42 protein-coding genes and 2 pseudogenes (1 of these 44 only partly in view) are annotated in these 45,562 nt (G+C 71.1%); 14 read left to right on the top strand and 30 right to left on the bottom strand.

The features are described from left to right. The 15 genes and pseudogenes from NQU55_RS28995 to NQU55_RS28925 form a co-directional block, all read right to left on the bottom strand. A pseudogene (locus NQU55_RS28995) lies at positions 1 to 481 on the bottom strand (hypothetical protein); the annotation flags it as partial. An 88-nt stretch (positions 482 to 569) separates the two neighbouring features. Next, on the bottom strand, positions 570 to 1,787 hold the full coding sequence (locus NQU55_RS28990; protein ID WP_168091924.1) for a peptidase M23: 1,218 nt from the start codon (positions 1,785 to 1,787) through the stop codon (positions 570 to 572). A 4-nt stretch (positions 1,788 to 1,791) separates the two neighbouring features. After that, the gene (locus tag NQU55_RS28985; RefSeq protein WP_168091923.1) at positions 1,792 to 2,580 is read right to left on the bottom strand and encodes a hypothetical protein; all 789 of its coding nucleotides are present in this window, start codon (positions 2,578 to 2,580) and stop codon (positions 1,792 to 1,794) included. Then, a complete protein-coding gene (locus NQU55_RS28980; RefSeq protein ID WP_168091922.1) occupies positions 2,577 to 4,694 on the bottom strand; it encodes a type IV secretion system protein in 2,118 nt (705 codons plus the stop codon). The genes NQU55_RS28985 and NQU55_RS28980 overlap by 4 nt, the downstream gene beginning before the upstream one ends. A 41-nt stretch (positions 4,695 to 4,735) precedes the next feature. Beyond that, positions 4,736 to 5,308, bottom strand: coding sequence for a hypothetical protein (locus tag NQU55_RS28975; protein WP_168091921.1), 573 nt, complete (start codon positions 5,306 to 5,308; stop codon positions 4,736 to 4,738). Continuing rightward, positions 5,305 to 7,869, bottom strand: coding sequence for an ATP-binding protein (locus tag NQU55_RS28970; protein WP_168091920.1), 2,565 nt, complete (start codon positions 7,867 to 7,869; stop codon positions 5,305 to 5,307). The genes NQU55_RS28975 and NQU55_RS28970 overlap by 4 nt, the downstream gene beginning before the upstream one ends. A gap of 6 nt (positions 7,870 to 7,875) precedes the next feature. Beyond that, positions 7,876 to 8,571 carry a hypothetical protein gene (locus tag NQU55_RS28965; RefSeq protein WP_168091919.1) on the bottom strand — a complete coding sequence of 232 codons (696 nt, stop codon included), beginning with the start codon at positions 8,569 to 8,571 and terminating at the stop codon, positions 7,876 to 7,878. Further along, entirely contained in the window at positions 8,568 to 8,804 is a 237-nt protein-coding gene (locus NQU55_RS28960) for a hypothetical protein (RefSeq protein WP_063804439.1), read from the bottom strand. Before NQU55_RS28960 ends, NQU55_RS28965 begins: the two co-directional genes overlap by 4 nt. Before the next feature lie 140 nt (positions 8,805 to 8,944). Beyond that, positions 8,945 to 10,219: a conjugal transfer protein gene (locus tag NQU55_RS28955; RefSeq protein ID WP_168091918.1), complete on the bottom strand. Its 1,275-nt coding sequence runs from the start codon at positions 10,217 to 10,219 to the stop codon at positions 8,945 to 8,947. Positions 10,220 to 10,407: 188 nt separating this feature from the next. After that, entirely contained in the window at positions 10,408 to 11,367 is a 960-nt protein-coding gene (locus NQU55_RS28950; protein ID WP_168091917.1) for a hypothetical protein, read from the bottom strand. Further along, the gene (locus NQU55_RS28945) at positions 11,364 to 11,858 is read right to left on the bottom strand and encodes a hypothetical protein (protein WP_168091916.1); all 495 of its coding nucleotides are present in this window, start codon (positions 11,856 to 11,858) and stop codon (positions 11,364 to 11,366) included. The genes NQU55_RS28950 and NQU55_RS28945 overlap by 4 nt, the downstream gene beginning before the upstream one ends. Further along, entirely contained in the window at positions 11,858 to 12,532 is a 675-nt protein-coding gene (locus NQU55_RS28940) for a hypothetical protein (protein ID WP_168091915.1), read from the bottom strand. Before NQU55_RS28940 ends, NQU55_RS28945 begins: the two co-directional genes overlap by 1 nt. Continuing rightward, positions 12,529 to 13,659 carry a hypothetical protein gene (locus NQU55_RS28935; RefSeq protein ID WP_168091914.1) on the bottom strand — a complete coding sequence of 377 codons (1,131 nt, stop codon included), beginning with the start codon at positions 13,657 to 13,659 and terminating at the stop codon, positions 12,529 to 12,531. Before NQU55_RS28935 ends, NQU55_RS28940 begins: the two co-directional genes overlap by 4 nt. 60 nt (positions 13,660 to 13,719) lie before the next feature. Further along, positions 13,720 to 15,540 (bottom strand): type IV secretory system conjugative DNA transfer family protein, encoded by a 1,821-nt coding sequence (locus tag NQU55_RS28930; protein WP_168091913.1) that lies wholly within the window; start codon positions 15,538 to 15,540, stop codon positions 13,720 to 13,722. Between the two features lie 254 nt (positions 15,541 to 15,794). After that, positions 15,795 to 16,298: a cupin domain-containing protein gene (locus NQU55_RS28925; RefSeq protein ID WP_168091912.1), complete on the bottom strand. Its 504-nt coding sequence runs from the start codon at positions 16,296 to 16,298 to the stop codon at positions 15,795 to 15,797. A 341-nt stretch (positions 16,299 to 16,639) separates the two neighbouring features. Between NQU55_RS28925 and NQU55_RS28920 the strand changes: the two genes are divergently transcribed. Further along, positions 16,640 to 17,413 (top strand): 2,3-dihydro-2,3-dihydroxybenzoate dehydrogenase, encoded by a 774-nt coding sequence (locus NQU55_RS28920; RefSeq protein WP_058047450.1) that lies wholly within the window; start codon positions 16,640 to 16,642, stop codon positions 17,411 to 17,413. A 341-nt stretch (positions 17,414 to 17,754) separates the two neighbouring features. Here the strand turns inward: NQU55_RS28920 and NQU55_RS28915 are convergent, their stop codons facing one another. The 3 genes from NQU55_RS28915 to NQU55_RS28905 all read right to left on the bottom strand — a co-directional run bounded on the left by NQU55_RS28915 (position 17,755) and on the right by NQU55_RS28905 (position 21,570). After that, positions 17,755 to 19,293 (bottom strand): MFS transporter, encoded by a 1,539-nt coding sequence (locus tag NQU55_RS28915; RefSeq protein WP_168091911.1) that lies wholly within the window; start codon positions 19,291 to 19,293, stop codon positions 17,755 to 17,757. Positions 19,294 to 19,436: 143 nt separating this feature from the next. After that, positions 19,437 to 21,104: an FAD-binding oxidoreductase gene (locus tag NQU55_RS28910; protein ID WP_168091910.1), complete on the bottom strand. Its 1,668-nt coding sequence runs from the start codon at positions 21,102 to 21,104 to the stop codon at positions 19,437 to 19,439. After that, the gene (locus NQU55_RS28905) at positions 21,097 to 21,570 is read right to left on the bottom strand and encodes an AtaL-like protein (protein WP_168091909.1); all 474 of its coding nucleotides are present in this window, start codon (positions 21,568 to 21,570) and stop codon (positions 21,097 to 21,099) included. Before NQU55_RS28905 ends, NQU55_RS28910 begins: the two co-directional genes overlap by 8 nt. Positions 21,571 to 21,994: 424 nt before the next feature. Between NQU55_RS28905 and NQU55_RS28900 the strand changes: the two genes are divergently transcribed. After that, positions 21,995 to 22,699 carry an SDR family NAD(P)-dependent oxidoreductase gene (locus tag NQU55_RS28900; RefSeq protein ID WP_058047447.1) on the top strand — a complete coding sequence of 235 codons (705 nt, stop codon included), beginning with the start codon at positions 21,995 to 21,997 and terminating at the stop codon, positions 22,697 to 22,699. A 101-nt stretch (positions 22,700 to 22,800) separates the two neighbouring features. Further along, positions 22,801 to 23,979: a 3-hydroxybenzoate 6-monooxygenase gene (locus NQU55_RS28895; RefSeq protein ID WP_168091908.1), complete on the top strand. Its 1,179-nt coding sequence runs from the start codon at positions 22,801 to 22,803 to the stop codon at positions 23,977 to 23,979. Between the two features lie 128 nt (positions 23,980 to 24,107). On the opposite strand, the gene NQU55_RS28890 is transcribed toward NQU55_RS28895, so the two are convergent. The 3 genes and pseudogenes from NQU55_RS28890 to NQU55_RS28880 form a co-directional block, all read right to left on the bottom strand. Continuing rightward, positions 24,108 to 24,680: a rodlin gene (locus NQU55_RS28890; protein ID WP_372504836.1), complete on the bottom strand. Its 573-nt coding sequence runs from the start codon at positions 24,678 to 24,680 to the stop codon at positions 24,108 to 24,110. 299 nt (positions 24,681 to 24,979) lie between these two features. Continuing rightward, a pseudogene (locus NQU55_RS28885) lies at positions 24,980 to 25,366 on the bottom strand (rodlin); the annotation flags it as partial. Positions 25,367 to 25,558: 192 nt separating this feature from the next. Next, positions 25,559 to 26,305 carry a DsbA family oxidoreductase gene (locus NQU55_RS28880; RefSeq protein ID WP_168093596.1) on the bottom strand — a complete coding sequence of 249 codons (747 nt, stop codon included), beginning with the start codon at positions 26,303 to 26,305 and terminating at the stop codon, positions 25,559 to 25,561. Between the two features lie 453 nt (positions 26,306 to 26,758). Here NQU55_RS28880 and NQU55_RS28875 point away from each other — a divergent pair, with 453 nt between their 5' ends. Continuing rightward, positions 26,759 to 27,361 (top strand): TetR/AcrR family transcriptional regulator, encoded by a 603-nt coding sequence (locus tag NQU55_RS28875; RefSeq protein WP_168093595.1) that lies wholly within the window; start codon positions 26,759 to 26,761, stop codon positions 27,359 to 27,361. A gap of 321 nt (positions 27,362 to 27,682) precedes the next feature. Here the strand turns inward: NQU55_RS28875 and NQU55_RS28870 are convergent, their stop codons facing one another. After that, positions 27,683 to 28,339 carry a ScbR family autoregulator-binding transcription factor gene (locus NQU55_RS28870; protein WP_058047443.1) on the bottom strand — a complete coding sequence of 219 codons (657 nt, stop codon included), beginning with the start codon at positions 28,337 to 28,339 and terminating at the stop codon, positions 27,683 to 27,685. Between the two features lie 237 nt (positions 28,340 to 28,576). Between NQU55_RS28870 and NQU55_RS28865 the strand changes: the two genes are divergently transcribed. After that, positions 28,577 to 29,719, top strand: a complete 1,143-nt coding sequence (locus tag NQU55_RS28865) for an alpha/beta hydrolase (protein WP_168093594.1) — start codon at positions 28,577 to 28,579, stop codon at positions 29,717 to 29,719. 24 nt (positions 29,720 to 29,743) lie between these two features. Here the strand turns inward: NQU55_RS28865 and NQU55_RS28860 are convergent, their stop codons facing one another. Continuing rightward, on the bottom strand, positions 29,744 to 30,928 hold the full coding sequence (locus NQU55_RS28860; RefSeq protein WP_168093593.1) for an alpha/beta hydrolase: 1,185 nt from the start codon (positions 30,926 to 30,928) through the stop codon (positions 29,744 to 29,746). A 215-nt stretch (positions 30,929 to 31,143) separates the two neighbouring features. Here NQU55_RS28860 and NQU55_RS28855 point away from each other — a divergent pair, with 215 nt between their 5' ends. Both NQU55_RS28855 and NQU55_RS28850 read left to right on the top strand, forming a co-directional pair. Then, positions 31,144 to 31,749, top strand: coding sequence for a GNAT family N-acetyltransferase (locus NQU55_RS28855; RefSeq protein WP_168093592.1), 606 nt, complete (start codon positions 31,144 to 31,146; stop codon positions 31,747 to 31,749). 254 nt (positions 31,750 to 32,003) lie between these two features. Continuing rightward, positions 32,004 to 33,461 (top strand): VWA domain-containing protein, encoded by a 1,458-nt coding sequence (locus NQU55_RS28850; protein ID WP_168093591.1) that lies wholly within the window; start codon positions 32,004 to 32,006, stop codon positions 33,459 to 33,461. Positions 33,462 to 33,536: 75 nt separating this feature from the next. Here the strand turns inward: NQU55_RS28850 and NQU55_RS28845 are convergent, their stop codons facing one another. Both NQU55_RS28845 and NQU55_RS28840 read right to left on the bottom strand, forming a co-directional pair. Then, on the bottom strand, positions 33,537 to 34,550 hold the full coding sequence (locus tag NQU55_RS28845) for a sensor histidine kinase (protein ID WP_168093590.1): 1,014 nt from the start codon (positions 34,548 to 34,550) through the stop codon (positions 33,537 to 33,539). Further along, positions 34,547 to 35,200 carry a response regulator transcription factor gene (locus NQU55_RS28840; protein ID WP_168093589.1) on the bottom strand — a complete coding sequence of 218 codons (654 nt, stop codon included), beginning with the start codon at positions 35,198 to 35,200 and terminating at the stop codon, positions 34,547 to 34,549. Before NQU55_RS28840 ends, NQU55_RS28845 begins: the two co-directional genes overlap by 4 nt. A 245-nt stretch (positions 35,201 to 35,445) precedes the next feature. On the opposite strand from NQU55_RS28840, the gene NQU55_RS28835 reads away from it, so the two are divergent. Then, positions 35,446 to 35,628, top strand: coding sequence for a hypothetical protein (locus tag NQU55_RS28835; protein WP_168093588.1), 183 nt, complete (start codon positions 35,446 to 35,448; stop codon positions 35,626 to 35,628). Positions 35,629 to 35,750: 122 nt separating this feature from the next. Here NQU55_RS28835 and NQU55_RS28830 read toward each other — a convergent pair whose 3' ends face one another. The 4 genes from NQU55_RS28830 to NQU55_RS28815 all read right to left on the bottom strand — a co-directional run bounded on the left by NQU55_RS28830 (position 35,751) and on the right by NQU55_RS28815 (position 39,291). Then, positions 35,751 to 36,983: an RICIN domain-containing protein gene (locus NQU55_RS28830; RefSeq protein ID WP_168093587.1), complete on the bottom strand. Its 1,233-nt coding sequence runs from the start codon at positions 36,981 to 36,983 to the stop codon at positions 35,751 to 35,753. Between the two features lie 53 nt (positions 36,984 to 37,036). Then, the gene (locus tag NQU55_RS28825; protein WP_168093586.1) at positions 37,037 to 38,032 is read right to left on the bottom strand and encodes a hypothetical protein; all 996 of its coding nucleotides are present in this window, start codon (positions 38,030 to 38,032) and stop codon (positions 37,037 to 37,039) included. Next, a complete protein-coding gene (locus NQU55_RS28820) occupies positions 38,029 to 38,448 on the bottom strand; it encodes a peptidase inhibitor family I36 protein (protein WP_256791463.1) in 420 nt (139 codons plus the stop codon). The genes NQU55_RS28825 and NQU55_RS28820 overlap by 4 nt, the downstream gene beginning before the upstream one ends. Before the next feature lie 102 nt (positions 38,449 to 38,550). After that, positions 38,551 to 39,291, bottom strand: coding sequence for an ArsR/SmtB family transcription factor (locus NQU55_RS28815; RefSeq protein WP_168094124.1), 741 nt, complete (start codon positions 39,289 to 39,291; stop codon positions 38,551 to 38,553). 356 nt (positions 39,292 to 39,647) lie between these two features. On the opposite strand from NQU55_RS28815, the gene NQU55_RS28810 reads away from it, so the two are divergent. From NQU55_RS28810 to NQU55_RS28785, 6 genes are all read left to right on the top strand, one after another. Beyond that, positions 39,648 to 40,244, top strand: a complete 597-nt coding sequence (locus tag NQU55_RS28810) for an RNA polymerase sigma factor (protein WP_206329603.1) — start codon at positions 39,648 to 39,650, stop codon at positions 40,242 to 40,244. Further along, a complete protein-coding gene (locus tag NQU55_RS28805; RefSeq protein WP_372504834.1) occupies positions 40,241 to 40,567 on the top strand; it encodes a hypothetical protein in 327 nt (108 codons plus the stop codon). The genes NQU55_RS28810 and NQU55_RS28805 overlap by 4 nt, the downstream gene beginning before the upstream one ends. Before the next feature lie 115 nt (positions 40,568 to 40,682). Further along, positions 40,683 to 40,928 carry a DUF7848 domain-containing protein gene (locus NQU55_RS28800; protein ID WP_168094125.1) on the top strand — a complete coding sequence of 82 codons (246 nt, stop codon included), beginning with the start codon at positions 40,683 to 40,685 and terminating at the stop codon, positions 40,926 to 40,928. A gap of 80 nt (positions 40,929 to 41,008) precedes the next feature. Beyond that, complete coding sequence (gene metG, locus NQU55_RS28795; protein ID WP_168094126.1) at positions 41,009 to 42,730, top strand: methionine--tRNA ligase; 1,722 nt, start codon at positions 41,009 to 41,011, stop codon at positions 42,728 to 42,730. A gap of 152 nt (positions 42,731 to 42,882) precedes the next feature. Beyond that, complete coding sequence (locus NQU55_RS28790) at positions 42,883 to 43,269, top strand: DNA-binding response regulator (protein ID WP_168094127.1); 387 nt, start codon at positions 42,883 to 42,885, stop codon at positions 43,267 to 43,269. A gap of 10 nt (positions 43,270 to 43,279) precedes the next feature. Then, the gene (locus NQU55_RS28785) at positions 43,280 to 43,816 is read left to right on the top strand and encodes a DinB family protein (protein ID WP_168094128.1); all 537 of its coding nucleotides are present in this window, start codon (positions 43,280 to 43,282) and stop codon (positions 43,814 to 43,816) included. Positions 43,817 to 43,902: 86 nt separating this feature from the next. On the opposite strand, the gene aspS is transcribed toward NQU55_RS28785, so the two are convergent. Beyond that, positions 43,903 to 45,562 carry the 3' portion of an aspartate--tRNA ligase gene (gene aspS, locus NQU55_RS28780; protein WP_168094129.1) on the bottom strand. Its footprint extends 116 nt past the window's final position, so 1,660 of the gene's 1,776 nt are visible here — the last part of the coding sequence; its start codon lies off the right edge, out of view — the gene reads right to left on this strand; the stop codon is at positions 43,903 to 43,905.

Raw genomic sequence — 45,562 nt, 5'->3', positions numbered from 1 at the left:
CCTGGAGGGGCGGGGGTACGGGGGCGGGCGCGGGCGCGGGGGTTGGCAGGGGCGCGGGCCCGGGCACGGGCGGCGCAAAGTGCTCCGCCACCGGCGCGGGTGCGGGCACGGGCACGGGTGCGGGCGCAGGCGCCACATGGGCCGGCTGAGGCACCACGGGGGCCGGTTCCGGCGCCGGAGTCGGCGCCGGAACCGGCGCAGGCGGCGGCGTCGGGTGCGGCCCCGGCATCGGCGTCACCGCCCCGTCGTGGTCGACGATCAGCGGCCAGACGGAGCCGTCGGGCTCCTTGGCATTGATCCGTATGGGGTGGCCGCGGAGGGCCGCGCGCACCCGTATCTCGGCAAGCGCCGAGGTCCGCGCGTCCGCGCCCGGCAGGTCGTCGACCGGCTCCCCGTCGATCGACGCTCCGCCCGTTGCGTTGATGACGATCGTGTAGACAGGCGTCAGAGGGACCGAGTCGAGGTCCGTCACAACAGGCATGGTCATTCCTTACGTACCGCCGCCGCCAGAAGGCCAAGGGGCCGCGGCACGCAGGGTGCCGCGGTCCCCCGGGTAATGATGACCCGGATCACCCACCGTTGGGGTAGTAGGGGGGTGACCAGCCCAGATACTTGGCGTTCCATTTGGTTTCGATATCGGTGGCGGGGACGATCGCTATCTCACCGATGGGCCCGATGTCGTTGGACGCGATCTTTCCATCGCCCACGTAGATGGCGACGTGTCCGGCCCGGTGCCCGGTGTCCCAGAACATGAGGGCGCCGACCGGCGGATTGCGGTCGCCGTCGTGCCGCATGTCCTTCGGCATCACATCCGTGTAGTGGTCGATGGCGTAGTTCGTGCCGGAGTAGTTCCATCCATAGGCGATGGATGTGAAGGCAAGGCACTTCTGGTACCAGTTCGCGCGGTGGCTGTCGGCCTCGGCCTTCGCCCACTTGATCGCGTCGGCGGTGGAGCGCGGGTTCCTCACCTTGTCGGGCCAGTTCGCGTTGCCGTCGTGGAACGGCTCGCCCGGCTTGCCCGGCTTGCCGGACGTGTTGCAGTCACCCGTGGGCTCGTCGGGGTCCTTGCCGTTCCCGCTGCTTCCCGAAGTGCCGCCGGACGTGCTCGGCGCCGGCCGATTGGGATGGTTCTCGCCGGACCGCTCCGTGTCGATTCCGGCTTCCTTGGCAATGCTGCGGGCCTGCGTCTCCTTCGGCCCGTAGGCGTTGGGGAAGCCGGACCGCTGTACCTTCTGGGCGGCGTCGTTGAGCGACAGGTTCTCCCAGGGGACGTCCTCCAGGCCCGGCGGGTCGCCGCTGTCACCGCCGAAGAAAAACATCTTGGCCGCGTACTTGGGGTCCATGATCTGTTCTTTGGTGCCCCAGCCCGCCACCGGGCGCTGCTGGAACAGACCGACCGAGTCCCGGTCGCCGTAGTTGATGTTGTCGAGCTGCGACTCGGCGAGAGCGGTCATCAGCGCGATGAGCGTGGCTCGTCCGGGCAGCTTTCCCTCCTTCGCGACCTCATCGATGATCTTGGCGTTGGTGACCTGCCGGGCCCGCAGCTCCTTGCTCGCACCGCCGTTGTCACTGCCCTGCTGCCCGTTGCCGTGCTCCCCGTCGTCGGCGGGCTGTCCCGGTTCACCGCAGCCCGCGGCGGAGGCGGAGCTGACCCCGCCTATGCCCGACAGCGCGCCGAAGATGATGAGGAAGACCATGAAGACGGCCGCGACGGGGAGCCCGAACTTGAGCACCACGGCACGCCGGGCTCCCCCCGCCGCCAGGGCGAGGGCCTGACGTCCGTCCACTGACTCAGACCCCCAGGATCCGGCCCACGCGCCACTCGTTGCCGTCGCGCATGACCTCGGTGAGGAGGACCTTGGTTTCGTTGTACTTGCGGTAACCGGCGACCGTGGTCTCCACCGTGACCTTGCGCCAGACGCGCAGGGGCGTGTCCATCTGGCTGCGCACCCGGTCGTCGTCGGCGGGGCCGACCGTGACCTTGCCCACCGTGGAAACACCGCCGTTGGAGACCATCTCGTTCCACGCCGGATCGTCGAACTTCTTGAGGTTCTCGCGCAGGGCGGAGGTCATCCACGGCGCTGCGCGGTCCACCGCCGCCTTGTGGGTCTTGTCCACAGGCGGGTTGCGGGCCCAGTAGACCCGTGCCCAACCCTCCGCCGCCTTCTCCGGCTTGCTGAGGTCCACCTTCGGCAGGGCCGGGGCCGATGCCGAAGGCGACGGGGCGGCGGGGGCGCCGGTCCCCCGGGCCGGCGCCGACTCCGTCCGTGTCTCCGGCGGGCTCCCCGCCCGTACGACCTTCGCCGGGGCGTCGTTCGGCCACCAGTGGGTGGCGGCCGCGCCCAGGGCCAGGAACCCGGCGATCACCAGGATGGCGCCGCCCGCGGTGACCGGCTCCCGGCGTCGCTCCTCCGCAAGGCGTCGCTTGAGCTCCGTCTTCTGGTCCTGACGGTAGATCTTGCGTGCGCGGCGGCGCACGGACCGCTTGGGGGCCTCTTCGATCTCCTCCGGATAGTCATACGGGGCGTTGAGCAGCTCCCGCCACTCGGCCGGACTCTGCGGCCCGTTGTCCTTGCTCACGAGTCCCTCCTGCGGCGGCGCCGGTTGGCTGTGGGGGCCGGAGCGGCGGAACGTTTCGCCTGGGCCGGAGCACTCCGCCGGCTCGCTGCGCCGCCCGAAGCCGAGGCCGTGTTCGCCGTCCGGCGGGCCTCGGAGATGCGCTGCTGGCGCGGCGGCGGGGTGTGCGGACGGGTGGGACGGAACCGGGGGTTGGCCTGGCCCTTACCGTCCGGTTTCGCAGCATTGAGCCGCGCACCGTTCTGCGTCAGCGGCCCCTTGCTCCCTGCCTGGGCGGCACCTTGCTGGGGGCGAGCACCGTTCGGACGTGCGCTGTTCGGACGTCCGGCGTTCCCCTCCCCGGAGCGGGCCGTGGCCCGCGCCCGGATGTTGCCCACGGCTGTGGTGCGCCGCTCCGGCAGGGTCGCAATGGTCTTGCCGCCGCCGGGCGTATCGAGCCCCGCACGGCGACGCTCGGCCAGGTAGCGCTCGTTCTGGGGGTTGAAGGAGCCGGCGGCACGGCTCCCCCCGGCACCGCCCGGGCGGCCCGCCCCGGCACCGGCCGCGGCGTCGGAGGCCCAGGAGGCCATGGCCTGGAGACCGCGCTCCTTGGCCTTGCCCAGCTGCTCGGCTCCTGCGGAAGCCGCTCTGAAGCCGCTCCTCGCAGCGAAACCGGCGGTCTTCTTCACGCCGCCCACCGCGGCGTCCTTGGCCTTCCCGCCGGCCCACTTGACGGGACGTGCCGCCTGGCGGCCCGCCCAGCCCGCGGGCTTGCCGACCATCCGGCCGGCGAGCCTGCTGGCCCCGCGGCCCATGGCCATGCCCATCGCCGAACCTCCTGGAGACAGCGAACCAGTGACGCCGACGATGCTCTCCATCACGGCGCGGAACTTGAAGGCAGTGATCGCGCTGGTGATGCTGACGGCGCTTGCGGCGAAATAGCCGCCGGAGCCGCCCAGGAACGTGATGCTGACCGTGTTCAGCACCAGGACGACACCCAGCACCATCGTGCTCACGAACGACTGCAGGGCGAAGCCCAGCAGGGCGTCGAACCAGCGCAGGCCCCACTGCCGCGGCCTACCGGGGATCACCCACAGACAGGCGAAGACCACACCGGCCAGCAACAGCATCAACGCGCCGATCAGCGAGGCGAGCGAAGCGAAGGCCAGGATGATGGCGAGGACGGCGAACAGCGTGGCACAGACGAAGGCGGCCAGCGCGACCGTGACGCGTCCGGCGTTCTTGCCCTGCCGCCACTTCATGGCCGGCTTGCCGAGCGCCTCGTCGCTGAGCGTTTCGCTCAGGAACTGCTCGCGCGCGTCGTCGAAGTCGTCGTCGTCCGTCGGCTGGTCCGTCTTCTGCAGGACCCGTTCGCCGAATTCCTTGCAGGTGGTGAGGTTGCCGAATTCGGCGATGCACCACGGCGTGACGACGTACGACCGCCAGATCGCGTCGGTGGACTTGCGGACCAGTTTGCTCTTCTTCGTCTCCTCGCTGTCCTTGTCGTTCTGGCTGAGATCCGGGTTCTCCCCGATCGCGATGGGCTCCTGCGATTTGCCGGTCATGCCGGCGCTGGTGGCCTCCATCGCGATGGTGGAGCCGACCTTGCGCACGCTCTCAAGGCTGTCGACCCACACGCCGGGGGTGGTCACGAGGGACACCGCGAGAATCCCGGAGGCCGCCACCCAGCCGAGCTGGCTGAGGCTACTGCCGCTCGCCTTGCGGTGATTGGCCCAGGCGACCAGCGCACCCACGGCGAGGGCCGAGGGCAGCAGGGTCGTCGAGACCGTTCCGCCCGCCTTGGAAATGGCCGTGGTGATCGAGTCGTGGATCTCTTTGACGTCGGTGAAGCCCAGCGTCCACTGGACGGCGACCACGGCCGTCTGGGTGATGAAGACCGTCAGGCCCATGAAGAGATCGGAGATGCCGTTGAGCATGCTCCAGCCGATGTCCTTCCACCCCAGCTCGTTGTCGAGCCGGTAGTAGAGGACGGACCCGTACTGCTCATAGAGGGTGGAGCCCTTGCCCTCCCCGATGCGGGGGGTCTTCAGCAGGTCGCCGATGCCCGCGGGGTTGTACTTCTTGTGCTTGTCCTCGGCCGCAGCGGCCCCCGCGGTGACCATGAGCGTGGTGAGCACACCGAGGAGGGGTATGGCGACGTTCCGAAACCGGGGAAGCCTCATTCCGGGGACCTCATCAGGACGTTGCGGACCGGATTGCCGGCGGACATGTCCTCGTCCCGGACAGTGACCTTCTGATCGACCAGCCACGCGCCGTCAGCCTTGACCATGCGCATGGCCTGCCGGCGAACGGAGGCCTCCGCACCGGTGGTCTGCTTCACCATCAGGCCGGTCCCCTGGGGGTGCTTCCCGATGGGCGACACGTCCACCGGCGACCCCTCCACGCTCACGGTGACCTCGGACCCGGGCTTCCCATTGCCCAGCTCCTCGAAGTGCTTCACGCACCCGTCGAGACTCCCGTCGCCACCACGCTTGGTCGGCGTCATCAGGCTGCACATCGTCCGTACGTCGTGGGCGACGTACGCCTTCGTGTACCGAACCGCGGCGTCCTTCATGGCCGCCTCGTCCTTGGCCCGTTCCCGCGCCTCCGCGTCCGCCCGTTCGTGTTCTTCCTTGGTGACCCCCGGATTGCCCCGGGTCCCGCCGTCCTTCTTGCCGTCACCCGACGACGAGCACCCGGCGACCGCCAGGACCGACGCCGCCGCAACCGCCACTGCCGCAACCCGCCTCACGCCATTGCCTCCTCGGGTTCGGACTTGCTCAGAGACATCGCCGACTGCTCCGCGACGACACCCGTCGTCTTCGGCGTCGTGCTCAGCAGTTCCAGCATCTCCATCGACGGCACGTCGAACTGCACGGTCGCGCTGCTGAAGCGGCGGTCGCGCATGATGCAGTGGCCGTGGCGGATCTCCTGGGTCACGTCCACGCCGATGGCCTGGATGAGCTGCCGCGTGTGGTCGCCCTTCGGCAGGTCCAGCAGGTCCGACATCGCGTCCTGCTGCTCGGGTGTCGTGAGCTGGAAGCCGAAGACCGTCGTCATCTGCTCGACGAGGCCCGTGAGGCTGGCCAGCGACTCCGGGTCCTGGGTGTCGACGACGAGCGCGGTGTGCAGCGCCCGGCCGACTCGGGCGATGTACTGGAGGAACGAGCTGCCCTCGCGGGTGGCCGTGAGGACGTGCACCTCGGGCACGGCCACGACCTTGCGCAGGCCGCGCAGGTCCTTCCGGCCGGCCATGCTGATGCCGTAGGCGAGCAGCGAGTGGACGAGCGCCACCGACAGGCGCTGGTGGACGGACCAGTCGTCGCGGGCGTCGTCGGGCGACGGCAGGGTGATGCCGGGGACCTGGACGACCCAGATGCCGGGCGACGGGGTGATCAGCGTGGTGCCGGAGGGCTTGCCCATGAACGGCGCGCCGAGACCGGTGAGCGACAGCTCGTAGAGGGCGTCGCCGGCCTCCCGGGCCAGTTCGTCCTCGGAGCGGCGCAGGTATTCGATGACCTTCCACGTCGCGGGGTCGCCTGCGGCGATGATCTCGTTGACCGCGCTCTGGATGGGGGTCTCGGCACCGCGCATGCGCAGGTGCTGCGGCAGCGCGATGCCCAGCTGCGCCGGGACCTCGGTCTGCGCGCGCTCGGCGCTCTCACCGGAGAGCAGGGTGAACAGGTCGGCCACGCCGGCGTACTGGGCGCCCGTCTCGATGACGTGGGCGTTGAGCCCGTACCGCTGGCCGGCCGAGACCAGGCCGCCCATGTCGCCCTTGAAGTCCAGCGCGAGCACGAAGGAGCCGCGGAAGCCGGAGTCCAGCAGGGACAGCATCATCGCGGTCGTCTTGCCGCGGCCGCTTCGGCCGATGAAGGCCGAGGTCGTGGCGTCACCGCGTTCGGAGCCGCCGGTCAGGTCGTTGCGGACGACGCCGGGCGTCGAGCCGGTCAGGTAGCCGATGATCGGGCCGGTGTCGTCGCCGACCGAGGCGCCGCCCCAGAACCAGGAGCCGGCGAACGCGCCGACCGTGCGGGTGTGCACCAGGTCGGGCACGCGCAGCATGTCGCCCGCCTGGGTCTCCAGCCACAGCTCGCGCTGTTCCTCGGCGCCGATGCTGACCTCGATGCCGAGGCCGCCGTAGAAGCCGATGACGGCGTCGCAACGGGCCCGCAGGTCCTCCAGGGAGATGTCGCTGGTGACGACCAGCCGCGGGTGGTCCTCCAGCAGGGTGACGTCCTCGCGCTTCATGTCGCGCGAGAGGGACGTCATCGTCTCCTCGGTCTCCTCGATCTCCTGCGCGGTCTCGCCCGCGGAGTGCTTGGCGGCGCTCTGCCGCTGCTCCTTGGCGAGCCGGCGGACCTCGTCGATCTGCTTCAGGGCGTCCCGTTTGTGCATGACCTTGAAGCGGACGGACGGCTCGGGGTTGACCGGCTTGACCTGGATGTCCGTTCCGTAATCGTCGTCGTCCCCGTACTCGGGCACGTACGTGATCTCGGCGACGGCCCGCAGCCACTCGCCCGCCCCGGGCGATTCCATCTCCTCGGGGAAGCCGTCCATGGTGAGCACCGAGACCCAGGTGCTGGTGTCGCCGCGCTGGTCGACGATGCGCAGGTGGTCGGGGTAGGGCAGGACACGGCCCCGGGTGAGCTGGGCCAGCTTGGCACCGGTGATCATCCCGTCGGCGTCCGGGTTCGGCAGGACCGTGTCGCGGCGCTGCTCACGCGCGATCATCCAGGCGAGCATCTCGACGGCGGCGGGCTGCGCCTTCCACGGCGTGGTCTCCAGCTGGCGGCCGAGGCGCCGGGTGAGGGCGTCCAGCCGGGCGATCTCCTTCGGCGAGACCGACGTCGAGCCGATGCCCAGCGCGTTCTGCGCCCCTCTGCTGCCGCGGGCCTTGGCCTGGTTGGAGCGTTCGGCGATGCGCACCCCGAGCATCAGCATGCGGGTGGGGAGCTCGAGCTGGTTCAGCCGGTCGACCCGCATGTCGGCCCACTCGGCGAAGTTGCCCGCCGTGAACAGGCTCTCCGCCTCGTTCCGGTACTCCTCGGCGTTCAGCGGCGCCCACAGGACCTTGAGGTGGCAGTCGTAGCCCGAGAGCGTCCGGGCCAGTGCGCTGCTGGCCTGGTCGTGTTCGCCGTCGCGCGCCGATTCCGACATCAGGTCGGTGTTGGAACTGCCCAGCACGAACCACGCCTCGGCGTGCGTCTCGGTGATGACCAGGCCGTCCGCCAGACCGACGTAACGCGGGGGCGGGGCGGAGCGGTCGCCGTCGACTCCGAAAAAGCGGGAGATGCCCTTGGTGAACTTCATCGCGAATCACATACCTTCCTGGCCGCTCCTGGCCCGCTGGGCGGCCATCGGAGCGGGCATGGGCGCCGTGCGGCCACCCGTCCATACCTGCTGGGCCGGCTGGGCCTGCCGGGCGGCCCGCTGCTGTGCGGCCTGCTGCCCGGCCGCCTTGCGGTCCTTGGGGGACAGGCTGCGCATGCGAGCGCGGTAGACCTGGTCCGGCCCGTACAGGCGGGGCCGGGCATCGAGCTTGACGGCGCGGCCGGCCGTGCGCTGGGGCTCCTCCGCGCCCAAGAGCCCCTCGAAGACGCTCATGCCGGGGTAGGAGAGGGCCTGCTCGGCCTTCTCCCCGAGCCGGGCCCGCAGCGGGAGCCACTCCGAGCGATCGGCGGCGCGCCGGCCACCGTTGATGATCGGCCGGTGACCCACCGTCAGGTACCGGATGGTGAGCGCCCACTGGGTGAGGTTCCAGCGCCGCTCATTGCGCCGCGAGCGCTGGGACCCGTAGAAGGTGATCAGCGCGGGCGGGGCGAAGTACAGGGTGAAGAAGAGCTCCGACGGCCAGCCGAAGACGAGGAGGAACGCGCCCATCCACACCGCGTAGATGACCGCGCCGGTGACGAGGACCCGACGGGTCGGGCCCTCGCCGAGGTCCATGCCGAGCAGCTCGTGCTGGCGTGTCTCCAGGTCGAAGTGGCGGGTGAAGGTGTGCCCTACCCTCATGCGCCCGCCACTTTGGTCCAGATCGCGGTGAGCATGCCCTTGGTGCTGTCCGACGCGTAGACGAAGCCGGCCACGACGACGCCCGCCATGAAGTGTGCGAGCAGCTCGCCCCACTCGCGCTTCGCGTAGTGGCCGATGGCCCGGACCGCGAGCACGATCAGGAAGATGTTGCCGGCGAGGGTGATGACCCAGTTCTTGAGTTCGGCGCCATTGGTCAGCGCGAGTTCCATCATTTTCTTCCCCTTGCTTGGAGTGGGAGCGAACAGGTGAGGACGCCCGGCCGCCCGGCCGGGCACGACGGCGCGGCCGGCGGCAACTGCGGCAGGAACCGGGAACGGGGCCGTGACCCCGGGCGGGAGCGGGGCCGTCGGCGCTACGAGGACATGCCGCCGTGGACCTCGGAGACCTGCCAGCGCTCGGCCTTGGCCGATGCCACGCGGGTCAGCTTGACCCGGTAGGTCTCCTCCAGTTCGGCGCCGCCGGTCAGCCAGGTGATGGTCGCGGTGCCGATCCGGTCGGTACCGCTGCCCTCGTCGACCGACCAGTTGCGGAGGCCACCGAGGTTCACGCCGGGCGGGAGGGGGGCGACGGAGGCCCCCGGCGCCGCTACGGATTCGGCCTCACCGGTCGCGTACTTGGTGAAGAACTCCTCGGCGACGCCGCGCGTCTTCTCGCTGAAGTCCAGGTCCGTGGACTTGGTGTTCAGGGCGGGCGCGGACGTGCCGCCGGTCGGCACGCCGACCATGCCGGGCTGGCCCGACACGACGATGCGGCCGGAGGCGTGGACGACGGGGATGTCCAGGCCGACCCAGCGGGGGCCGGTCGCGGAGCGGGGGTCGTGGTTCTTCCCGTCGCCCTTGTCGTCCTTCTTGGGGTCGTCCTTCTTGTCCTTGGACTTGTCGTCTTTGGGCTTGTCGCCCGGCTTGGGCGACCCGTCCGTCCCGGGTGTCTTGACCAGCACGTCGACGCGGACGCGGGCCCTCTTGTCCTTCTCCTCGGTGACGGTTCCCGGCTGGGCCGCGAGGACTTCCTGGTGTCCCTTCTGGTTCCAGCCGGCGGCGGTGTCGATGCCCTTGACCATGTCCCGGGCCAGGGCCTCGGCGCGCGCCTTGGGGTCGTCCTCGTCCCAGCTCAGGTACGACCGCGCGAAACGGGCGGCGACGGCCTGGGCCTCCTGCACCGGGTAGGTGGGACCGCTGCTGACCTGGACGGGGGCCTTGGGCGGTGCGGGCGCCCAGAACCACGAGCGGATGCCCGTGATCGCGGCCAGGCCGACGACGGCCCAGAGCGCGCCGCGGCCGACCTTGACCAGGAACTTGGTGCCGCTGTTCTCGTCCTCGAGCTGCCAGGGCAAGTCACGGCCCTTGGCGGCGTCAGCACCTGCGCCCGCACCGGCACCGGCACCTGTTGCGGTGGCCGGGGCGGGCTGCGGGGACGGGGTCTGGCCCTGGAGCCGGGCCGCCGCGTCGGTCCACTGCTGGAGTCCGGCGGGGGCCTGGGGCGCGGGGGAAGGCTGCCCGGCGGGCGGGGGGCCTGGCAGAGAGGCTTCGCCCTTCTTGCCCTTGCCCTTGGCCTCGACCTTGGCCGCGTCGCTCCGCGGCTCCGGCAGATTCAGAATCCGCCGCATGACCGTCTTGAACGTGCTCAACCCTGGTGACCCTTCCCCCGTGCTAGGCCTGAGTGGCTGGACAGTACTTGGCCCATTTCTGATCGTCAAACAGCTTGATTTGAACAGAAGCTGTTGGGATCTGAACAACTACGGAACAGCGACCGCACCCCGAATTCCTGACATTGCGGGCGGTTCGGGGTGAGAGGTCATCTACTACGTGGCCCACCTCACCTGACTACGGGACCACGGCTCTGCGAGTGGGCCGGTACCGGGTCGATTCGGGGTGCCGTCGTCTTTTGCCGGGGTTCTTCCGCAGGGGGCTTTGTAGCCAACCTGTTGCGCAGGCCCTGGGTTTCTCCCAGCCCGGGTCCGTCGAGACCGAGGAGCGCCTGCTCGGCCTGGGCCTTGGCCGCGGCTTTGGCCTGGGCCTTGACGGCGTTCTCGGCGAGCTTCTCCGCTTCCTTCTGCCGGATCAGCTCCACGTGCTCCCGCGGTACATCGGGGTCGAGCTTGGCCCAGATCTTCTGCTCCCCGATCCGCTCCTGGCCGGGCGGGACCTTGACGTTCTTGTACCGCTCGTTCTGCAGATGATTGGCGGCGTCCAGGTAGGACTTCGCCAGCCTCTTGTCACCCGCCGCGAGCTCGTTGATCTCATTGCCGCGGGAGATCTCGTAGAGCTCGTGATTCTCCATCTTGGCTTTGAAGCTGTCCGGAGTGTGGAACTGCAGCTCGAACTTCTCTTCCGACTCCGTGTGCTGCCAGGTGGTATTCACACCCTTGTACACCGGGTCCTGCCAGGTGTTCTTCTCGGCAGTGGGCTCGTAGCCGGACTCGCGGAGCCGTTCGTACGTCTGCTCCACGCCTTCGGTGTAGGAATCCGGCTCGAAGGTCAGGGTGTACCGATTGAGGTCGTTGACCTTGCGCGCGGTCTTCTCGACCGGAATATCGTGCTCTTCGAGCGCGGTCGCGGCCTTGCGCCGGAACGAATCCACGTCCTTGAGCGAATACTCCAGACCCTGCAGCTCGCCGCCGTGCGACTGCGCCGTTTCCTGCTGGACGTCCTTCATCATGGCGTCCATGCGGTCCCGGGCGGCGGCAGCCCGCTCCCAGCGCTCGGTGACGACACGATTCTGTTCCGGGCTGAGCGAGTAGCCCTCGCCCTCCCAGGCCCCCGTTTGCCCGCTCACAGCTCGGTGGCCCCCGTCACTCCGTGAATCTCCTGCAGCAGTTCCTCGGCCCGCTCCGCGCTCACGGCCTCCAGATAGGGAGGGTTGGAGGTACGCGGGTCACGGGATTCGGCGACCGCGCCCGTGGGACCCCAGATCCCCTTCGAGCCGCGGTACGACTCGTCCAGCTCCTGCTCCGGGCTGCTCCGGCGCCGGACGACCGTGGTGGCCGGCTCGCCCTCGCGATGGTCCTCTTCGTCGACGTAGAGCGCCCAGTAGCGCACCCAGCCCTGCCGGTCGGCCTCCAGCGCGGCGGCGCGTTCCACCGTCACGGCTTCGAGCTCGTCGACCGGCGGGTGGTTCCTGACGGTGCTCTCCGCGAGGTTGTGCCACTGCCAATCCAGCAGCGACAGGTACTCCCACTCCTCGCCGGCGCGGCGCCACAGCCCGTCCGGGCGGTCCGCGGTGTACCCCTCGGGCACCTCGGCGAAGTATTCGTACTGCTCACTCATCACTTGCTTCCCTTCGCAGGAATCTCGCTGTACCGCCGCTGCTGGACGACCTTCGCCGCGTCCTCGTGGGACTCGGCCGTGTTCTCCGCCTCCTCGCCCAGGGGGCGGAGCCGGCTCGAGCGGTACAGATCGTAGAGAAGGTGGTTCTCCGTCTTCACCCGGAAACTGTCGGGCGTGTGGAAGGCGATCTCGAACTTCACCGTTCCGTCGGGCTGTTGCCACGCCGCGCGGAATCCCTTGTGGACGGGATCCTCCCAGGTGTTCTGCTCCGAGCCGGGGACGATGACGTAGCCGCGCTCGTGGAGCAGGGCGTACGTGTGGCGGACGCCTTCGGTGTACGACTTCACGTCGAAGACCAAGGTGTAGCGGTTGAGGTCCTGGACCTTGCGGACGACCGATTCCAGGGGGACGCGGTCCTCCAGTTCCATGGCGGCTTTGCGGCGGAAGGCCTTGAGGCCTTTCAGACGGTGCAGTCTGCCTTCGAGTTTCGCGCCGTGGGAGTCCGCCAGGGCCTGCTGGACGCCTTCCATCACCGCGTCCAGGGCCTTGTGGGCCGCCCTCGCCGCTTCCCAGCGTTCCGTCACCGCGCCGTTCTGTTCCGCCGTGAGTTCCAGGCGGCGGCCCGGCTCCGAGGCGTCGTCCTTCCAGGCCGTGGCGGTCTTGTTCGTCGTCACAGCTCCGTCGCCCCCTTCGCGCCGTGGAGTTCCGTCAGCAGTCGCTCGGCCTTCGCCGCGTCGATCTCCACCAGGTGCGGCGGGTTCGAGGGGCGGGCGTCGAAGAAGTCGTGGACGGTCTGGGTCGGGCCCCACTCGTTCCAGGTCTTGTACGCCTCGTCGTAGATGCGCTCCGGGCTGCGCCGACGGCGCACCACCGACACCGGCGGCTCCCCGGCCCGCCAGGCCGGCTCGTCCGCGTACCGCGCCCAGTAGCGGACCCAGCCCTGCCGGTCCGCCTGCAGCTCGCCGGCGCGGTCGGCCGTCACCCTGTGGCGCGCGGCCTCCGGCGGCGGGTCCTGGACAACGGTCTCGGCCGCCTTGTGCCACTGCCAGTCCAGCAGCGACAGGTATTCCCAGTCGCCCCCGCCCCCGCTCCCGCTCCCGCTCCCGGCCGCGCACCGCCACAGGCTCGACGGGCGTTCCGCCGGATGGTCCGGGCCGGTCTTCACGTAGTAGGCGTACTTCTCGTTCTCGCGGCGCCTGCGCTCCGCCTCCGCCTCCGTCATGCGCTTCCGCAGCGCCGCACCGTCCGTCGGCCGGCCCGGGCGGTCCTGGGAGTGGTCGTCCTCGCACTCGCTGAACATGTAGTGCTGCCGGATCCGCTCGATCGTCGGCCACAGCCACATCTGGTGCCAGTACGCGAGGTCGCTGCCCTCGCGCGACGGGTCGGCGTCCGCCTCCGTCGCGGCGCGCCAAGACGCGTGCAGGGCGGCCAGTTCCTCCGTGACGCCGCCATGCAGCGGCCAGCACGGCCAGATGCGCAGGTGCAGCTGCGGCGCGTAGTGCCGGCCGAGCCAGTCCAGCCAGTCGGAGAGGCGGCGCCAGTCGTCCTCCGTGGCGCGCAGTGACCAGGGCAGGTGGTCGTCGCCGGGGGCGGCCGACGGCGAGGGCGCGGCTGCCGTCGCCGCCTCCACCGCGTGGAGGCGGTCGATGACCTCCCCCACGACCTCCGTGACCTCCGCCTGGTTCGCCTTGGTCCCCGTCGCGAAGTTCTTGACCGCCGCCTCGAACTGGGTGCGCCACTCCCGGAGGGTCTCCACCTCCTCGCGGAGGGCCTTCAGTTCTTCCCGCAGCTGCTCTTCCACGTCTTCCCGCTCCTCCTACGCGCGCGTTACGCGCCCGTGCCCGTTACGCGCCCGTGCCCGTTACGCGCCCGTGCCCGCGCTCTCCAGCGGCGGCGGCCCGATCCGCGAAGCCCTCGTCGCGTGCTCGCCCGCCCGCAGCGCCGCTCCGTCGCGGCGCTGGTCCCACGGCAGCAGCTCGGCGATGACGCCCGGCGCGCCGCGGAAGAGCAGGAGCGCCCGGCCGTGCGGCAGCTGGCGGATCTCCTCGGGGCGCAGGATGCGGCGTTCGCGCTCGATCTCGTTGGTGCCGTAGCCGAAGAGGCGCTGGGTGTCGCGCGACTTCGAGAGTTCGACGAGCTCGGCCTCGCCGACGAGCTCGGAGAAGCGGCGCAGCGCCTCGACGTCCTTCAGGCCGCCCATGACGAGGGTGGCCGCGGCGTTGTCGAGGAGCGTGTCGGCCTCGTGCTGGCCCCACCGGAGCACGGCCTGGGCCAGGGACTGCAGGGCGTAGACGATGTGGATGCCGTAGCCGCGGGCGTCGGAGGCCAGCGACGGCAGCTTCGGCAGCGGGGCGACGTTGGCGACCTCGTCCAGGACGAGGCGCAGGAACGGGTCCAGCCGGCCCGAGGGCAGCCGCGGCGCCCGGCGCTTGGCCGCGTCGACGACCTCGCCCAGCAGCATCGTCGTCAGCGGCGAGACGTTCGTCGAGGCGTTGGAGTCGCTGATGAGGACCAGGGTGTCGCGGGAGGCGACGAACGCGTCCGGGTCGAAGGTCGGCACGCCCGGCTGCGGGGTGACGCAGCGCAGCACCTTGCGCAGGGCGAGCGGTTCGATCTGGGCGGCCAGGGTCTGCCGGGTCGAGGCGACGGTCTCGTCGGCGCCGGTCGACACGGAGCGCAGGAGGACGTCCCAGCCGGGTTCGGCGTTGGGGTGGTCGGTGAGGATGGCCCGCGGCTCGCTGGCCTTCTCCAGGTTGGTGGCCCAGCGCATGACGTGCTCGATGGTCTTGCCTTCGAGGGCCGCGGCGTGGAGGAGCCTCGTCAGCGCGGACGACGCCGTCTGCTGGAAGAAGCTGCCGTTGCTGGAGGAGCTGTCGTCCGCGCCCATGCCGACGGAGAAGGACAGGGCGCGCGACGTGGCGGTCTCGCCCTCCTGGCACCCGGCCACCGGGTCCCAGACCATCTTGTGCGGCCAGCCTACGGTGTCGAGCGGGTCGAAGACCCACACCCGGCCCATGCGCGAGCGCGGTTCGGCGATGACGTCGAGGACGTCGGCGCGTGTGGAGGTGACGACGAGCGGCCCCGGCGCGTCCAGGCACGCGGGGATGACGACGTTGCGGGACTTGCCGCCGCCGGAGGGGGCGATGACCGCGACCGAGTCCTCCGGCGTGGCCACCAGCGGCTGCCCGGTGCGGACCTGCGTGCCGAGCATCCACCCGACCTCGCTCAGCTCCGCACGCGCCGCGGCCTTGGGGTCGAACTTGCCGTCCTTGCCGGTGAACGACGTCGCGCGCGTCATCTTGGCGGCCTTGCGGGCGCGCTTCTCGCCGAGCATGTCGCGGGCCTCGGTCGCGGAGGCGAGACCCTCGCCGCCCGCGCCCCGGACACGGCGCTCCCGGGCCCGTACGGCCAGCATGACGAGCGCGATCGGGCCGAGGAGGAAGCCCAGCCAGACCGGGACGGTGACATTGGCCGACGCCGGCACGATGCCGTCGCCCAGGCCGGTCAGCGGCTTGTGCTCCGCGAGGGCACCCGCCGTGGCCAGGACGTTCGACAGGGCCATGTTCTCGGCCGTGGCCCAGACGGCCAGGTGCCAGCTGACGACGACGGCGAAGACCAACGCCGATGCCTTGACGAGGGCGATCTCACCCTTGGGTCCGCCGCTCTCGTACTTGCGTCCCACTTTGCGCGCCGCTGCCACGCCGTGGACCCCCGTCCCTTGCTTGATGTGATCTCTTCAGATCGCTGCGACGTTAACACCTCCGTGCGACAGGTCAGGAGTTCGAGGCGGCGGGCGGGGGACTACGCAGCGAAGGTGTTACGCAAGGAGGGTGCGAGGACGGCCCCGGGACCGCCGGGGACGCCGTTCGGTGAGGTCGAGAACTCCGGCCGGTGAGGTCGAGGACGCCGTTCGGTGAGGTCGAGGACGCCGGCCGGTTACGCGGAAGCGCGGTGCGCGCGCCAGACCGGGCTGTCCACGTAGTGGTTGTCGTAGCGCTCGGCCGACTCCTTGATCTCCTCGACGCTCGCCTCGCCCCGGGCCACGCGGTCCAGCAGGCGGTAGTAGTCGAAGCGGCCCATGCCCGGCGTGAAGACGACCAGGGCGTCGGCGGAGCGGCCGGCCGCCGGGGCGAAGGCGTGGGGCATGCCGGGCGGCACGGCGAGGAAGTCGTTCTTCTCCAGCGTCACGACGGTCTCCCCCGTCAGCACGTCCAGCGCGCCGTCGAGGACGAAGAAGAACTCGGTGGCGCGGGTGTGGAAGTGGGACGGGGCGCCGGCCGTGCCCTCGGCGAGCGTGGCGCGGTTGCTGGTGAACGCACCGCCGGTGGTGTCCGAGTCCGCGAAGAGGGTGATCAGGGAGCCCGGGGCGTCGCTGAGGACGGTGGCGTCGGCGGCGCGGACGAGGACCGGGGCGGTGGCGGGGCTCTGGGACTCGGGCATGGAGGGCTCCTCTGAAGTGCGGTGACGCGGTGCGCCGTTCGTTCTGAAGATCAATCTACGGGGTCGAGTGTCCGGGTCTGTGGTGCACTTTGCGCACGGAATCGTGGGCCACTTGGGCGGGCCGACGGCCTCCGCTTCCGCCTGGGGCCGACCCCTCGCGTCCGCCCGCGCGGGCCCGTAACCCCTGCTCGCGACCGGGCCGCCAATTCGCCGCGACCACCGGCACTTTATGGAACCGCGCCGTCACCTGACGGAGTGAGAAAACCTCGCTTCACCTGCCAACCAGTTTTGCCGAAAATTGTTCACGGACGTGCCATGAACTCCCGGGTATGGAGGTTTCGATGGAAGGAAAAGTCGCTCTCGTCACCGGGGCGGCAGGCGGAATAGGAGAATCGGTCGTCCGGACGCTGGCAGAGAAGGGAGTCGCCGTAGCGGCGGTCGACAAGGACGAGGTCCGGCTGCGGGCCTGCGTCGAGAAACTCACCGCGGACGGCCTGCTGGTGGAGGCATTCCCCGGGGACGTCACCTCCAGCCCGGAAGTGGAGGCGGTCGTCGACGCGGTCGAGCGCCGCCTCGGACCGCTGGACTACCTGGTCAACGCCGCCGGCGTGCTCCGGCTCTCCGAAGCGCGCCGGCTGACGGACGAGGACTGGAAGTTCACCTTCGCCGTCAACACCAGCGGCGTCTTCTTCGTCTCCCGTGCCGTCGTCAACCGCATGGTTCCGCGCGGCCGGGGAGCGGTGGTGACGGTCGCCTCGAATGCGGCCGGTACGGCGCGGGTGGAGATGGCGGCCTATTCGGCGTCCAAGGCCGCGGCCACGATGTTCACCAAGTGCATGGGACTGGAGGTCGCCAAACACGGTATCCGCTGCAATCTGGTGGCGCCCGGCTCGACCGAGACGCCCATGCTGAGTGATATGTGGAAGGACGGGGACGCGGCGCGCAAGGCATCGATCGAAGGCGTCGCGAGTTCGTACCGGGTGGGAATTCCGCTGCGGAAACTGGCCCGCCCGGAGAATGTGGCCCAGGCCGTCGTGTTCCTGCTGTCCGACGCGGCGTCCCACATCACGATGCACGACCTGACGGTGGACGGGGGTGCGGCGCTGGGTGTCTGAACGGCACGCCCTCGAACATTCGAGCGCCGTGCGGGCGGTCCGCCCGCACGGCGCTCGACTCGTACGTACGGCTCCTACGTGCCCGGGCGCCACGCACATGGCCAGGCCACACGCACATGGCCAGGCGACACGCACATGCCCGGGCGACATGTACGTGCCCAGGCGACATGTACGCGCCCGGACGGCACGCACGCGCCCGGACGGCATATACCTGGCCGGACGGCACCTACGTGCCCGGACGGCATATACGTGGCCGGCAACGCGATTCTGCCGCGACGGCCGATCGCCGTCGCGGCGGAATCGCAGTCGCGGCAGAAGGAACGGGAAGCCGGACCCCGGCCCTAGACGCCGCCGACGCCGGCGGCCCCGCTCGCACTCCGGGCAGCCTCCACCAAAGCCTCCGGCGCCGCCGCGCTCCGGACGGTTTCCGGGCCCGCGGATGCGGAACCGCCCCCGCTCCGCGCCCCCCGCCGCGACCGCAGCAGCACGGCCGACACCACGGCCGAGGCCGCGAACGCCGCCGCCGCGATCAGCAGCGCGAAGGCGTACCCGGAGCTGGTCGCCGAGCCGACGCCCTCCCCCGCGTCGCGCAGGCCGCTCGCGTGGGCCGTGGCCAGGGAGACGAGAACGGCCAGGCCGACCGTGGGGCCGACCTCCATCGCCGTGTTGACTACGCCGCCCGCGAGCCCGGCGCGCTCGTCCTCGACGTCCTCCAGGGCGACGACGGTCGACCCGGAGAAGACGCACGCGATGCCCACGGGGAAGACGATGAGGCCGGCGAGCAGCGTGCCCGCGTAGGCACTGTCCGCGCCCAGCTGCCCGATCAGCACCAGCCCGGCGGCCGCGACGAGCAGCCCGCCCACCGTGACCGCACGGCCCCCGAAACGCCCGATCAGCCGCCCGGCCAGCATCCCGGTGACGACCTGCGCCGCGCTGAAGGGCAGGAATGCCGCGGACGTCAGCAGCGGGGAGGCGTTGCGCACCTCCTGGAAGTACAGGGACAGCAGGAAGAAGATCGTCGACATTCCGGCCGAGCCGATGAAGACGGCCCACAGGGCCGTGGCCCGGTGCCGCCGCCCCAGGAACCCCAGGGGCACCAGCGGGTGCGACACCCGCAGCTCGACCGCCACGAACGCGGCGAGCAGCAGCGCCCCGGCCGCGATCGGCCCCCAGACCACGCCCGCGCCCCACGGCCGCTCGCCCGCCTCCACGAGCCCGTAGCTCATGACGGTCAGCCCGGCCGTGACGAGCACGGCGCCCGGTACGTCCAGCGGCACGCGCACCGGATCGGGCCCCGCGGGCAGCACCCGCCGCGCCGCGACCACGGCCAGCAGCGACACCGCCACGGGCACCACGAACGACCACCGCCACGACACCCACGTCGAGACCGTCCCGGACAGCAGCATGCCCGCCGTCGCCCCGAAGCCGGCCAGCCCGCCCCACACCGCGAGCGCCCGTGCGTGCCGGCCCTCGTCGGGGTAGAGGGAGCGGACGAGGGACATCGCGGCGGGTGCCGCGAGCGCCGCCCCGACGCCCTGCAGGAAGCGGCCGCCGAGGAGGAAGGCGAAGCCGGGCCCGAGCCCGGCGGCCGCCGAGGCCAGCCCGAAGACGGCGGCCCCGGCGACCAGCGCCCGGCGCCGCCCCATGAGGTCTCCCAGCCGCCCGCCCAGCATCAGCAGGCCGCTGAACGACAGCCCGTACGCGGCGCTGACCAGCGTCAGCTGCGCACCGGACAACCCGAGGTCGTGCTGGATCGCCGGCAGCGCCGGCGACAGCATCGTGATGGCCAGGATCAGAACGACCTGCACGGCGCCCAGCAGGGCGAAACCGCGTCCGGTGCGCGCGACCGCGCCCGGAGCCGGTGCGTAACCGGAGGACATGACTTCCCTCTTTCCGTGCTCTCTCTACGGCTTCTGCGCTTCTGCGCTTCTACGACTTCGGCGGCTTCGGCGGCTTCGGCGGCTTCGGCGCTTCTACGACTTGCCCTGGATGTCGGATCGTTCGCCCGTACGGGAGGAGGCCCTCACCCCTGTCCCGGCAGCCTCACCGACTGCTCGTGCCGGAACACGTCCCTCGGGTCCCACCGCGCCTTGACCGCCTGCAGCCTGCGGTAGTTCCCCTTGAAATACAGCTCGTGCCACGGCACTCCGGAACCGTTCCACCGCGCCGTGTTCAGGTCGGCGTCCGCGTAGTTGACGAAGCAGCCGTCCGTCACGTCCCCCGGTCTGGGCACGCCCCCGGACGCCGCGTAGACGTCCTGGTAGAACTCGCGGATCCAGGTCAGGTGCCGTTCGTCGTCCGCGGCGTGCTGCCAGAAGGTGATGTAGTGCAGCTTCATGACGGAGTCCCGCTGCGGCACGGCCGTCTCCGCCGGTCCGACCGCGTTCACCCGGCCCCCGTAGGCGCTGATCATGACTACGGACATGGGCCCGGTGAAGTCGTCGCGGGTCAGGTGCCGGTGGAACGCCTTGAGCTGGTCCTCCGGGAACCCCTTCCGCATGTACGCGGACTTGGCCTTGAACCGGGTCGTGGTGTCGGGCGCGGTGAAGCCCGGCCAGGACGTGGTGGCGTGCAGCCAGGAGATCGTCCGCCGGTCGTCCACCCGGTACCGGACGCCCACGTCCTGCGACACGGCGGCCAGGAAGGCGTCCAGCAGCCCGGACGCGTTCGGCACGGACGCGTCGATCTGCGTCGTCATGGAGAACGACCCGGCGGACTTGTGCGTCGGCTTCAGCTGGCTGAACAGGCTCGCGTACGGCGAGCCGGGCGCGCTGTTGCGCTCGCACCACCGGCCGTAGTTCCGCAGGATCGTGGTGAACGCCGCCTCGGTCATCCCCTCCCACGGCCAGGTGACCGTGGAGACGTGCACCTCGGACGGCGGCTGCGGCAGCAGCCCGGCCGGATCCGCCCCGCCGGCCCCCGGCGCCCGCATCAGGTACCGCGTGACCACTCCGAGCGCGCCTCCGCCCGCGCCCGTGTGCGCCCACAGCAGCTCACGGTTGGGGTCGTTCTCCTCCCGCGTGGCGACCACCTTCCGGGCGGTGCCGTTCGCGTCGACGACGACGGCCTCGATCCCGTACAGGTGGTCCACGACGAGGCCGTGCAGCCGGGACAGCGCGCCGTAGCCGCCGCCCACGATGTGCCCTCCCGCACCCACCGAGGGGCAGGTGCCGCCGGGCACGGTCACTCCCCAGCCCCGGTACAGGGCGCGGTAGGCGTCCCCCAGGCGGGCGCCGGGCTCGATGAAGAAGGCGCGCCGGCCGGCGTCGTACCCGACGCGGTCCATCGAGCCCATGTCGATGACGAGCCGCACATCGTCCGTGGTCACGAAGTTCTCGTAGCAGTGGCCTCCGCTGCGCACGGCGGGCTTCCGGCCGGTGTCGACGGCCTCCTGGACGGCCGCGAGCACGTGGTCGGCCGACCCGACGAGGCGTACGGCGTCGGGCGTGCCGACCCAGCGGCGGTTGGCGCCCCAGACCAGGTCCGCGTAGCGCCGGTCGGACGGCCGGACGGTCAGCGGCCCGAAGGCGGCCATCTCGGCGGCCGGGCCGGTGCCGGGGCCGGGGCCCGGGCCGGTCCCCTCGGCCAGGGCCGTCGCCGCCGGGCCGCCCAGCGCCGCCGCCGCACCCACGGCGGCGGCACCGGCGACGACCCGGCGGCGGGAGTACGCCCTGGTGCCGTGCTCACGCATCGCCGGCCCCTTGCAGGGCGGTGGCGTTGCGCCGCAGCACCGCCGTCATGGCGTCGAGGGTCGCGGCGAAGTCGGCGTCGAGTTCGTGGAGGTAGGAGTTCTCGCGCAGCACGGCCGAGGACGGGGCCTCGGTCAGGGTGATGCTGAGGGTGAGAGTGAGGTCGCCGTCCTCGTCCTCGCCCACCTGGTTGGTGATCACCGCGAGATCGGAGGAGTCCGTGTGCCGGAAGGTGATGCGCCCGGCGGCCTCGTCCGGCGTGACGCGCTGGACGAGCAGCCGCGAGCCGCGCCGGGCCTCGCGCAGGAACCCGTCCTCGTAGCGCTCCAGGACCCGGCACTCGGTGATGGCGGGCACGTAGCCGACGGGGTTCTCCGCCTTGTGCAGCAGGACGCGCCACAGCTTCTCGCGCGTGGTGCACGGGGTTCCGGTGACATCGCCGGTGTCCGAGGCACCTGCGCCGTCCACGGGGGCGGCGGTGTCTGCAGTGCCTGCAGTGCCTGCAGTGCCTGCAGTGTCTGCGGTGTCTGCGGTGTCTGCGGTGTCGACCTTGCGGGTCCAAGAAAGCGTAATCATGCGTTCTCCTGCGGGCGGCGGGGAGGCGGACAGCGGGGAAGAGGCAAGGAACTCGGCGAAACGCCGGTCAGGGACGTCGGCCGTCACACGGATCAATGGAAGTCTTCGCCGCATTCCGGAGCCCGGTCAAAGCCCTTACCGCTACTGCGTCAGGTGCCGCGGACCGCCCCCGACCGCACCCTTTCCACCTGACGAAGTGCGCCACGCGCATATTCGCCCGGCGCCCGACTCCCCTGATGCTGGAGGCAGTTGACACGACCCCACCGGCATCCGACCCGGCATCCGGCCCGGCAGTCGCAGAAACAGGAGAGACGCGATGTCCAAGCGATTCACAGGCAAAGTCGTCCTGGTCACCGGGGGCGGCGAGGGCATCGGCCGCGCCGCCGCCTTTGCGTTCGCACGTGAGGGCGCGGAGGTCGTGGTCGCCGGCCGGCACCCGGAAATGCTGCACGACACCGTTGAGGAGATCAAGGCACTGGGCGGCAGCGCCAGTTGCGGAATTGCCGACGTGACCCACCACGGCGAGGACGGCGGGGCGTCCGACGCGGAGGCGATCGTGGCCGCTGTCGTCGAACGGCACGGCCGGCTGGACGTCGCCTTCAACAATGTCACCGAACTCGGCCCGAACCAGCCGGTGGCGGAGATCTGCGAAAGCGTCTGGGGCGAAACCCTGGCCGCCAATCTCACCGGCGTGTGGCTGTCCATGAAGCACGAGATCGCGCACATGGAGCGCAACGGCGGCGGCGTGATCGTGAATACGGCCAGCAACATCGGCAGCCAGGGCATGCTGCCCGGTCTGGGCGCCTACGCCGCGTCCAAGGCCGCGGTGAGCACCCTCACCCAGACCGCCGCCCGCGAATACATCGGCAAGGGCATCCGGATCAACGCGATCAGCCCGTGCCCGCTGGGCCGCGGCGCCAAGGTCGAGGAGATCGCCGACACCGTGCTGTGGCTCGCCTCAGACGAGGCGTCCTACGTCGTCGGCCACGACCTGGTCCTGGACCGCAAGACCGCCGTCTGAGCGCCGTCCGGTCACAGCCTGACCGCCGTCTGACCACAGCCCGGCAGCCGTCCGACGGCTCCGAGAGCCCCCGCGTCACCGAGAGGACTGCGAGAGACGACATGGCCAACATCCTTATCGCCGGGGGCGGCATCGGCGGTCTCGCGGCCGCCGTGTCCGTGGCCCGCCAGGGTCACCGGGCGACCGTGCTGGAGCGCAGCGACGTCTTCGGCGAGGTCGGCGCCGGCATCCAGCTCGGCCCCAACGCCTTCCACGCCCTCGACCGCCTCGGTGTGGGCGCCGGGGTCCGCGCGCGGGCGGTGCTCATCGACGAGCTGCAGTTCATGGACGGCACGACGGGCGAGCGCATCACCCGCATGCCGCTCACCGGCGCCTACCGGGAGCGCTTCGGCAACCCGTACGCAGTCGTACACCGCGGCGACCTCTACCAGGCGCTGCTCGACGCCTGCCGCGCCCACCCCGCCGTCACCCTCCTCGGCGGCCACTACGTGGTGCGCTACGAACAGGACGCGACGGGCGTCACCGCGGTCACGTGCACCGGGCGCTCCTTCCGCGGCGACGTGCTGATCGGCGCCGACGGGATCCGCTCGGCCGTGCGCCGCCAGCTCGTCGGCGACGGCGAGCCGCGGGTGTCGGGCCACACCATCTACCGCTCGGTGATCCCCATGGAGCAGGTGCCGCAGGAGCTGCGCTGGAACAGCGTGACGCTGTGGGCCGGGCCGAAGTGGCACTTCGTGCACTACCCCATCGCGGGCGGCAAGTGCCTCAACCTGGCGGCCACCCGGGACGACGCGGCCACCGACCCGGTGGCGGGGCTGCCGGTGCCGGCCGAGGACGTGATCGCCGAGTTCCCCGAGCTGGGCCACGCGGCGCGGCGGCTGCTGGAGCTCGGCCAGGGCTGGCGGGCGTGGGTGCTGTGCGACCGCGACCCGGTGCCGGACTGGACGGACGGCCGGGTGACGCTCCTGGGCGACGCCGCGCACCCCATGCTGCAGTACGCCGCGCAGGGCGCGTGCATGGCACTGGAGGACGCGGTGCTCCTCGGCGAGCTGCTGCAGGGCGCGGAGCCGGGCGAGGCCTCCCTGGGGCGGCGGCTGGAGAAGTACAACGCGGCGCGCTGCGAGCGGACCTCGCGCACGCAGCTGGTGGCCCGGGAGATGGGCAGGCAGCTGTACCACCCGGCGGGGGACGCGGCCCGCGCGCGCAACCGGATGCTCTGCTCCCTCACCGCGGACGAGATGTACGACAAGGTCGACTGGCTGCACGCGGGCGTGCGCTGACCGCGCGGGCCGGACAGACGCACGGACGGACGCGCGCCACGGACGCGCATGAGGGACACACGCGACGGACGCCCCCGGAGAACCGGGGGCGTCCGTTGCGTGGGGGACTGCTGTCCGGGCGTGCCGGATCAGTGGCCGTGGTGCCCGTTGTCGTGGTGCCCGTTGTCGTGGTGACCGTAGCCGTGGTGGTCGTCGTCGTGGTGACCGTAGCCGTGACCGCCGTAGCCGTGGTGGTCGTGACGGTCGTGGTCGTGACGGTCCCAGTCGTCGTGACGACCCTCGTGACGGTGGTGACCGCCGTGGTGGCGCTCGCTGTTCCAGGAGCCGTTGCCCGAGATGATCGGGATCTCGTCCAGGAGGTGCGACAGCGGGTCGTCCCCGTCGCTGATCGTGGAGTTCTCCGTGCAGGACTGCTGCTGCTGCGAGGAGAGGATCGGGATGTCCTGGAGGCCGACGTTGATCAGGGCGAGCAGCGACTGGGCGCCGAGCTTGCCAATGCCGATGCACGGCTTGTTCAGCGAACCGTTGATCAGGCCCATCTGCGGGCTCATGTAGCCGCCCGTCCAGGTGTTTCCGTACATCTGGCCCGCACCGTTGGCGTTCGCAACGTCCTGGCCGTTGCCGATGGCCATCGCGGGGGTCGCCGACACGCCGGCCGCGGAAGCCACGAGGGCGGTCGTGGCCACTACTTTCTTGATCACGCTTGGTTCCTCGTTCTGGCTCGACGAATTGCGGGAGCTCTCTGCCTAACTGGGGAATTTCCGTGAGGTTATTACCGGGCCCGCCCCTTCACCCCATCGGCCCAGTGAGCTGCGCTCCCGCCGGAGAATGCAGGAAAGGGAAAGCCCCCTGCAGCGGGGCCCGCACACCCGCCGCAGGGGACTGACGCACCGGTGGTTCAGTGACCGCCGTGGCCGAAGCCGCCGTGACCGAAGCCGTTGTGGCCGAAGCCGCCGTGACCGCCGTGACCACCGTGGCCGCCGTGGCCACCGTCGCTCTTGTTGCCGGAACCGTTGCCCGAGATGATCGGGATCTCCGACAGGATGTGCGACAGCGGGTCGTCCCCGTCGCTGATCGTGGAGTTGTCGGTGCACTGCTGCTGCTGCTGCGACGTAAGGATCGGGATGTCCTGGACGCCGATGTTGAGGAGCGCCAGCACGGACTGGATACCGAGCTTGCCGATGCCCAGGCAGGGCTTGTTCAGCGTGCCCTGGATCAGGCTCATCTGCGGGCTTTCCTTGCCGCCGGTGTGCGTGTTGCCGTAACCGGTCTTCGCGGCGTTGCCGTTGGCGACGTCCTGGTCGTTCCCGATAGCCATCGCGGGGCCGGAGATGGTGCCGACCGCGGACACCGCGAGGGCGGTCGTGGCAATTACCTTCTTGAGCACGTCCTAAGCCTTTCGATCGTGTAGCGCCCCCACTGGGAAAGCGTTCTGAATAACTCCGGCCTTATACAGAGGTTCCGGGGTTTCACTCATTCGAGCCAGTGGGGTCGCCGCGCGCAGGAAAGCCGGAAGAATTACTTTCCGGCAAACGAAAAGGCGGCGTGCGGTCATACAGGTGGTACGGGCGCGAGCCCGTCAGAAGGCGGTGTCGAACGGGCGCACGGCCGCAACCCCGGCGCCAGGCTCCACCCCCGGCTCCGTCCGCGGGCCCGTTCTCGGGCCCGTTCTCAGGCTCGTTCTCGGGCCTGCCCCCGGCTCCGCCGCCGCCATCGCCTCGTACAGCACCTGCTCGCTCTGCACGCCCAGCAGGATCTGCCCGTCGCCGATCCTGAACACCGGTGGCGTCGGGACGCCGTGGCGGCGCAGCCGGTGCAACTGCCCGCGCAGCTCCTCGGCTTCCTCGGAGCCCTTCGCCAACGCGCCCGCGCCGCCCGGCCCGAGGTCCACCCCGCACTCCTCGGCGACCTCGCGCAGCGTCTCTTCGCCGGCGATGTGCAGGCCGTCGGTGAAGTGCGCACGGAACAGCCGTTCGACGACGGGCTCGGCCAGGCCCTGCTCCGCGGCGCGGCCGATGAGCAGGTGGGCGCGGAAGCTTCCGGTGGCGACCGCTCGGTCGTAGCGCAGCTCCAGCCCGTCGCGGGCGGCCTGCCAGGTGAAGATCTCGGCCTGTGTCGCGGCGTACGGGCCGAGCATGCGCTCCAGTACGGGCATCAGGGGCTGCGGGCTGTCGGAGGCGGCCGGGGCGATCTCGTAGGGGCGGAAGGTGATCGCGACGCCGGTGCCCCGGGCACGCATGCGGCCGGCCGCGCGGACCAGGCGGGTGTAGCCGATGTAGGAGTGGACGCAGATCACGTCCAGGACCATGTCCGCCTTCACCGTCACCGTTCGGATCCCCCCTCCGATGCCCGCCGACCCCACACTTGCCGGTCGGTTGGCTAGTCAGGGAGAACGTAAGACGCGCCTTCTGGGCCGTCAAGCACGTATGTCAAGGAATGGGTGGCGATGCACGCCTCACGGGGTGTCCGGCGAACGATGCTGACGCGGCCCATGTCGGCCGCCTCTATGGCCACTTGGCCACCACGCGACCATCCTGACCACGACAATGTACGTATTGCGTGCCGGTGGTGTCGCGGTCGGCCGCTGCGCCCTCCGCCGGGGGCTCTTTCTGCGGCATGATCTCCACTCCCCCTGGCGCGTGCGGAGGCGGACCGGCACGTCCACCTGCTTGCAGGCGCGGTCAGTTGGGATCGGCAGGAAGGAAGGCTGTCAGCTAACCGGGCGTCAAGCAGGTTCGGCTGGGGGGCGACAGGTTCACGACAACGGCAGGAGAGACCCATGGGCAGCACCCCTCAGGCGCGCAGGAGCGACACCCGGGAGCGCATCCAGAAAACGGCCCTGGACCTCTTCGTCTCGCGTGGTTACGAGAAGACGTCGCTACGGGAGATCGCCGAGGAGCTCGGCGTCACGAAGGCGGCGCTGTACTACCACTTCAAGACGAAGGAGGACATCCTCAGCGCGATCTCCCGGGACCTGGGCAGGCCGGTCGACGAACTCATCGCCTGGGCCGAGGAGCAGCCGGCCACGATGGAGACCAAGCGGGAGCTGCTGCGGCGCTACAGCGTGGCCCTGGGGGCGGCGATGCCGATCTACCACATCCTGCAGGAGAACCAGGCGACGCTGCGGGACCTGGCGATCGGCCAGGAGCTGCGCGACCGGGTCACCTCGATCTCGCGGCTGATGCACGCGGGCGACCTGGCGTTCGACTGCCACGCGCGCGTGGCGAGCGCAGTGATGACGGTCCACTTCGGCGCCTTCACCCCCGACGCCCTGAACGGCACCCCGGAACAACGCCGCGAGGCCCTCCTGGACGTGGCCCTGGAAACCCTGGCGGGGGTCCGCGCCCCAACGGCGGAGCCGGTGCCCACGGCCGGCGGCTGACGCCGCACCCCGGCGGTGCCGGGCAGACCCCGGCCGGCGCACCGGCGGTGCGGGCCGCACCTGCACAAACCCCCCGCCGCAACGGCGCGCAACCACGACGCCGCATCCCGGCGGTGCCCACCCGACCCCGCCCACGGCTCGCACGGCACCGCCGGACAACACCATCGTGGCGCACCACCGCTGCGGCGGAAGAGAAGCGCCGGGCCGGACCCACCGTCCAGACTGCACCCACGCAAACCCCCCGCCGCGGCGGCAGCAGACGCACGGGCACGCCGCCCGCGAGGGCAACCGCGGCGGGGCGCCCCGTGAGGGCGGCGGCGCCTAAGCCACCCCCACCGGCTCCAGCGCGGCAAGCGCCCTCGCTCCGCGCCCCGGGGCCATGTCCAAGCGGGCCAGGACCGCCGGGACGGCGACGGAGGGCATCAGGTGTTCGTAGAGGACGATCGCGCGCCGCTCCAGGTCCGCGCGGTCGGACAGCGACTGCGACAGCGCGTTGATCCCCCCGAACGCCCCGACGATCAGCTCGGCGACCTCCCACGGCACGACGTCCGGTAAGACCTCCCCCCGCTCCTTGCCCTCGACCAGGAGCCGGGTGTGCAGCTCGGTCCACCCGGTGAAGGGCCCGCTGCGGTGGAGCGCGGGCGAGCCGTGTTCCATCGTCAGCCGTACGCTCCCGCGCAGCACGGGGTCCACGAGCAGCTGGTGCGAGAAGACCATGCCGAGGTCGACGAGCCGCTGCATCCGGCAGCCCCCGGGCAGGTCCAGGAGCGCGGACGTCGCCTCGGCCTGGGCGTCGATGACGGCGTGCGCGAGGTCCTCCTTCGAGGGGAAGTGGAAGTACAGCGCCCCCTTGGTCACCTCCGCCCGCGCCAGGATCTCGTTGATCGTGGCGGCGTCGTAGCCCCGTTCGTCGAACACCACCGCGGCCGCTTCCAGGATGTTCTGTCGAGTCCTGATCGCACGGTCCTGCTTGGCCACGGCACGCCTCCGGGTCGATGGGGCCCGCGCACCGCTGCGCGCGGTGCGGGGCTGGGCATCCAGCGGCCGCAGCCGGTACCGGGAGCGCCCGCGGCGTCGAGCGTATGCAGCACACCGGCGTCAAGGGAGGAGAGCGAACAAGCCAACGTGCGCCTCCACCATGTGCCTCCCGTCCAGCGTGTATCTATGGACGCAGCGAGGGAGCCGAGCCGAGCCAGCGGAGGGAGCGCGCCGGCGATGAGCCTCACCGGAACCGCCTTTTTCGCCGTGCTGGCCGCGGCGACGGTCTGCACCGTGCTGGCCACCCTGCTGCTCTGGGCGCGCATCCCCGGCCCGGCCCCCGTCCGCTGGGCGGCGCGCGTGGCCCTGATCGGGCTCTGCCAGGCCACGGCCATCTGCGTCGTCGCCGCCTGGATCAACACCAGCTACGGCCTGTACGCCTCCTGGGACGACCTGCTGGGGCGCACCGGCGGCGGCCCCGTGGCGATGCCGGGCCCGCCGCCCGAGCGCGCCCGTTTCCTGCGGGGCGACGCGGGGATGCGGCAGACGTACGTCCGGGGGCCGCACTCGGCGCTGTCGGGCCAGGTGATGGTGTGGACACCTCCGCAGTACGACGACCCGCGCTTCCGCCGGTCCTCCTTTCCGGTGGTGATGCTGCTGCACGGCGTGCCCGGCTCGCCGCAGTCGTGGCTGGAGCAGGGCCACATGCCGGGGGACTACGCGAAGCTGCTCCGGTCGGGGGCGAGCCGCCCGTTCATCCTGGCCGTGCCGGTCATCGATCCCGGCGGGATGGACACGGACTGTTCCGACGTCCCCGGGCACAAGGTCGCCACCTGGCTCTCCCGGGACGTCCCGGATCTGATCCGGCATCACTTCCGTACGGCGAAGGACCCCCGTTCGTGGGGCCTGCTGGGCATCTCGACCGGCGGCTACTGCGCCGCGAAGCTGCCCCTGCAGTACCCGAAGGTCTTCGGGGCGGGCGCCGCCCTGGACCCCGATCCGCTCACGGGTGCGCAGGGCGCGCTGCCCGACCCCGGGCTGCGGGAGCGCAACAGCCCGACGTGGCTGGTGGCGCACACCGACCACGCGGGCGTGGGGCTGTTCCTGGCCACGTCGCGGCAGGACCGCGCGAGCCCGCCCTCGCTCATCGAGCAGTTCCGGCAGGCGGCGCTCGGCAGCGGCGTGCGGCTGCGGACGATGCTGGCTCCGTCGGGCGGGCACAATTACCACACGTGGATCTCCATGTACCCGGCCGCGTTCTCCTGGCTGAGCGAGGAGCTGGGCGGGCCGGAGCAACCGGCGCAGCCGGAGCAGGCCGACCGGACGACCGGGCGGACGGACGACCGTTCGACCGGACGGCCGACGGGCCCCGGCCGCTAGGTGTTCACGTCCCAGTTGTTCACGTCAGTTGTTCACGTCCTGCGGGAACGTCATCTGCTTGCCCATCCACTCCAGCGTCGGCCCGACCTCGCGCCGCCACGTCGTGAAGTTGTGGCTCCCCGACGGAAGGATGATCTTCGCGGCCGTCATCGGCTCCTTGACGGCCTTGAGGAACTTCTCCGTCTCCTTGAAGTTCTTCTCGCCTTCCTTGCTGCTGGTGACGAGCACCGAGACGCGCGGGGCCGGGAGGTTCTTCAGCCGCCAGATCAGGTCGTGCTCGCGCTTGTTCTTCTCGCCCGCCTCGCCGTCACCGAAGAGGTTCCCCGTGGTCAGATCATTCTTGATCTTGTAGTCGGCGGAGAGGGCGCCCGCCACCGGATACGTCCCGGGCTCGCGCATGGCCAGTTCCAGCGCGCACGTGCCGCCCGAGGAGTAGCCCATGACGCCCCACGCGCTGGCCGCGTGACCGACCCGGTAGGCGCTCTTCAGGGCCTCGGGCAGGTCCTTGGTGAAGTAGGTCTCCGCCTGCGGGCCGCCGGGGACGTCCACGCACTCGGTGTCGCGCGGCGGCGCGATCGTCGGCCGGACCATCACGATCACGGTCGGCTGCATGCGGCGCTCGGTGATCAGCTCGCTCGCCGTCTTCGGCACCCGCAGGAAGTGGGAGAGGTTCGTGATGCCGCCGGGGTAGCCGCTGATGGCGATGATCACGGGAAAGCGCTGCCGCTTGTACTGCTCCTGGAAGTACTGCGGCGGCAGGTAGACGAACGCCGGCTCCACGACGCCCGCGCGGCGGGCGACGAGCCGCACCGACTCCACCGCGCCGACCTTGTCCTTCGGCCCCTGCGGGAGGTCGGTCTTGTCGATCCCCTCCGTGCCGGTGTGCTTCACGAGCCCGCCCTTGCCGGCCTCGACCGGCGCGGCGTTCGGGCCGCCGCCGCTCTCGATGCCCTGGGTGACCTGCCCCGGCGCCCGGTCGTACTTGCCGATCAGTTCGCCCCACGAGCCGTAGAAGCTGTTTTCGGCGTTCACCGCGAGCAGCACCGAGGACATGATCGTCAGCTGCGTGACCAGGATCGCGCCGAGCCGTCCGAGCAGGGGCAGCACGCCGCGCCCGGAGAGCCGCGGCCAGAGCCAGAGGGTGAGGCCCACACACACCACGGCGACGAACACCACCGTGTACAAGAGCGACCTGCTGGTCAGGCCCATGCGTCTCTCAACCCCCTGCCCCTGTGGTGGGTACTCGTGTTCGGTAAAGCGATCCTCACCGATGAAGAGGCCGGAATGGGCGGACAGGGTTACCCTGGACCGATTTCTTACCCTGCTCTTGTCCCGCCCGTGGCCTGTCCGCCCCCTGCCGTTCCCGTCCCGGAAACCGTGCGCGTCGGCGGGTGGGTACGGGTTCCGCTGGGCAAGAAGGGCGCATGGGTGACGTCTTCCTTCGCAGGCTGAGCCGCTGGCAGGCCGACCAGTACCGCGACCAGCTCGCGGATCTGCACGTCACGGCGTACGCACGACCGCACGTCGGCCACGGAGGGCCGCACGGGGGGCCCGGGAGCGAGCCGCGCGTGGAGCCCTTCCACAGCCGCGACCGCTTCCGCGAACGGCTCGCCGAGCACTCCGCGCGACCGGGCTTCGACCTGGTCGTCGCGGACGCCGGCGGCCCGGTGGGCTGCGCGTACGGCTATCCGCTCGCGCGCGACAGCGCCCGGTGGCAGGGCTTCCTCGGCCCCGTCCCCGGCGAGCTGGAGGAGCTGACGGCCGCCGGGCGGGTCTTCGCGGTCGCCGAGCTCGTGGTCGCGCCCCGCCACCGCCGCCAGGGCATCGGCCGGCGGCTGCACGACCGGCTGCTGTCCGGCAGCGGCGCGGCGCTCGCGGCGCTGGTCATGGACCCCTCGGACGCGCACACCCCGGAGGCGGGGGCCGCCCGCCGCGCGTGGGGCTGGCAGCGGGCGGGGCAGGTCCGCCCGCCCGCGGCGGGGGACGTGGGGGACGCCCTGGAGGTCTTCGTCCGGCCGTTGCGCCGCTGACCCGGAGGTGCATGCTCCGAGTGGCGTGAAAACGACGTTCTTGACACCCGTTCCTGACGTGGAGTGAACTCCCGTGGCCCCAAGTGGGCGTAGGACCCGTCCCCCGTGCGTGGGGCGGCCGGGAGTGCCTCGCGAGGGTCTGAGCATGCGGGGAATAGGGGGGCGGCTAGCCTTACGTCACCGTCCCCCCGGGGGACATATCCCCGCAACACGGACATTTCATAACTCCCGAGACACGTGAAGGACTACTCCACATGGGCATTCGGAGTCTGCTGCGGAACGCGTTCGGCCGGTCCAGGACAGCGACGGCCGAGCGAGACGACGCGAGCCTGCCCCAGCAGAGCGCGCCGCCTTCCGTGCCCGCGCCCTCGCAGGAGCCCGGCTCCGGCGAGGCGCGCACGGAGACCCGTGACCCCTCTACGGAAACCCGCCCCGATCCGGTCGTGGCCCGCCCCCGGGTCTCCGCGGAGGGAACCGCCCCCGCGGAGACGGCTGCCGCCGAGCCCTTCCACGCGCCCGTGCCGCCGCAGCAGGGCGGTGGCGGAGCCCGGACCGCCGAGCCGGCCGGCGAGCCGGAAGCCGACACGGTCCCCGACCCCGGCCCGCTGGAGCCGCACGTGCCGCCGCGGCCCGGTCCCACCCCCGGCCCGCGCCCGGGCCCGGGGCCGGTCCCGCCGGAGCCGAGCCCGGAGCCCGAGCCGCAGCCCACGCCGGTGCCCGCGCCCAAGCCCATCCCCCAGCCGGAGCCCGTCCCGCCGGTCGACCCCGAGCCGCTGCCCGAGCCGCCCCCCGGCCCGGACCCGGTCCGCAAGCCGGAGCCCGCCCCGGGCCCGTCGCCGGAGCCCGCCCCGGCCTTCCCGCCGCGCGACGAAGCCCCGGCGGAAGCCGTCCCCGCACAGGACGCCCCTGTGCAGGACACCCCTGCGCAGGACACCCCCGTGCAGACCGTGCCCGCCCAGGGCACCCCCGCGCAGGACACCCCCGCGCAGAGCCCCGCCATCAGCCTCACGAAGGTGGAGAAGTCCGCCCCCGCGCTGGTGAGCCTCTACAAGGCCGCCGGCGTCTCCCTGGAGAAGCAGGGCCTGACCGGGCAGCGCGCGGCCGTCTACCTCGTCCTCGACCGCTCCGGCTCCATGCGCGAGTTCTACAAGAACGGCACGGTGCAGCACCTCGCCGAGCAGGCCCTCGGCCTGTCCGCCAACCTGGACGACGACGGCACGGTCCCGGTCGTCTTCTTCTCGACGGACGTCGACGGCGTGGCAGAGATCGACCTCGGCAACTACGAGGGCCGCATCGGGGAACTGCACTCCTCCATGGGCCACATGGGCCGCACCAACTACCACTGGGCGATGGAGGCGGTGATCGAGCACTACAAGAAGTCCGGCTCGACGGCGCCCGCGTTCGTCATCTTCCAGACGGACGGCGGCCCGTACAGCAAGCCGGCCGCGGAACGCGCCCTCTGCGAGAGCGCGAACCTGCCGATCTTCTGGCAGTTCGTCGCCTTCGGCGACCCGGAGGGCAAGGGCTTCGACTTCCTCCGCAAGCTGGACGACCTGCCCGTGCCGGAGAAGCGCGTCGTCGACAACGCGGGCTTCTTCCACGCGGGCCGCGACCCGAAGTCGCTGACGGCGTCCCAGCTCTACGCGGAGCTGATGGTGGAGTTCCCGGACTGGCTGAAGGAGGCCCGGGCGGCGGGCATCGTCAAGGACTGACGACCGGAGCACCACCAGTAGTCAGGGGTCCCGGGGCGGCATTCGCCCCGGGACCTCCGTCCACCCGGACCACCACTACCGCCCCGGCTCCGGCATCTCCACCGTCACCCGCAGCCCCCCGCCCCGGTTCGGCACGGCCCACGCCCGCCCCCCGTGCGCGCGGGCGATCGACTGGACGATGGACAGGCCCAGGCCCGTGCCGCCGGTGAGCCGTTCCTTGCCGTGCCCCCGCCGGAACGGCTCGAAGAGGGCCGGGATGTCCGCCGCGGCCACGACCGGGCCGGAGTTGCGCACCACCAGCCGGCCCGGCTCGACCAGCACGTCCACGTCGCCGCCGCGGTGGTTGTACTCCACCGCGTTCCGCAGCAGGTTCCCGGCCAGCTGCCCCAGCAGCACCCGGTTCCCCCGCAGGGGCGCCCGCTCGCTGCGCACGGACAGCCGCACCCCGGCCCGCTCCGCGCGCCCCGCGACGGCGCCGGTCTCCTCGGCGACGATGTCGGCCAGGTCGAGCGGGTCGCGGCGCTCCAGGCCGCGGTCGCTGCGGGCGAGCAGGAGCAGGCCGTCGATGAGCCGTTCGGAGCGGCGGTTGGCCTCCAGGAGCGTGGTCCGCACGTGGGCCAGTTCGTCCGGGGACGGATCCCCGTCCAGCCCCACCTGGATCGCCGTGCGCTGGACGGCCAGCGGCGTGCGCAGCTCGTGCGAGGCGTTGGAGATGAAGCGGCGCTGGCTCTCGAAGGCGCCCTGGACGGGGCGCAGGCAGCGGCCCGCCGTCCACCATCCGACACCGACCGCCAGCAGCGCCGTCACGAGCAGGGCCGCGGCCGACCACATGACCATCTGCTGGGAGGCCGCGGCACTGACGTCGCCGGAGATCCGGTACGCCGTCCACGTGTTCACCGTCTCCCCGGGCCGGACGAGTTCGAGCGGCACCGCCTGCCGCGCGATCGTCGTCGCCCGTTCCTGGGTGCCGGCGCGCGACAGCAGGTTCACGGTGAGCAGGAGGCCCCCGCCGAGGACGAGGAAGATCCCGCCGAAGGCCGCGGCGATACGCGTACGGGCCGTGAGGAACGGCCGCCTCACCGGCTTCACAGCGCGTACCCGACGCCCTGCACCGTGCGGATCAGCGCCGGCTCCCCGAGCTTGCCGCGCAGCTTGCTCATCGCCACGCGCACCGCGCCCGTGAACGGGTCGGCGTGGGCGTCCCACGCGCGCTCCAGCAGCTCCTCCGCGCTGACGACCGCCCCGTCCGCCTCCAGCAGCAGCTGCAGGATGGCGAACTCCTTGGGCGAGAGGTCGAGGTCCCGGCCGTTGCGGTCGGCCGTCCGGCGCACCGTGTCGAGCCGCAGCCCGGCCTTCTCCAGCAGCGGCGGCGCCGGCCGCGCGCTGCGCCGCCGCAGCGCCCGCACCCGCGAGATCAGCTCGGGGAATTCGAACGGCTTGGGCAGGTAGTCGTCGGCGCCCAGGTCCAGCCCCGCCACCCGGTCCTCCATCGAGCCGGCGGCGGTGACCATCAGGATGCGGGTGCGGGAGCCGTCGGCGACGAGGTGCCGGGCGACGTCGTCGCCGTGGACGCGGGGCAGGTCGCGGTCGAGGACCACGACGTCGTAGTCGTGGAGGGAGAGGTAGGCGATGGCGGCGTCACCGCTGTAGACGGTGTCCACGGCGAACCCGGCCCTGCGCAGGCCGGTGGCGATCAGCTCGGCCAGTATCTCTTCGTCCTCGGCGACCAGTACCCGCATGTCCTCGTCCGTCTCCTTCGGCAGCGCATCCCCTCCCAGGATGCGGTGTACAGGAGGACATGTTTCGCAAACCTCTCCATTGACCGGATAGCGGTGACATGAACGCGCTGTTCGCGCCCCTGGGGATGCCTCCGCGCGCCCCTGAAGCCCGGTTACGGTCCGCCGATCGAACAACTACGGTTGGTAATCGCAGGATCACTCTTCGGATACAGCGCATAGGCGTACAGGCGTACAGGAGCTCTCACATGGCCGTTCCCGACGAAGCCGTCCCCAGCGAGGAAGGCGAGGTGAGAACGTCCCACGCGGGCACGTTCGCCTCCCTGCAGGACGCCGTCGACTTCGTCACCCTCCCTCCCGGGGAGGGCAGCGGGGAAGCCGGCTTCTCCTACCGGGCGGACGGTCAGGTCGACGTCGTCTACTTCCACTGAGGTTTCCTTCGAGCCGTCCTTCGAAGCTCCCTTCGAGACTTCCTTCGAGACTTCCTTCAAGAGGGAGGGGGACCGGGTGGCGGGAGGGGCAGCCCCGCCACCCGGTCACAAAAACCGAGTGCTCAGCCCCACGACCCCAGCAGGAACGGATACGCGTCGAGGATCCTCCCCGGCCCGTGGATCACCTCGCGGAAGGTGAAGACGAGGTACTGATCGCCCTTGACCGCGAAGAAGTGCATCTCGTCGCCCACGGCCGCCGAGGCGATGGCATCGGGCCTGCACGGCTCGGGCAGGTGGTCCAGCCGCACCGGCCGCACGTCGCGCCGGTCCGCGCCCCGCCTGCCGGCCGCCGGCCCCCGCGGCACGTCGATCAGCGCCGTCGCGCCCTTCTCCCCGAACACCAGGTGGTAGCGGCCGTCCGGCGTCCCCTGCACCGCCGCCTTCACCGCCCCGCCGATCACCGGCTCCAGCTGCTCGCGCGGGTAGTGGAAGTCGGTGCTGCGCAGGCTCTCCCCGCTCCCCCGGTCCGAGAACTCGACGGCCAGGTCGCCCTTGACGCCCAGGTACCGGTGCTCGCTCCACCCCGGCGCCCGCGTCACGAAGTCGAAGCCGCCGTGGAACTCCTTCGGCAGGTGCGGGAACTGCTCGCTGATCTTCCGCGGCCCGGCCTCCACCCGGTTGCGCTGCGAGAAGCGGACGACCTCGTCGCCGCGGAAGCCGTCGAAGACGATGTACGGCGTGGTGCTCCCCGGCACCCACTTCGAGACCGTGCCGAAGATCCCGCCGGACGCCTCCAGCGAGGCCTTGAGCGCATTGGTGAGCGTCGCCAGGAGACCGCTCGAACTCGGCTCCACGACCGTCCCCGCCAGCGCGTGGAAGAGCTTCGCCTCCCCGCGCGGCTCCACGGCCTCGAAGATCCAGGTCCGGTTCTCCTCGTCCCCCGCCTGCTGCTCGACGACGGCGCCGGCGGCGGCCGAGTGGCCGCGGACGTTCAGCCCGAGGCCGCTGTGGACGTTGACGATCCGGCAACCGCCGCCGTTCCGGATCTCCCAGGCCTGGCTCCGGTACGCCGGGTCGTTCTCCTCCAGGTGCCGCTGCTCGGCCGGTGCGCCCGGGTCCTTGCGGCAATGCCGCACCTGCAGATAGCGCCCGCTGTGCTGGTTCTGCAGCCGGTAGACGTTCTCGCCGCCCTGCCCCGGCTCCAGGCGCCACGCCTGGCTCGCGCGCTGCGGCCAGTCGTGGAGCGGCTCCTGGACGATGTCGGCGGCGTCGTGCCTGCCGAGTCCCCGGACCGTCAGGTACAGCCCGGTCTTCTCGTTCCTGACCAGGTACGTGGTGCTGGCGTGGACGCTCATGAACCCTCCTGGGTACGGAGCGGACGTCGGAACGTGCGGTCAGGCCGCCCACCCTAGGGGCGGGGAGGGAGGGTGCCCAGGGCAGCCCCGGCCAGTTCCTGGCGGGCGGCGAGCTCCGCCTTGACCGCGGAGAGCGCCTCGGCGTTCCGGTCGATCTCCTGCCGCTGGTACGCCGCGTCGACCGCGAACCAGACGCCCACCACGTTGTGTTCCCCCTTGCACCACGCGTCGGCCGCCGCCGTCTCCCGCTCCTCCGCGGACGGCTCGGGCGTCCGCCAGGCCGCGTCGGCCCCGGCCTTGAGCGGATCGTCGTACGAAGCGAAGCCGCGCTTCTTCATGCAGGACGCCCACTGGGCGAAGACGCGCACCACGCGCGGGTCGCGCTGCGAGCGCTCGAAGCTCCCGGAGTTGATCCGGTCGGCGACCGGGGCGTCTCCCCCGGCCTCGGCGTTGTCCGCCCGCAGCGCGGAGCGCGCCTCGCCCGTACAGCCGCCCGCGGGGACCGTACGCCCGTTGACGCGCTGCCCGCCCTTCGCGGCGGCGCTGCCGGGCTTCACCTTCGGGTCGTCCGTACCGGCGAGGACGATGCCCGCCTCGGCGGAGAGGGAAGGCGGCGGCGCGGGCGGCGCAGGCGGGACGCGCGGACTGCCGGGCGGCGCGAAGCCGTAGCGGGCGGCGGCGGAGGGATCGGTGACGCCGTAGCGGTACTGCGTACGGGTCTTGGGCCGGAAGGGGGTGGCGGGGGCGGCCGGTCGGTAGGCGACCCCGAAACGGCGCATGCAGCGTTCCACGAGGGTGCGCTGTGCGGACTCCAGGCGGTCGGCCTGGTCATGGGTGAGGAGGTAGGGGTCGATGGGGAGGGCATGGGACGCGGCGGACGTCATCTCGGGGAACGCGCTCGGCTGCGGCACCTTGTCGCCGGACGAGGAGCCGGAGCACCCCGCGACCGCGAGGAGGACGCCCACGAGGGCGACGGGGAGGACGGCAGCGAAGACACCCCGCCCGTGGTCACGGGCGGGGCTCCCTTGACGCGACGACAGCTCGATCACCCGAACTTGCCGGACGCGTTGTTGTTCCGCAGCGAGGGAATGAGGTTCGCCTGGCCGCCGGCCGCGATGCGCTGGTGCGCACCTGCGTAGTTCGGGCTGTAGTAGATCGTGATGGCGTTGTCGAAGTCCCAGTTGTCGACCGAGGCCGCGTTGTTCCGCACGACCAGGCCCGAGCCGGAGCTGCCACGCGTCGACGTGCTCGTCACGAAGTGGTTGTTCCCGTAGTTCGCGTCGTTGCTGTACTGCTTGTAGATCGCACCCGTGTGGTTCTGGTGGTAGAACAGGCACGCGTAGCCGGTCGAGCAGGCCGCCGCGAACTGATCCGTCGCCGCGGAGGCCGGCGAGGTGGCCAGCAGGCCCGAACCCGCGGTGGCGACGGCAATCGCCCCGGCCACGGCCAGACGCTTGAATCGCATACCAAAGCCCTCCTGTTTCGTGTGTTTGCAGGAGCAGGAAGCGTTTCGGTTTCGGGCGTCATCCTGTCCGGCGGCCGGGAGAAAGGACAGCGCCTTCGAACCTCATCGAAACTCGCAGCTCGAATTCACGAGCGCGGAACCCGTACGGGTACGGACGTGCAGGGCGCTCGTTCCGTGCGGGACGGTGCGCAGCAGGCCCGCGTCCCGCAGGGCCGACAGGTGATGGCTCACCGTCGGCGCGGAGACGCCCACGCGGCGGGCGAGCTCCCCCGAGGTGCAGGCCGTCCCGGCCGCGATGAGGATCCCCGCCCGGGTGGCGCCCATGAGCCGGGCCAGCGCCTTGTCGCCCGCGGGATCGGACTGCGGCTGGGCCGCCGGGTGGACGAGGACCGGCGGCGCGTCGGGGTCCTCCGGCAGGTGCCCCACGCCGTGGCAGAAGTGCGACGGCTGCAGCAGCAGCCCGCGGCCGCGGAGGTCGTACTCCCTGTCCACGGCGTTGCGGACGTGCAGCGTGGGCGGCGCCCACCGCATGGTGGGCACGTAGCTGCGGAGCAGCCCGTTGACCCCGCCGTCGAGGAGTGCCCTGATCCGCAGGGCGCGGTCGCCGTCGACGCTGGACCGGATGTCCTCCCAGTACGGGTCGACGGCCACCTCGCGGTACGCCTCGGGCGGCCGCGGGTGGGGCAGCCGCGCGAGGACGTCCCGGTGCCAGTCGCCGTAGCGCGGCGGCACCACGCGTCTTCGTAAGTGCCGCAGACTCAGCACCAGTTCCCACTGGGGGTCGGGGCCGGTCGCCACCCGTGTGTTGAGCAGATCCGTGTCGGTGAAGTGAATACGCAGCACCGCGGCAGAGTGTCAAGGGAGGTGCGGGGGCACCAGGCGAAATGTGGCTGAGGTGCACTTTGGCCGACTCCGGCAGGGCGGCGGCGTCGCCGCTGTCCCGGAGACTTCGGCTGAAGGTGAATCCTTTTCGGTCCTCCCCGCCTCTTGTCCGCGTACCGGTCGAACGGACCGGCAGAACGGACCGCCGAACGGACCGGCAGAACAGAACCGGAGGACCCACCCATGATGGTCACCAGCCTCGTAGTGATCGGAGCCCTGCTCGTGGGCGCGTGCAGCTGGCACCTGATGCGGCGCTACAAGAGCCGAAGCTGACCAGCGACCTGCCCGTAGGGCGCCGCCCGCGTAGGAGTCCCGGATTGAACCAACGCTTCACTTGGCCGGACGAGCGGCTCATCAAGGCCGCTCAGGACGGCGACGTCACTTCGCTCACCACCGTCGTCATGGAATCGCAGCCCCATGTGCGCAGGTTCGCCCTGTCGCTGTGTTCCTCACCGCAGGACGCGGAGGACGCGGCCCAGGAGGCGCTGATCATCCTCTACCGGAAGATCGGCACTTTGCGGGCCACCGGTGCGCTCGCCTCATGGATGTTCCGGATCGTGCGCAACGAATGCCTCCGGCAGGTACGGGTGCTCGTCTCGCGGAGCGACGAGGCGACGGCCGGACCGGAGGCGACCGCGGAACCGTCCGCCGAGGACGCGGTGCTGCACCGGCTGGAGGCGGAGCGCATCGCGGCCGCGGTCAGCGCCCTTCCCCGTGACCAGCGGCAGGTCCTGATCATGCGGGACGTGCAGGGCCTGCCCGGCCGGACCGTCGCCCATGCGCTCGGCCTGAGCAGCGCCGCGATGAAGTCGCGGCTGCACAGAGCGCGCGCAGCACTGCGTCACTCCCTGGCAGTGACGGACCAACCAGGCGGAGGAGTCGACCAACCAGTCGGAGGAGTCGCACGACCGTGAACACCGTGAAGGTTTCGAAGACCGCGAACAGCGCGAACGCCGCGCCCGAGAGGAACTTCGCCAGCAAGTCCGTCCCGCGGCATCTGGCGCGCGGCGCCATCGGCGTCGGCCTGATCGCCGGCTCGATCGCCCTGGTGCCCGTCGCCGGCCCGGCCACCCTGCTGGCGGCCCCGTTGGCCCTGATCCCCTTCCGCGGCTGCCCCACCTGCTGGATGGTCGGCCTGGCACAGACCATCTCCCGCGGCCGCCTGGAACGCCGGTGCGTGGACGGCGTTTGCACCCTCACCAAGGCGCACCCGGCGCCCTCGGGCCGGTCAGGGTGACGGCAGTGGTGGGGCCGGGATCCGTGGGTCAAGTGCGGGCCAGAGATTCTGTTCATCACCGACCGTGTCCATCCCGTAACACGTCACGCTCCGCCCCTCTGGGCATCTATACGCCGTGAGTAATGAAAATCCCCCGCGGAGCGTCTACCGCTTCGGCATCTGGACCCTCACCCCCGACCTCGAGCCCGACGCCGAGCCCGTCACGTACGCGATGCAGTGCGCCGTCTGCGAGGAGAGGTCCGAGCCCGCCGAGGACCTCACCACCGTGCAGACGTGGACCTTCCGGCACGCCGGCCGGAACCCCTCCCACCACACCTACCGGGAGGTGATCACCCGGCCCTGGCGCGCCTGGATGGCCTGAGGAAACGGCGCGCGGTCGGAGCCGGTCGCTCGGATACGCTAAAGGCCTCCGTATACGCCCGCGACCAGGGAGCAGCCGAAATGGCTCGACACCTCATCACCAGCGCCCTTCCGTATATCAACGGGATCAAGCACCTGGGCAACATGGTGGGGTCCATGCTCCCGGCGGACGTGTACGCCCGGTACCTCCGCCAGACCGGCCGCGAGACGCTGTTCATCTGTGCCACCGACGAGCACGGGACCCCGGCCGAGCTGGGCGCCAAGGAGCTGGGCCTGCCGGTGGCCGAGTTCTGCGCGCGGCAGCACGACGCGCAGAAGGCGGTCTACGACGGCTTCGCGCTGTCCTTCGACTACTTCGGCCGCAGCTCGTCGCCGGAGAACCACGAGATCACCCAGCACTTCGCGCGGCAGCTGCAGGAGAACGGGTTCATCGAGGAGCGCTCGATCCGCCAGGTCTACTCCCTGGCGGACGGCCGCTTCCTCCCGGACCGCTACATCGTGGGCACGTGCCCGCACTGCGGCTACGACAAGGCCCGTGGCGACCAGTGCGAGAACTGCACGCGCGTCCTGGACCCGACGGACCTGATCGACGCCCGTTCGGCGATCAGCGGCAGCAGCGAGCTGGAGGTCCGCGAGACCAAGCACCTCTTCCTGCTCCAGTCGAAGCTGCAGGGCGAGGTCGAGGCGTGGATCGACGAGCACGGCAAGGACTGGCCGGTCCTGGCGTCCTCGATCGCCCGCAAGTGGCTGACCGAGGGCCTGAACGACCGTGCGATCACCCGTGACCTGGACTGGGGCGTGCCGGTCCCGGCGGACACGTGGCCGGAGCTGGCGGCCGAGGGCAAGGTCTTCTACGTCTGGTTCGACGCCCCGATCGAGTACATCGGCGCGACGAAGGAGTGGGCGGGCCAGGACCCGGAGAACCGGGACTGGAAGTCCTGGTGGTACGAGGCTACGGACGTCCGCTACACCCAGTTCATGGGCAAGGACAACGTCCCGTTCCACACGGTGATGTTCCCGGCCACCCAGCTGGGCACGCGCGAGCCGTGGAAGAAGGTCGACTACGTCAAGGCCTTCAACTGGCTGAACTACTACGGCGGCAAGTTCTCCACGTCCCAGAAGCGCGGCGTCTTCACGCACGACGCGCTGGAGCTGCTGCCCGCCGACTACTGGCGCTACTTCATGATGGCCAACGCCCCCGAGTCGGACGACACCTCGTTCACGTGGGAGCTGTTCTCGGCCACGGTGAACAAGGACCTGGCCGACGTCCTCGGCAACTTCGTCAACCGCGTGCTGTCCTTCTCCAAGAAGCGCTTCGGCGAGACGGTCCCGGCCGGCGCCGAGGCGGGCGAGGCCGAGGCCGCGCTGGGCCGCGAGATCGCCCAGCTGCTCCAGGAGTACGAGGAGCACATGGAGGCCATGCAGTTCCGCAAGGCCGCGCAGGCCCTGCGCGCCCTGTGGAGCGCGGGCAACTCGTACCTGGAGACGAAGGCCCCCTGGCTGGAGATCAAGACCGACCCGGAGGCCGCTGCGCTGACGCTGCGCACGGCGATGAACCTGATCCACCTGTACGCGGTGATCTCCGAGCCGTTCATCCCGCAGTCGGCGTCGGCCCTGCGCTTCGCGTTCGACCTGGCCGACGACTCGCGGACGTGGGTCACGGCGGACGAGGCCCGCTCGCTGTCCTTCGTCCCGGCCGGTACGCCGTTCAGCGTCCCGCCGGTGCTCTTCGCGAAGATCACCGAGGATGACCTGGAGGCCTACCGCGAGCGCTTCGGCGGCGGCGAGGAGCCGGCGGCCTAGTCACCCCGCGGAGCAGCAGCCGAGGGCCCGGAACCGAGGAGGTTCCGGGCCCTCGTGCGTGCCCGTTGATGGAACGGTAATCGTCCGTTGAGGCCGGCGGACCAGGCTGGTGCCACACCGCACGGGGGAAGCCGGGAAGACGAGGAAGAGCAGTGTTCAAGAAGCCGATCACCATCAGCGTGTACGCCACCGACGAGCTGGCGCGGGCCCGGTTCGCCCGGGAGGTGCGGGCCGTACTGCCCGAGGTGCGGGTGGCGCGGCGGGACGCCGGAGAGGGGGCGGGGGACGTCGGCTTCGTCCTCATGGGGGCCGACGACCCGGCCGCGGCGGCCGCCCTGCGGCGGCTGACACGGGCGGACGAGGCGCCGGTGGTGCTGGTCGCGGACGAGCTCGGGGAGAGCGAGCTGATGGCCGTCGCGGAGTACGGCGTGCACTCCGTGCTGTGGCGGCCGGCGATCACGCGGCGGCAGCTGTCGCGGGCGGTGCACAGCGCTGCGGGATGCTGTCCGAAGCTGCCCATGGTGACCGCGCTCATGTGACACTTCCGTCATGGTGACGACAGAGCGGGCCATCCCACCCCTGACGGCCGATGAGCGCACCACACTGGAGAGTTGGCTGGACTTCCAGCGCGCCACCCTCGCGCGCAAGGTGGACGGTCTGACCGACGCGCAGGCGCGGGAGCCGGCGGCGCCGCCGTCCGCGCTGAGCCTGCTGGGCCTCGTGCAGCACATGGGCGAGGTGGAGCGGCAGTGGTTCCGCAGAGTGCTCCAGCGCGAGGCGGCGCCGCCGCTGTACGGGCCGGGTGCGGGCGCCGAGGCGAGAACCGCCGAGGACCTGGGCGACGCCAATGCGGGCCTCGCCGTCGCGCCGGACGCGAGCCTCGCGGGGGCCGTGACCGTCTGGCAGGAGGAGATCGCCCGGGCCCGGGCCGCCTACGCGCCCCTGTCGCTCAACGCCGTGGGAACGGTGCAGGGCAGGGAGGTCTCCCTGCGGTGGATCTTCCTCCACATGATCGAGGAGTACGCGCGGCACAACGGGCACGCGGACCTGCTGCGCGAGCGCACGGACGGCGCGACGGGCTACTGACGACACGCGCGAGCCCCCGGCCGAGGACGGCGCGGGGGCTCGGCACGCAGCGGCGCTGACGTGCGTACTGGACGCTGAAGTGCGTACTACTTGACGACCGGCTTGCGGATCGACAGGTGGAGCTCCTTCAGGCGGGCCTCGTCGACCTCGCTCGGGGCGCCCATCAGCAGGTCCTGCGCGTTGCCGTTGAGCGGGAAGGCGATGGTCTCGCGGATGTTCGGCTCGTCGGCCAGGAGCATCACGATGCGGTCGACGCCCGGGGCGATGCCGCCGTGCGGCGGAGCGCCGAACTTGAAGGCGCGCAGCATGCCGCCGAACTCCTTCTCGACCTCCTCCTTGCTGTAACCGGCAATCTCGAACGCCTTGTACATGACGTCGGGCTCGTGGTTGCGGATGGCGCCGGAGGACAGCTCGGTGCCGTTGCAGACGATGTCGTACTGCCAGGCCAGGATGTCCAGCGGGTCCATCGTGTTCAGCGCCTCCAGGCCGCCCTGCGGCATGGAGAAGGGGTTGTGCGAGAACTCGATCTGGCCGGTGTCCTCGTTCTTCTCGAACATCGGGAAGTCGACGATCCAGCAGAAGCGGAAGACGTTCTCCTCGAACTGGCCGGCGCGCTTGGCGGCCTCGACGCGCACGGCGCCCATGATCTTGGAGACCTCGTCGAACTCGCCCGCGCCGAAGAAGATCGCGTGGCCGGGCTCCAGGCCGAGGCGCTCGGCGAGGGCCTTGACGTTCTCCTCGGTGAGGAACTTGGCGATCGGGCCGGTGAGGGCAGCCTTGTCGGGGAGTCCTTCGCCGACGCGGACCCAGGCCAGGCCCTTCGCGCCCTGCTCGACCGCGTACTCGCCGAGGCCGTCGAAGAACTTGCGCGGCTGGTCGCCGGTGGCCGGGACGGCCAGGGCGCGGACGTGCTTGCCGGCGAAGGCCTTGAACTCCGAGCCCTCGAAGACGTCGGAGACGTCGGTGAGCTCCAGCTTGGCGCGCAGGTCCGGCTTGTCGGAGCCGTACTTGAGCATGGCCTCGCGGAAGGGGATCCGCGGGAAGGGCGAGGTGACGTGGCGGCCGTTGCCGAACTCCTCGAAGAGGTCGGTCATGACCTTCTCGATGACCTGGAAGACGTCCTCCTGCTCGACGAAGGACATCTCCACGTCGAGCTGGTAGAACTCGCCCGGCGAGCGGTCGGCGCGGGCGTCCTCGTCGCGGAAGCACGGCGCGATCTGGAAGTAGCGGTCGAAGCCGGCGATCATCAGCAGCTGCTTGAACTGCTGCGGGGCCTGCGGCAGGGCGTAGAACTTGCCGGCGTGCAGACGGGACGGCACCAGGAAGTCGCGCGCGCCCTCGGGGGAGGTGGCGGACAGGATCGGGGTCGCCATCTCGTTGAAGCCGAGGTTGGTCATCTTCTCGCGGATGGAGGCGATGACGGCGGAGCGCAGCATGATGTTGCTGTGCATGCGCTCGCGGCGCAGGTCGAGGAAGCGGTACTCCAGGCGGCGCTCCTCGTTCACCCCGTCCTCGGCGTTGATCGTGAAGGGCAGCGGCTCGGCGGCACCCAGGACCTCGACGGCGGAGACCTCGACCTCGATCTCACCGGTGGGCAGCTCGGGGTTGACGTTGTCGGTACCGCGGCTGACGACCTTGCCGTCGATGCGGACGACCGTCTCCTTGGTGACGTGGCTCAGGGCCTCGTTGGCGGCGGTGCCGGGACGGGCCACGAGCTGCACCAGGCCGTGGTGGTCGCGGAGGTCG

The organism is Streptomyces telluris (genome assembly GCF_024519335.1).
Lineage (GTDB): Bacteria > Actinomycetota > Actinomycetes > Streptomycetales > Streptomycetaceae > Streptomyces > Streptomyces telluris.
Note: the sequence above shows the minus strand (reverse complement) of the source record. Positions and strands in the feature narration are given on the sequence as shown.

Bases quoted from the DNA above. Each gene is read 5' to 3' on its own strand.
- NQU55_RS28965 (WP_168091919.1), bottom strand. From the start codon at position 8,571: ATGAGGGTAGGGCACACCTTCACCCGCCACTTCGACCTGGAGACACGC.
- NQU55_RS28820 (WP_256791463.1), bottom strand. From the start codon at position 38,448: ATGCGATTCAAGCGTCTGGCCGTGGCCGGGGCGATTGCCGTCGCCACC.
- NQU55_RS28895 (WP_168091908.1), top strand. From the start codon at position 22,801: ATGGCCAACATCCTTATCGCCGGGGGCGGCATCGGCGGTCTCGCGGCC.
- NQU55_RS28830 (WP_168093587.1), bottom strand. From the start codon at position 36,983: ATGAGCGTCCACGCCAGCACCACGTACCTGGTCAGGAACGAGAAGACC.
- NQU55_RS28785 (WP_168094128.1), top strand. From the start codon at position 43,280: ATGGTGACGACAGAGCGGGCCATCCCACCCCTGACGGCCGATGAGCGC.
- NQU55_RS28920 (WP_058047450.1), top strand. From the start codon at position 16,640: ATGGAAGGAAAAGTCGCTCTCGTCACCGGGGCGGCAGGCGGAATAGGA.
- NQU55_RS28850 (WP_168093591.1), top strand. From the start codon at position 32,004: ATGGGCATTCGGAGTCTGCTGCGGAACGCGTTCGGCCGGTCCAGGACA.
- NQU55_RS28960 (WP_063804439.1), bottom strand. From the start codon at position 8,804: ATGATGGAACTCGCGCTGACCAATGGCGCCGAACTCAAGAACTGGGTC.
- NQU55_RS28900 (WP_058047447.1), top strand. From the start codon at position 21,995: ATGTCCAAGCGATTCACAGGCAAAGTCGTCCTGGTCACCGGGGGCGGC.
- NQU55_RS28970 (WP_168091920.1), bottom strand. From the start codon at position 7,869: ATGAAGTTCACCAAGGGCATCTCCCGCTTTTTCGGAGTCGACGGCGAC.
- NQU55_RS28925 (WP_168091912.1), bottom strand. From the start codon at position 16,298: ATGCCCGAGTCCCAGAGCCCCGCCACCGCCCCGGTCCTCGTCCGCGCC.
- NQU55_RS28875 (WP_168093595.1), top strand. From the start codon at position 26,759: ATGGGCAGCACCCCTCAGGCGCGCAGGAGCGACACCCGGGAGCGCATC.
- NQU55_RS28835 (WP_168093588.1), top strand. From the start codon at position 35,446: ATGGCCGTTCCCGACGAAGCCGTCCCCAGCGAGGAAGGCGAGGTGAGA.
- NQU55_RS28910 (WP_168091910.1), bottom strand. From the start codon at position 21,104: ATGCGTGAGCACGGCACCAGGGCGTACTCCCGCCGCCGGGTCGTCGCC.
- NQU55_RS28915 (WP_168091911.1), bottom strand. From the start codon at position 19,293: ATGTCCTCCGGTTACGCACCGGCTCCGGGCGCGGTCGCGCGCACCGGA.
- NQU55_RS28865 (WP_168093594.1), top strand. From the start codon at position 28,577: ATGAGCCTCACCGGAACCGCCTTTTTCGCCGTGCTGGCCGCGGCGACG.
- metG (WP_168094126.1), top strand. From the start codon at position 41,009: ATGGCTCGACACCTCATCACCAGCGCCCTTCCGTATATCAACGGGATC.
- NQU55_RS28855 (WP_168093592.1), top strand. From the start codon at position 31,144: ATGGGTGACGTCTTCCTTCGCAGGCTGAGCCGCTGGCAGGCCGACCAG.
- NQU55_RS28860 (WP_168093593.1), bottom strand. From the start codon at position 30,928: ATGGGCCTGACCAGCAGGTCGCTCTTGTACACGGTGGTGTTCGTCGCC.
- NQU55_RS28945 (WP_168091916.1), bottom strand. From the start codon at position 11,858: ATGAGTGAGCAGTACGAATACTTCGCCGAGGTGCCCGAGGGGTACACC.
- NQU55_RS28840 (WP_168093589.1), bottom strand. From the start codon at position 35,200: ATGCGGGTACTGGTCGCCGAGGACGAAGAGATACTGGCCGAGCTGATC.